The organism is Alteromonas sp. R7 (assembly GCF_055755235.1).
In genome coordinates this window covers 1-57,671 of record NZ_JBVTQX010000013.1, presented here as the reverse complement: position 1 = coordinate 57,671, position 57,671 = coordinate 1, and the positions used below count along the sequence as shown (strand labels likewise).

50 protein-coding genes (1 of these 50 running past the window's edge) are annotated in these 57,671 nt (G+C 45.4%); 31 read left to right on the top strand and 19 right to left on the bottom strand.

Annotated elements, in window-relative coordinates; all coding sequences use genetic code 11:
- From rutA to AC0J2X_RS17860, 9 genes are all read left to right on the top strand, one after another.
- Positions 1 to 568: the 3' portion of a pyrimidine utilization protein A gene (gene rutA / locus AC0J2X_RS17900; RefSeq protein ID WP_278344127.1), read on the top strand. 521 nt of this gene lie to the left of the window's left edge; the window shows 568 of its 1,089 coding nt (coding positions 522-1,089); its start codon lies beyond the left edge, outside the window; it ends in the stop codon at positions 566 to 568.
- On the top strand, positions 568 to 1,302 hold the full coding sequence (gene rutB / locus AC0J2X_RS17895) for a pyrimidine utilization protein B (RefSeq protein WP_278344126.1): 735 nt from the start codon (positions 568 to 570) through the stop codon (positions 1,300 to 1,302). The genes rutA and rutB overlap by 1 nt, the downstream gene beginning before the upstream one ends.
- Positions 1,303 to 1,435: 133 nt before the next feature.
- Positions 1,436 to 1,819 carry a pyrimidine utilization protein C gene (gene rutC, locus AC0J2X_RS17890; RefSeq protein WP_239245985.1) on the top strand — a complete coding sequence of 128 codons (384 nt, stop codon included), beginning with the start codon at positions 1,436 to 1,438 and terminating at the stop codon, positions 1,817 to 1,819.
- A gap of 58 nt (positions 1,820 to 1,877) precedes the next feature.
- On the top strand, positions 1,878 to 2,726 hold the full coding sequence (gene rutD, locus AC0J2X_RS17885) for a pyrimidine utilization protein D (protein ID WP_239240220.1): 849 nt from the start codon (positions 1,878 to 1,880) through the stop codon (positions 2,724 to 2,726).
- A 177-nt stretch (positions 2,727 to 2,903) separates the two neighbouring features.
- The gene (locus AC0J2X_RS17880) at positions 2,904 to 3,524 is read left to right on the top strand and encodes a malonic semialdehyde reductase (protein WP_049586946.1); all 621 of its coding nucleotides are present in this window, start codon (positions 2,904 to 2,906) and stop codon (positions 3,522 to 3,524) included.
- Between the two features lie 22 nt (positions 3,525 to 3,546).
- A complete protein-coding gene (locus tag AC0J2X_RS17875) occupies positions 3,547 to 4,077 on the top strand; it encodes a flavin reductase (protein WP_278344125.1) in 531 nt (176 codons plus the stop codon).
- 19 nt (positions 4,078 to 4,096) lie between these two features.
- Positions 4,097 to 5,587: a CoA-acylating methylmalonate-semialdehyde dehydrogenase gene (locus tag AC0J2X_RS17870; RefSeq protein WP_472996262.1), complete on the top strand. Its 1,491-nt coding sequence runs from the start codon at positions 4,097 to 4,099 to the stop codon at positions 5,585 to 5,587.
- Positions 5,588 to 5,898: 311 nt separating this feature from the next.
- The gene (locus tag AC0J2X_RS17865; RefSeq protein WP_168534466.1) at positions 5,899 to 8,217 is read left to right on the top strand and encodes a TonB-dependent receptor; all 2,319 of its coding nucleotides are present in this window, start codon (positions 5,899 to 5,901) and stop codon (positions 8,215 to 8,217) included.
- 345 nt (positions 8,218 to 8,562) lie between these two features.
- Positions 8,563 to 10,065 carry an NCS1 family nucleobase:cation symporter-1 gene (locus tag AC0J2X_RS17860; RefSeq protein ID WP_039231252.1) on the top strand — a complete coding sequence of 501 codons (1,503 nt, stop codon included), beginning with the start codon at positions 8,563 to 8,565 and terminating at the stop codon, positions 10,063 to 10,065.
- Between the two features lie 128 nt (positions 10,066 to 10,193).
- Here AC0J2X_RS17860 and AC0J2X_RS17855 read toward each other — a convergent pair whose 3' ends face one another.
- A complete protein-coding gene (locus AC0J2X_RS17855; protein ID WP_039231251.1) occupies positions 10,194 to 10,928 on the bottom strand; it encodes a helix-turn-helix domain-containing protein in 735 nt (244 codons plus the stop codon).
- A 131-nt stretch (positions 10,929 to 11,059) separates the two neighbouring features.
- Between AC0J2X_RS17855 and AC0J2X_RS17850 the strand changes: the two genes are divergently transcribed.
- The 4 genes from AC0J2X_RS17850 to AC0J2X_RS17835 all read left to right on the top strand — a co-directional run bounded on the left by AC0J2X_RS17850 (position 11,060) and on the right by AC0J2X_RS17835 (position 14,170).
- Positions 11,060 to 11,470 carry a hypothetical protein gene (locus AC0J2X_RS17850; RefSeq protein ID WP_069944989.1) on the top strand — a complete coding sequence of 137 codons (411 nt, stop codon included), beginning with the start codon at positions 11,060 to 11,062 and terminating at the stop codon, positions 11,468 to 11,470.
- Positions 11,471 to 11,644: 174 nt separating this feature from the next.
- Positions 11,645 to 12,481 (top strand): DUF2145 domain-containing protein, encoded by an 837-nt coding sequence (locus AC0J2X_RS17845; RefSeq protein WP_069944988.1) that lies wholly within the window; start codon positions 11,645 to 11,647, stop codon positions 12,479 to 12,481.
- Positions 12,465 to 12,935, top strand: coding sequence for an inner membrane protein YiaA (gene yiaA / locus AC0J2X_RS17840; protein WP_069944987.1), 471 nt, complete (start codon positions 12,465 to 12,467; stop codon positions 12,933 to 12,935). Before AC0J2X_RS17845 ends, yiaA begins: the two co-directional genes overlap by 17 nt.
- 173 nt (positions 12,936 to 13,108) lie before the next feature.
- Entirely contained in the window at positions 13,109 to 14,170 is a 1,062-nt protein-coding gene (locus tag AC0J2X_RS17835; protein ID WP_069944986.1) for a hypothetical protein, read from the top strand.
- Positions 14,171 to 14,224: 54 nt separating this feature from the next.
- Here AC0J2X_RS17835 and AC0J2X_RS17830 read toward each other — a convergent pair whose 3' ends face one another.
- Positions 14,225 to 15,085, bottom strand: a complete 861-nt coding sequence (locus tag AC0J2X_RS17830; protein WP_240491614.1) for a hypothetical protein — start codon at positions 15,083 to 15,085, stop codon at positions 14,225 to 14,227.
- 435 nt (positions 15,086 to 15,520) lie between these two features.
- On the opposite strand from AC0J2X_RS17830, the gene AC0J2X_RS17825 reads away from it, so the two are divergent.
- A complete protein-coding gene (locus AC0J2X_RS17825) occupies positions 15,521 to 16,354 on the top strand; it encodes a class II glutamine amidotransferase (protein WP_069944984.1) in 834 nt (277 codons plus the stop codon).
- A 237-nt stretch (positions 16,355 to 16,591) separates the two neighbouring features.
- On the opposite strand, the gene AC0J2X_RS17820 is transcribed toward AC0J2X_RS17825, so the two are convergent.
- Positions 16,592 to 17,656 carry a LysR family transcriptional regulator gene (locus AC0J2X_RS17820; protein WP_472996261.1) on the bottom strand — a complete coding sequence of 355 codons (1,065 nt, stop codon included), beginning with the start codon at positions 17,654 to 17,656 and terminating at the stop codon, positions 16,592 to 16,594.
- Between the two features lie 167 nt (positions 17,657 to 17,823).
- Between AC0J2X_RS17820 and AC0J2X_RS17815 the strand changes: the two genes are divergently transcribed.
- Positions 17,824 to 18,339 (top strand): lactoylglutathione lyase family protein, encoded by a 516-nt coding sequence (locus AC0J2X_RS17815; RefSeq protein WP_014950763.1) that lies wholly within the window; start codon positions 17,824 to 17,826, stop codon positions 18,337 to 18,339.
- A 121-nt stretch (positions 18,340 to 18,460) separates the two neighbouring features.
- Here the strand turns inward: AC0J2X_RS17815 and AC0J2X_RS17810 are convergent, their stop codons facing one another.
- From AC0J2X_RS17810 to AC0J2X_RS17795, 4 genes are all read right to left on the bottom strand, one after another.
- The gene (locus AC0J2X_RS17810; RefSeq protein WP_049588715.1) at positions 18,461 to 19,102 is read right to left on the bottom strand and encodes an MBL fold metallo-hydrolase; all 642 of its coding nucleotides are present in this window, start codon (positions 19,100 to 19,102) and stop codon (positions 18,461 to 18,463) included.
- 3 nt (positions 19,103 to 19,105) lie between these two features.
- Positions 19,106 to 20,518: an APC family permease gene (locus tag AC0J2X_RS17805; RefSeq protein WP_472996260.1), complete on the bottom strand. Its 1,413-nt coding sequence runs from the start codon at positions 20,516 to 20,518 to the stop codon at positions 19,106 to 19,108.
- Positions 20,515 to 22,215, bottom strand: a complete 1,701-nt coding sequence (locus tag AC0J2X_RS17800) for an amidohydrolase (protein ID WP_472996259.1) — start codon at positions 22,213 to 22,215, stop codon at positions 20,515 to 20,517. The genes AC0J2X_RS17805 and AC0J2X_RS17800 overlap by 4 nt, the downstream gene beginning before the upstream one ends.
- A gap of 97 nt (positions 22,216 to 22,312) precedes the next feature.
- Positions 22,313 to 23,353, bottom strand: a complete 1,041-nt coding sequence (locus tag AC0J2X_RS17795; protein ID WP_075177906.1) for a serine/threonine dehydratase — start codon at positions 23,351 to 23,353, stop codon at positions 22,313 to 22,315.
- 195 nt (positions 23,354 to 23,548) lie between these two features.
- On the opposite strand from AC0J2X_RS17795, the gene AC0J2X_RS17790 reads away from it, so the two are divergent.
- Positions 23,549 to 26,527, top strand: a complete 2,979-nt coding sequence (locus AC0J2X_RS17790; protein WP_239220166.1) for a putative bifunctional diguanylate cyclase/phosphodiesterase — start codon at positions 23,549 to 23,551, stop codon at positions 26,525 to 26,527.
- Positions 26,528 to 26,538: 11 nt separating this feature from the next.
- A complete protein-coding gene (locus tag AC0J2X_RS17785) occupies positions 26,539 to 26,913 on the top strand; it encodes a PH domain-containing protein (protein ID WP_039216362.1) in 375 nt (124 codons plus the stop codon).
- 236 nt (positions 26,914 to 27,149) lie between these two features.
- On the opposite strand, the gene AC0J2X_RS17780 is transcribed toward AC0J2X_RS17785, so the two are convergent.
- Positions 27,150 to 29,363, bottom strand: coding sequence for a S9 family peptidase (locus AC0J2X_RS17780; RefSeq protein WP_472996258.1), 2,214 nt, complete (start codon positions 29,361 to 29,363; stop codon positions 27,150 to 27,152).
- A 70-nt stretch (positions 29,364 to 29,433) separates the two neighbouring features.
- Here AC0J2X_RS17780 and AC0J2X_RS17775 point away from each other — a divergent pair, with 70 nt between their 5' ends.
- From AC0J2X_RS17775 to AC0J2X_RS17740, 8 genes are all read left to right on the top strand, one after another.
- Positions 29,434 to 30,057, top strand: coding sequence for an NAD(P)H-binding protein (locus AC0J2X_RS17775; RefSeq protein WP_014950755.1), 624 nt, complete (start codon positions 29,434 to 29,436; stop codon positions 30,055 to 30,057).
- A 140-nt stretch (positions 30,058 to 30,197) separates the two neighbouring features.
- The gene (locus AC0J2X_RS17770) at positions 30,198 to 31,016 is read left to right on the top strand and encodes a tRNA1(Val) (adenine(37)-N6)-methyltransferase (RefSeq protein WP_049588720.1); all 819 of its coding nucleotides are present in this window, start codon (positions 30,198 to 30,200) and stop codon (positions 31,014 to 31,016) included.
- Between the two features lie 13 nt (positions 31,017 to 31,029).
- A complete protein-coding gene (locus AC0J2X_RS17765; RefSeq protein WP_049588721.1) occupies positions 31,030 to 31,518 on the top strand; it encodes a YgjV family protein in 489 nt (162 codons plus the stop codon).
- A 294-nt stretch (positions 31,519 to 31,812) separates the two neighbouring features.
- On the top strand, positions 31,813 to 32,385 hold the full coding sequence (locus AC0J2X_RS17760; RefSeq protein ID WP_281716109.1) for a hypothetical protein: 573 nt from the start codon (positions 31,813 to 31,815) through the stop codon (positions 32,383 to 32,385).
- Positions 32,363 to 34,588: a UDP-forming cellulose synthase catalytic subunit gene (gene bcsA / locus AC0J2X_RS17755; protein ID WP_283615732.1), complete on the top strand. Its 2,226-nt coding sequence runs from the start codon at positions 32,363 to 32,365 to the stop codon at positions 34,586 to 34,588. The genes AC0J2X_RS17760 and bcsA overlap by 23 nt, the downstream gene beginning before the upstream one ends.
- The gene (locus AC0J2X_RS17750; RefSeq protein ID WP_049588724.1) at positions 34,585 to 36,861 is read left to right on the top strand and encodes a cellulose biosynthesis cyclic di-GMP-binding regulatory protein BcsB; all 2,277 of its coding nucleotides are present in this window, start codon (positions 34,585 to 34,587) and stop codon (positions 36,859 to 36,861) included. The genes bcsA and AC0J2X_RS17750 overlap by 4 nt, the downstream gene beginning before the upstream one ends.
- Positions 36,855 to 37,961, top strand: coding sequence for a family 8 glycosyl hydrolase (locus AC0J2X_RS17745; protein ID WP_239220162.1), 1,107 nt, complete (start codon positions 36,855 to 36,857; stop codon positions 37,959 to 37,961). Before AC0J2X_RS17750 ends, AC0J2X_RS17745 begins: the two co-directional genes overlap by 7 nt.
- On the top strand, positions 37,958 to 40,381 hold the full coding sequence (locus tag AC0J2X_RS17740; RefSeq protein ID WP_239220161.1) for a cellulose synthase subunit BcsC-related outer membrane protein: 2,424 nt from the start codon (positions 37,958 to 37,960) through the stop codon (positions 40,379 to 40,381). Before AC0J2X_RS17745 ends, AC0J2X_RS17740 begins: the two co-directional genes overlap by 4 nt.
- Positions 40,382 to 40,420: 39 nt before the next feature.
- On the opposite strand, the gene AC0J2X_RS17735 is transcribed toward AC0J2X_RS17740, so the two are convergent.
- From AC0J2X_RS17735 to AC0J2X_RS17715, 5 genes are all read right to left on the bottom strand, one after another.
- The gene (locus AC0J2X_RS17735; protein ID WP_049588727.1) at positions 40,421 to 41,833 is read right to left on the bottom strand and encodes a collagen-binding domain-containing protein; all 1,413 of its coding nucleotides are present in this window, start codon (positions 41,831 to 41,833) and stop codon (positions 40,421 to 40,423) included.
- A 181-nt stretch (positions 41,834 to 42,014) separates the two neighbouring features.
- Positions 42,015 to 42,425 (bottom strand): ExbD/TolR family protein, encoded by a 411-nt coding sequence (locus tag AC0J2X_RS17730; protein ID WP_014950746.1) that lies wholly within the window; start codon positions 42,423 to 42,425, stop codon positions 42,015 to 42,017.
- A 142-nt stretch (positions 42,426 to 42,567) separates the two neighbouring features.
- Positions 42,568 to 43,356 (bottom strand): CLCA_X family protein, encoded by a 789-nt coding sequence (locus tag AC0J2X_RS17725; RefSeq protein WP_014977431.1) that lies wholly within the window; start codon positions 43,354 to 43,356, stop codon positions 42,568 to 42,570.
- A 25-nt stretch (positions 43,357 to 43,381) separates the two neighbouring features.
- Positions 43,382 to 43,918 (bottom strand): flavodoxin FldB, encoded by a 537-nt coding sequence (fldB, locus tag AC0J2X_RS17720; protein ID WP_014950744.1) that lies wholly within the window; start codon positions 43,916 to 43,918, stop codon positions 43,382 to 43,384.
- 17 nt (positions 43,919 to 43,935) lie between these two features.
- Entirely contained in the window at positions 43,936 to 45,801 is a 1,866-nt protein-coding gene (locus AC0J2X_RS17715) for a metallophosphoesterase family protein (protein WP_472996257.1), read from the bottom strand.
- Between the two features lie 271 nt (positions 45,802 to 46,072).
- Between AC0J2X_RS17715 and AC0J2X_RS17710 the strand changes: the two genes are divergently transcribed.
- Positions 46,073 to 47,194, top strand: coding sequence for a hypothetical protein (locus AC0J2X_RS17710; protein ID WP_283626992.1), 1,122 nt, complete (start codon positions 46,073 to 46,075; stop codon positions 47,192 to 47,194).
- Positions 47,195 to 47,283: 89 nt separating this feature from the next.
- On the opposite strand, the gene msrA is transcribed toward AC0J2X_RS17710, so the two are convergent.
- On the bottom strand, positions 47,284 to 47,829 hold the full coding sequence (msrA, locus tag AC0J2X_RS17705) for a peptide-methionine (S)-S-oxide reductase MsrA (RefSeq protein WP_014950741.1): 546 nt from the start codon (positions 47,827 to 47,829) through the stop codon (positions 47,284 to 47,286).
- Between the two features lie 224 nt (positions 47,830 to 48,053).
- On the opposite strand from msrA, the gene AC0J2X_RS17700 reads away from it, so the two are divergent.
- The 3 genes from AC0J2X_RS17700 (at position 48,054) to AC0J2X_RS17690 (ending at position 50,897) form a co-directional block, all read left to right on the top strand.
- Positions 48,054 to 48,449 (top strand): thiol-disulfide oxidoreductase DCC family protein, encoded by a 396-nt coding sequence (locus AC0J2X_RS17700; RefSeq protein WP_269351325.1) that lies wholly within the window; start codon positions 48,054 to 48,056, stop codon positions 48,447 to 48,449.
- Entirely contained in the window at positions 48,439 to 49,164 is a 726-nt protein-coding gene (locus AC0J2X_RS17695) for an SDR family NAD(P)-dependent oxidoreductase (RefSeq protein ID WP_014950739.1), read from the top strand. The genes AC0J2X_RS17700 and AC0J2X_RS17695 overlap by 11 nt, the downstream gene beginning before the upstream one ends.
- Before the next feature lie 311 nt (positions 49,165 to 49,475).
- Entirely contained in the window at positions 49,476 to 50,897 is a 1,422-nt protein-coding gene (locus AC0J2X_RS17690; protein ID WP_014950738.1) for a sodium-dependent transporter, read from the top strand.
- Between the two features lie 114 nt (positions 50,898 to 51,011).
- Here AC0J2X_RS17690 and AC0J2X_RS17685 read toward each other — a convergent pair whose 3' ends face one another.
- Together AC0J2X_RS17685 and AC0J2X_RS17680 are read right to left on the bottom strand one after the other, a co-directional pair.
- A complete protein-coding gene (locus AC0J2X_RS17685) occupies positions 51,012 to 51,824 on the bottom strand; it encodes an NAD-dependent epimerase/dehydratase family protein (protein WP_049588732.1) in 813 nt (270 codons plus the stop codon).
- A gap of 166 nt (positions 51,825 to 51,990) precedes the next feature.
- Positions 51,991 to 52,821: a DUF2884 family protein gene (locus AC0J2X_RS17680; RefSeq protein WP_014950736.1), complete on the bottom strand. Its 831-nt coding sequence runs from the start codon at positions 52,819 to 52,821 to the stop codon at positions 51,991 to 51,993.
- Positions 52,822 to 53,167: 346 nt separating this feature from the next.
- On the opposite strand from AC0J2X_RS17680, the gene AC0J2X_RS17675 reads away from it, so the two are divergent.
- Positions 53,168 to 53,359 carry a hypothetical protein gene (locus tag AC0J2X_RS17675; protein WP_014950735.1) on the top strand — a complete coding sequence of 64 codons (192 nt, stop codon included), beginning with the start codon at positions 53,168 to 53,170 and terminating at the stop codon, positions 53,357 to 53,359.
- Between the two features lie 76 nt (positions 53,360 to 53,435).
- Here AC0J2X_RS17675 and AC0J2X_RS17670 read toward each other — a convergent pair whose 3' ends face one another.
- Genes AC0J2X_RS17670 through AC0J2X_RS17660 form a run of 3 tightly spaced genes read right to left on the bottom strand, consistent with a single transcriptional unit; the run spans position 53,436 to position 56,581 of the window.
- A complete protein-coding gene (locus AC0J2X_RS17670) occupies positions 53,436 to 54,773 on the bottom strand; it encodes a mechanosensitive ion channel family protein (protein ID WP_472996256.1) in 1,338 nt (445 codons plus the stop codon).
- A 3-nt stretch (positions 54,774 to 54,776) separates the two neighbouring features.
- A complete protein-coding gene (locus AC0J2X_RS17665) occupies positions 54,777 to 55,670 on the bottom strand; it encodes an acyltransferase (protein WP_014950733.1) in 894 nt (297 codons plus the stop codon).
- A complete protein-coding gene (locus AC0J2X_RS17660; RefSeq protein WP_014977421.1) occupies positions 55,667 to 56,581 on the bottom strand; it encodes an acyltransferase in 915 nt (304 codons plus the stop codon). Before AC0J2X_RS17660 ends, AC0J2X_RS17665 begins: the two co-directional genes overlap by 4 nt.
- Before the next feature lie 113 nt (positions 56,582 to 56,694).
- On the opposite strand from AC0J2X_RS17660, the gene fghA reads away from it, so the two are divergent.
- Positions 56,695 to 57,537 (top strand): S-formylglutathione hydrolase, encoded by an 843-nt coding sequence (fghA, locus tag AC0J2X_RS17655; protein ID WP_423084067.1) that lies wholly within the window; start codon positions 56,695 to 56,697, stop codon positions 57,535 to 57,537.
- The last annotated feature ends 134 nt before the right edge of the window (positions 57,538 to 57,671 follow it).

Here is a 57,671-nt window from a genome sequence, read left to right as displayed (position 1 = left end):
GTTGCCCAAGCCACAGCGAAAAATTCCACTTATCTGTGCCGGTCAAAGCGCAGCAGGCATGGATTTCTCTGCCCGTCATGCCGACTATAATTTCTGCTTTGGTAAAGGCGTAAATACACCTACCGCTTTTGCACCAACCGCAGCGCGCTTAACTGAAGCGGCTGAAAAACACGGTCGCAGCGTAGGTTCAGCGGTACTTATCATGGTTATTGCCGATGAGACGGATGAAGCCGCCATGGCGAAATGGAAAAGCTATAAAGACGGCAAAGATCAGTCAGCGTTGGACTGGATGGCAACGCAAGGAGCTGCTGATAAGAAATCGGGTAAAGACACGAATATCCGCGATATGACCAACCCAACCTCAGCAGTAAACCTGAACATGGGGACGCTGGTGGGTTCCTATGAGTCGGTGGCCTCTATGCTTGATGAAATAGCCACAGTGCCGGGCTGTAAAGGTGTATTGCTGACCTTCGATGACTTCCTTAAAGGCATGGATGATTTCGGCACTAAAATTCAGCCGCTAATGAAATCCCGTCAGCATTTGCTTAGCACATCGGGAGCCGCCTAATGTCAGCAGGTGAAATATTTGAGGTCTCAGGGTGCTTTCAAGCGCGCCAGACGGGGCAGCCCGTACTGCCAGCTAAGCCTGAACCGTTGACGTTAAACCCTGCGGAAACTGCCGTTATTGTGGTGGATTTGCAAAACGCTTATACCAGTAAAAACGGCTACTTAGACAAGGCGGGTTTTGATGTGTCCACTACGGCGCCAGTCATTGAAAACACCACTAAAGTGCTTGAAACAGCGCGGGCTGCAGGCATGCCTGTGGTGTTCTTACAAAATGGATGGGATGCCGACTACAAAGAGGCCGGCGGCCCTGGTTCGCCGAACTGGTATAAGTCTAATGCCCTTAAAACCATGCGCAAACAACCAGAGCTTAAGGGAAGTTTGCTCGCCAAGGGGACTTGGGATTACGCGCTTGTCGATGCGCTAAAGCCTCAAGATGGCGACATCATTATTCCTAAAACCCGTTACAGCGGTTTTTACAATACTAATTTAGACAGCATGCTGCGCGCACGCGGTATTCGCAACTTAGTGTTTACAGGCATTGCAACCAATGTCTGTGTGGAATCTACGCTGCGCGATGGCTTCCACCTGGAATATTTTGGTGTGGTGCTGGCCGATGCGGCATATCAAGCTGGCCCGCCAGATATTCACGAGGCCTCACTTTTCAACATTCAGACGTTTTTCGGGTGGGTGTCTACCACCGTGCAGTTCTGTGAAGTATTTGAAGGGACGAGTTAGGTGCTTTCTTCTTAGCATCTACTAGCCAACGCAGACAAAAACAACACGATAAATCAGTTAGCACGAATTGAAGTAAACCACTTATAGGCGCTAGGCAGCAACGCATAGAAAGCGCAACGAAAAGGATAAGAACATGCCAAAGAAAGCCATTATTCCAGCAGGTACATCAACGCCAATAGCTCCTTTTGTTCCAGGCTCTATAGCTGACAATATTCTGTATGTGTCAGGTACCTTACCGTTTGACGAAAACAACGACGTAGTCCACGTCGGCGACGCCGAAGCACAAACGCGCCACGTTCTAGAAACCATTAAAAGTGTCATCGAAGAAGCGGGCGGCACTATGGATGACGTCACCTTCAACTCAATTTTTATTACCGATTGGGATGACTACGCCGCGGTAAACAAGGTGTACGCCGAATACTTTCCAGGTGAAAAGCCAGCGCGCTACTGCATTAAGGTTGGGCTGGTAAAGCCTGAAGCCTTAATTGAAATTGCGTCTGTAGCACACATTGGGTAGGTGATTATGTTTGGACTTCCCGCGAACTGCGCCCACTGGTTTTATATAGGTGAGCTTTATGCATTCTGATGTGCAGGCAAGCTACGCCCACATTAGCGGCGAAATGAACGGCGAAATGCGTAACAAGTTACATTACGAAATACACGGTCTGACGTCGCCCGACGCACCTACGATTGTGTTTAGTTCAGGGCTGGGCGGGGCAGCTAAATTTTGGCAGCCGCAACTGGGTGACTTTGCCCAAGACTACAGAGTGATCACTTACGATCACTATGGCACCAACAAAAGTGTGGGTGACTTGCCAGCGAATTACAGCATTTCACATATGGCGGATGAACTCGCTGCACTTCTTAGAAAACTTGAAGTGCAAGCGTGCCATTTCGTCGGTCACGCGCTGGGTGGTTTGGTGGGGCTTGAGCTTGCTTTGTCTAAACCTAAGCTTTTACAAAGTTTAGTGCTGGTAAATGCGTGGAGCAGTCCAAATCCGCACACATTGCGCTGCTTTAATATACGCAAAGCGTTATTGGCGGCAGGCAGAAAGGACATGTATTTGCAACTTCAGGCGCTGCTGCTGTTTCCGCCTGATTGGATAGCCGCGAATGCCGCCCACTTGGCAGAGGAAGAGGCGCACTTACTCAACCATTTCCCTAACGAGGAAAACTTGCTCGCCCGCATTGGTGCCCTTAGTACGTTCAATATTGATAAGAGTTTGCACGCCATCACCACACCAACGTTAGCGCTTGCCAACAAAGACGACACCTTGGTGCCGTGGCAGCGTTCACAGATGCTGGCTGAAGCTATGCCCAACGCCGAATTGTCGGTCATGGAATACGGCGGGCATGCATCAAGCATTACAAACACAATTGCGTTTAATGAACTGCTGCGCAGCTATTTAGGGCAAGTGGCCTAACGTGAACATGACACTGCATCAGGCTATGAGGTGTTTCTTAGCTGATGAGGCGTATGCATTGTAAACAAGCTGCAAAGCTACAGCCTCAATGACGTAATGGCTAAAAAGCGCTAAGCGCAAAAACCGAGAGCATAGCGTAGCGCTTAAAAGATTTGATAAAACTGGAATGAATTTAAAATGACTGATACACAAAATACAGAGTTTAAAACAACTAGCCCGCTTGACGACGCTGGACTAGCCCAACTCTTTACCGATGCGCATACCCACACCAAATGGCTCGACAAACCTATTTCAGAAGCCGTGTTGAAACAGCTGTACGATTTAGTAAAAGTAGGTTCAACATCGGCAAATTGCAGCCCAGCGCGATTTGTTTTCATTACCTCAGATGAAGGGAGAGAAAAGCTCAAACCTTGCCTTTCAAGCGGTAATGTTGAGCAAACCATGACCGCACCCTGTACGGTTATAGTGGCCTACGACGAAGAGTTCTACGAAGAGCTTCCTACGTTATTCCCTTATGCAGATGCGAAAAGCTGGTTTACTTCAAGTCCAGAAGCGGCCTATGAGACCGCCATGCGCAATAGCTCTATGCAAGGGGCTTACTTAATAAGCGCCGTTCACGCCCTAGGCCTTGACGCTGGCGCCATGTCTGGTTTCAACCCCACATTACTTAACGAAACTTTCTTTTCAGATAGCACGTGGAAGGTGAATTTCTTACTGAACATTGGCTACGGCGATAAAGAGAAAGTACATAAACGCTTACCTCGCTTAAGTTTCGAGCAAGCCTGCCACATCGTGTAACGCCAACTTAAAGGATATTTGTATGACTATTACAGCAATAAAAAACGCAGTAACAGAAGTGCTTCCCCCGGTAACTCCCGAAGCTTATCGAGAAGGTATGTCGAGTTTAGCGGCAGCGGTAAACGTCGTTACAACCATTGGCCCAGAAGGGCGTGCAGGCTTTACGGCGACCGCCGTATGTAGCGTAAGCGATAACCCTGCAACCTTATTGGTTTGTTTAAATCGCGGTGCATCTGTACATCAGGTATTTAAAAACAGCACGCATTTGGTTATCAACACCCTTACTTCACAGCATCAGTTAATTTCAAACACATTCGGTGGTAAAGCGCCCATGAACGAACGCTTTGAAATTGGTGATTGGGTTGAATCGACGACCGGCTGCCCAAGGCTTGCCGATGCTGCAGTAAGCTTCGATTGCATAATTACAGACGTTAAAAGTGTGGCCACTCACGACGTTATTTTTTGCCAGGTAGTGGATATCAAGCAAGACCCAGAAGCCGACGCCCTTTTATATTATCAGCGCGGCTATCACAGCGCTTGTAAAGACGTATAACTAAAGGATTAGACAAATAATGAAAGTAGTAGGCCACTTTATTAACGGTGAAACCTGTACCCCAAAGGGGCGCATGCAAGATGTTTATAACCCAGCGACGGGCGAGGCAGAAAAACTGGTTTTACTGGCGTCAAAAGCGACGGTAAACGACGATATCGTCAGCGCGCAAAATGCGTTTGTTGAGTGGCGCAATACGCCAGTGAGTAAGCGCGCTCGCGTTATGTTCAAATTTAAAAGCTTACTAGAAGAACATGCCGATGAAATTATTGCGTTAATTGGTGCGGAGCACGGCAAGATAAGCCACGACGCGGCAGGCGAATTACAGCGCGGTATCGAAAATGTTGAGTTTGCCTGCGGTGCACCCCAGTTGTTAAAGGGCGAGCACAGTAAAAATGTTGGGCCAAGTATAGATTCATGGAGCGAGTTTCAGCCTCTTGGCGTAGTGGCGGGAATTACACCATTTAACTTTCCGGCCATGGTGCCCCTTTGGATGTTTCCGCTTGCCATTGTATGCGGCAACACCTTTGTTTTAAAACCCTCTGAGCGAGATCCAAGCTGCGCTATTTTCCTAGCCAAGCTACTTAAAGAAGCTGGGCTACCCGACGGCGTTTTTAACGTTATAAATGGCGACAAAGAAGCGGTTGATCAAATACTTGATGACGAGCGCATTAAAGCGGTGAGTTTTGTGGGTTCAACGCCCATCGCCGAATACATCTATTCGAAAGCCAATGCTAATGGCAAGCGCTGCCAAGCATTAGGTGGCGCTAAAAACCACGCTATTGTGATGCCCGATGCCGACATCGACAACGCAGTAAATCAGCTTTTAGGTGCTGCTTTTGGCTCGTCAGGCGAGCGCTGCATGGCATTATCGGTCGTGGTTGCCGTAGGCGACAAAGTGGCGGATGAAATTGTAGATAAAATGCAATCAGCCATGAAAAGCTTAAAAGTAGGAGCTTTTGACGATGCGACTAACGATTTCGGCCCACTGATTACACTTCAGCACAAAGAGAAAGTAGAAGGCTACATAACCAGCGCGGCTGAGCAAGGGGCTGATGTGGTCGTTGATGGCAGAGACTCTTGCGTAAAAGGCTACGAAACGGGGTTCTTCTTAGGTGCAACGCTTATCGACAAGGTTACGCCGGAAATGGCCAGCTACAAAGCTGAGATTTTTGGCCCTGTACTACAAGTTATGCGCGTTAACAGCATGGAACAAGCCATGCAGCTCATTGACAGCCATGAATACGGCAATGGTACGTGCATTTTCACCCGAGATGGCGAGGCTGCTCGCTACTTCTCAGACAATATCCAAGTAGGCATGGTAGGCATAAACGTACCGCTGCCAGTGCCCGTGTCTTATCACAGCTTTGGTGGTTGGAAGCGCTCACTCTTTGGTGACCTTCACGCATACGGCCCGGATGGCGTACGCTTCTACACCAAACGCAAAACCATTACTCAACGTTGGCCTTCAAGCGGCATTCGAGAAGGAGTGAGCTTTTCATTTCCAAGTTAATGTCATGGCGTATTGACCTTGATTAACCATAAATGGCCATAAGTACTTTACCCACGCCAGGTAACTATTATGCCTTTATGACAAATAGTTGCTCGCAGCAGGTAAAAGAACAGAGATTTAGGCTCAGCCATGAGCCATCAATAATAACAATTTAAAACCGCAAGCCTTTGGCAGTTCCTCTCCAGTCCTGCCTTAGGTTTGCACCCCAGTGGCAATCGATATGCAGTTCACGTCGACCGTTACTCTTATAAAAATATCGGGACAACACCGCCGCAAGGCTTGTTAAAAAGAACTATAAACGAGAGTAAAACATGCATACGTTAAACACACACAAGCGTCTGCTGGCGTTAACCGTAGCTATGGCGTTAAGTACGCCAGCGGCCTTTGCTGCAGAGAATGTTTGGGAAAGTATTGAAGTTACCGCGCAAAAGCGCAACGAGAATATAAGCGATGTAGGGATCGCTATTACTGCGTTTTCTGGTGAACAATTAGAGGCACTTGGCCTTGAAAGCAGTACTGAGCTTATCGCGTTTACCCCCGGCGTATCGTTGGCCGGTGATATCGGTGGTCAGCGTGCTATTTTCAATATTCGAGGCGTGGTGCAAAACGATTACGCTGACTTGGCGGAAGCGCCGGTGGCGGTATACGTTGACGGTGGCTATTTAGCCAGTACCCAAGCACAAACCTTTGGTTTATTCGATGTGGCTCGCATCGAAATTCTTAAAGGCCCACAGGGAACATTATTCGGAAGAAATGCCACAGGCGGACTGGTTAATACGGTTACCGCCAAGCCCACTGCAGATACAGAAGGCTACGCGGAATTTACTGCCGCACGTTTCGAGCAATACCGCTTTGAAGGGGCCATATCAGGCGAACTAGCAGACGGTATTTATGGCCGCTTTTCTGGGTTTACTAATCAGCAAGGTGAGATACTAGAGAATATTTATGAAGACGGTGCTGCACCCGATACCCGTTTAGGCTCTGTGGGAGGCGGGGAAAATGGGTACAACGATGATACTAAAGCGTTTCGTGCTCAGCTGCTGTTTGACATTGGCGAAGAAGGCTCGCTGCTACTAAGCGGTAACTGGTCAGATACAACCAAAAGTGAAGGCCCGTATCAGGTGGTGAACACCACCGAGATAAAAGATGCCGACGGCAATGTGATTGACGTTATTTATGCTGCTGACGACCCGCTTGGCTGTGACACTATTCAAGCGGGCGTGTGCGTAGACGGCAACTTCAATGGCGATCCTTTCCGTCCTGTGCAAGGCGGCGACTTCAACGGTAACTTCGACCCTGATGGGTCGGGCAATAAAGTAAATAAAGACTTTGCCTTTGACGATCAAAACAAGATCAAGTCAAAAGGCCTCGCGGCAACATTAGACTATGCATTTGAAAGCTTCGATTTCTTCGCCATGTCTGATTTCAAAGAGTTTAAACGTACCGTTGGCCTCGACTCCGACCAAACCGCGTCACCCGAACTTATTTTTCAATCTAACAGCACCATAGAGCAGTTTAGCCAAGAATTTCGATTCTCAGGTGAATCCGCAGACTTAAAGTGGGTTGGGGGGCTTTATTATCTGTCTATCGATACGGACTATAGCCAAGGCTTGGCGGGTTCACCCACCACCTTTTTCTTAGGCGGTGAAGAAAATAACACCCTGGTGTCTCTTGAAACCGAGTCATATTCTGTATTTGGGCAAATAGACTATAGCTTGACCGACGACCTTGTTCTGGTTGGTGGGTTACGTTACACCCGTGAAGACAAAGACTTTGTAGGTAATGTGTATCAGAACGAGAATACTAACGACCGCGTTATCGAAATTGACACCACTACGACGTCTTTAGAAACTTTGGTCGATTCTAACGATCAAAACCTGTGGTCGGCCAAGCTACAGCTGGAATACAGTGTGGGTAATAGTTTGTACTATGCAGGCATCAATCGGGGCGTAAAAGCGGGGAGTTTCAATGCCCCGCTTCAAGGAGGTTTCAGCTTGTACGAACCTGAAGAACTTACTGCGTATGAAGCGGGTTTAAAGCACAGTTTTATGCAGGGAAGCGGCGTTTTTAATGCCAATGTTTTTTATTATGACTACAGCGATTACCAGTCGTTTTCGTGGGTGAATAATGCGGGGGTGGTGTCAAACGAAGAAGCCTCATTTAGCGGCGTTGAATTAGAAGTGTTCTTAACCCCGACAGATAGCTTAGATGTTATGGTTAACTTTTCATATACCGATGCAGTGGTTGAAGACTTAGAAGTGGCTTCTGGGTACTTTGCTGATACAACGCCGCCATTCACCCCAGAGTATCAAGCGTCTGCCATGCTTCGCTATAACTGGGACGCCTTCGACGGCAATATGGCAGCCCAACTGTCAGCCAATTATCAGTCGGAAACCTTTCACAATGCGCGGAATTTTACCGCTCATGAAATTGATAGCTATGCCACGGCTGATACTCGTTTAACCTGGGTAGACGCTGAGGACAAATGGCTAATAGCGGCTTATGTAGATAACCTGTTTGACTCAGACCATGAATTGATTGGCTTTGACGTAACTGGTTTTTATGGAACCAGCCAGATTTCCTATGCGAAGCCTAGGACGTATGGCGTAACGGTAAGACGTAATTTCTAATTAGCGTAGTTGCGCTTTGTTTAACAATATAAAGCGTATCACCTACTTCTAAAAAGAAACGTGCGTAGCTAACCTAAATAACGACGTAGCAAAACGGTATTTAGGTTTTGCGTTAACAAAGCGCGCGAAGCGGCAGTATTTTTGCTTTTCTTTTTTGCTAGGGGCTGTTGACCTTTGTTGTTCACCAAAGATCAGCAGGCTCCAATAAAGGTTAGCAGCGAGCCTCTAATCTAATCGTTTCGCCGTTGAGAGTGCTGATGCATTTTTTAACCTACCGCTTTGCCGAGCATGACGCTGTGTAAAAAGAAGCAACAAGTAATAGCAAACCCAATAAGGAAATAGATCGTGGATAATACCAACAATCAAACCATGACAAAACCTTCCCATTACGATGGCGATTTATGGAATGAAGATTTAGCGCCAACCAACGCGGAAACTAGAACGTGGGTATGGAAAGACTATGCGGCATTGTGGGTTGCCATGGTGGTGTGTGTACCCACCTATCTTTTGTCAGCAGGTTTGGTTTCTGAAGGTATGAACTGGTACCAGGCAGTAATAACCGTGCTGTTGGGAAACATTATCGTGCTCGTACCCATGATGTTAATAGGCCATGCGGGTGCCAAATACGGCTTACCTTTTCCTGTTTTGTTACGTAGCGCATTTGGCACTAAAGGCGCGAAAATTCCTGCATTGGCTCGTGGACTTGTGGCATGCGGGTGGTTTGGAATTAACACATGGGTAGGCGGCAGTGCTATTTACGTTATTTTAAACAGCGTCAGCGGCGACGCATTTGTGGGGCAAGCGTTACCGTTTTTAGGTATCGATATCACTCAAACTCTGTGCTTTTTTGCCTTTTGGGCGATGCACTTAGTTTTTATTAAGCACGGCACCGAATCTATTCGTTGGCTTGAAACTTTTGCTGCACCATTTTTGATCTTAATGGGCTTAGCGCTTCTTGGTTGGGCATACGTTAATGCTGGTGGGTTTGGCGAAATGTTGTCAACGCCGTCTCAGTTTGTTGAAGGTGGAGCCAAAGAAGGGCAGTTTTGGACAGCCTTCTTCGCGGGCTTAACCTCCATGGTAGGCTTCTGGGCAACCATGGCTTTGAACATTCCCGATTTCACGCGTTTTGCAAAATCACAAAAAGACCAAATGTTAGGCCAAGCTATTGGCTTGCCATTACCCATGGCGCTATTTGCCTTTATCGGTGTAGCGGTAACGTCAGCAACGGTCACCATTTATGGTGAGGCCATATGGGACCCTGTTGCACTTGCCGGTCGAATGGGCGGCATGGGTGTAGTGCTGGCACTTGCTGCGTTAGCACTTGCCACGTTAACCACAAATTTAGCCGCTAACATGGTAGCCCCAGCTTATGGCTTTTCGAATATGGCGCCTTCGAAAATAAGCTTCAAAATGGGCGGCTATATAACCGCTGGTATCGGCGTCGCTATCTTCCCTTGGAAGCTTCTTGAAACCGCGGGTGGCTACTTATTTACGTGGCTTACGGGATATTCTGCGCTACTTGGCCCTATCGCGGGTATTCTAATTGCCGACTATTTTATCTTAAGAAAATCGACCTTAAACATAGATGCGCTATTTCAACACGCTGGCGAATATGGCGCGAACAACGGTTGGAACATGGCGGGTGTGACTGCGCTTGTTATAGGCATTTTACCCAATATCCCCGGTTTTCTTCACGCAGCTGGTTTTCTAGAAAGCGTGCCAGCCGTTTTCGATACGCTTTACGCCTACGCATGGTTTGTAGGGTTAATCATCGCCAGCATGGTTTATCTGCTGCTCTCCAACAGAGCACCCGTCACCATGCAGGCAAAAAGCGCCTCCCAATAATGGGGTCAGAGTACTTTTCTGAGCAGTAAACTAACGGGGTCAGAGTAATTTTCTGTGTAGTAGACTAATGGGGTCGGAGTACTTTTCTACGAAATGTACTCTGCCCCCCCAAATATACTTCGACAGGGTTATTTTCGCTTCATATTTTCAAAAAGCGAGGGTTCCCAAGGCCGCATCGCCATTAAAAGGCCAATGTGCTGGCGTTCTTCAATTGGTAGGGCATTATCTTCGCTGCTGAGTTTAGCTGCTTCTTGTCGCAGTTGTTCAAGACGGCGCTGAATAATGGAAATCGAGGTCTGAGAATAGCGGCCGCGTAAATAGAAACGAAACATCCATGGCTCGTTTTTCTTTGGATCCATAAACTTCACCATTACTTCCTGCTCCATAAATTTTTCTAGCGGGCCGCCAGGGATCCAGCGAAAGTTTTGCGCAATGAGTAGCTTGTAGCGGTTGTTCGGCAATAGCTCTATAAGCTTGAGTTTATCTAAGGTTGTCATTAGCTTAATGCCCTCTACCTCAGAAATATTGTAGTGCTTGATGATTTCCGAGAATCGCCAGCCATCACGCACACATACGGCTGCAAGCAGTAGCTTGGGATTGGCAAGTAACTCCATTTCTTGTTGCTCAGATAGCTGGGAAATTTTTTCCTGCTGCTTTTGCGACAGGCTAAAAAGGTCGCTTAATGACAAATTTAGACATTCACAAATCTGTTCCAGTTTATCGAGGCTGAAAGCCTGTAAAGAGAAATTTCGTTTTACGCTGGCCTCGCTTACGTTCAGTTTCTGTGCGATCTGTTTGTAGGTAAATCGCTGCTCTCGTAAACATTGTTTAAGCGTGTCGTAAACAAGGTTAATTTGGCTCATGGTATTAAATATTTATACTTGTGGTGTAATTTAATACTACATCAGCGATTGTGGTTTACGAAATTTATTCTTGGTTCTAGTGTAGAACATGTTCAGGCACATCTCGCCTTTACATACTAGGAGCAAGTGATATGAAAAATTCGCGTTCAACATTGATGTTAACTGCACTATTAGGTAGTGCGCTTCTTACCCATTCTGTAATGGCAGATGACTCTATCGACCACAGTGGCAAAGCCAGTAAACATAGCGCGCTTGCTGCATCTGAAGGCTTAGCAACGACGGCGTCAGTAGCGAGTGCCGTAGTCGCTGTTCCGGTGATACTAACCGGCAGTGCTGTAGTGGCAGGTAGCGCAGTTGCTGAAAGTGTGATTGACGAGAGTAGCCGCAGTATTCACGGAGCTAGTCATCATTTCTCCGTTGATAATAACCAGCCGTTAGTGATTACCGAAATAATCATTACTGCAGACCCTGCGCCAAACAAAGTCGTTGCGACCACTAACACAACAACGACTACGACAACTACTACCACAACTAAACGCTAACGGTTAATTAATTGCTCGAACTTTGAAGCGCGATTGGACGCTATAAAAGTGGCTATAGTTTGGTAAAACACTGCTACAGCGAAGCGTTGTGCATCTAGCGCTTCATAATAAATAGCGAGCGCTTTAGGTGGCTCTTATTCAGTGCAAGTCGAGAGAATTTAAGCAGGGAAGAGTATGAAAACATTTTTGTATTCAATAGCTGTGGCTTTGGTACTACTTACTGCCAACGCTAATCACGCTTTGGCAGGTAGTCAGCAGCACGGAAAACCTTCGTTTTCACCAGAAGCCATTGCCATTTTTTCTAAAGAAGTAGAAAAGTATGCGGCAAGCCAAGGAGCTCGTGCCTTCATTATTGCAAGGCGAGGCAGACCGATTGAAGACATGCCGGAGGGCATTCGCTTTACGCACACTGCTATTGCTATCTACTCAAGCATACAGCTAAATAATGGAGAGACAGCCAAAGGTTATGCAATCCATAATTTGTATCAAGATGCTGATGAACAAGACGAGAGTCATCTAGTTACCGATTATCCGGTAGATTTTTTCTGGAGTGCTTATGCGCTCGAAGCAGGCCTCATTATCCCATCGGTTGCCGTGCAGCAAGCGCTTATAAGTATGTACAGCGAAGATAGAGCAAAATTGTTGCATAACCCACGCTATTCAGTCGTTGCTAACCCATTCAACAGTGAACGACAAAACTGTACCGAGTACACCCTAGATGTGCTGAATGCTGCGGTGTACTCCACCACAGATATAGCCCAGCTAAAAGCTAATGCAAAGGCATATTTTACGCCGCAAAAAGTAAACATGAGCCGCGCCAAACTTGGCTTGGCGAGTATGTTCAGCGACGGCGTGACGCTGTCCGATCACGGTCGTAAGGTGGAAACAACTACATTTGGAAGCCTTGCTCGTTACATGCAGAAATACGATTTATCGGAAAAGGCAGTTATTTTTGCGAGCAACGGTGAGACAACTATTATCGAGGAATTTAACAATGCAGATTCAGAATAAACCAACGAAAGCATTTCGAATAGCATCACTGGCAGCCCTAATTGTGGGTGTAGGCGCTTATTTTATCGGCCTTTACAATGCCCCAATGGCGCTTAATGAAAAAGGTTATTACTTCACTATTATGTTATTTGGCTTGTTTTCTGTAGTGAGCTTACAAAAAACGGTACGCGATAAAATGGAAGGTGTGCCAGCGACCAAAGCATACTTCCTTGCATCAGCTGTAGCTACTGCATCAGCCATCATATTGTTGGTAATTGGCTTATTAAATGCTGAGTTTTTATTAAGTGAAAAAGGCTTCTTCGGCATGGCCTTCACTCTAAGCCTCTTTGCCGCTATTACGGTGCAGAAGAACGTACGCGATAGCCAAACTACCGACGAGTCACGCAACACAAAAAGCGATACTCAAAGCAGCGCTACTGAGCACGAAGACTCTCCCAAAGTGAAAGCCGCTTAAAAAATGGGGTCAGAGTACATTAAATTAATGGGGTCGGAATACATTTCTAAGTAACGTACTCTGACCCCATTAGTTTTACGATTTACGCTTTTGGTTTCAGCGCATTTTCAGTATGGTAGGTGTAACGCTGGTTCGGCATTCAGCCAGCTTGTTTAACGCATCAGGGATGAATTATGCGCAAACCCGTTAAATACCGGATAGCTTTTCTAATAGTTGCTGCTGCCTGCTTTTATGTGGGCACATTATTTTTACCTGAAACCCTTCCTGAAATAACCTTCTCCTTTGAAAGTATTTGGGCTAGCGCACATTGGCGAAATACCTTGCTTGTTACGTTGGCATATTTTGTCTTTTTGCCTGTACTTTACTATTTCTGGATCATTCAAATTGGCAATCAGGCTCTGTGGAAATTATTGTTAGTTCTTTCTTTAAGTAGTTTGGTCGCACGCTATAACTATCCAGAGCAGTTAGCCTATTACTTTGAATTCATTACCTATCTTAAATATCCGATTATTGCCGTATTGATGGTGATAGAAATTCTCCTTCTGGTAACGATAGTTAAAGCGTTGTGGGGAGCTCGAAAGCTCTCTGGCGATCCGCGAATTCATATGCTGGAACAATATGAAGGCGATAACATTTATGAAAAAGGGTCAAAAGAAGCAAAGAAGTTAGAGTTGGCACTTATGTTTGCTCATGAGCCCGCCAGTTGGTACTACGCCATTCCTCGTTTTAGTAGAAACCATGTTCCCGCCATAGCCAATCTGCATTTATGGTCCGCACAGTGGTGGCATGTGTCACTGGTTTGCGTAGCGCTTGTAGTTGCGACGTATGCAAGTTATCTCGCCATAGCACTTTGGAGTGAAACGGTTGCCATTGTGGTGGCAACCTTGGTTTTTTACCTCATAGTGATGTTTATTGCTAACTACAGAGTCAGCAAGCATTACTCTGTTTACCTTATAAAAGATAAGCTTATGGTGAATAATTCGTGGTGGGGAATGACTGTTATTCCACTTTCCAATATTAAACAAGTAGAAACAGGCAGTTGGACGGCTGCTTCAACAAAAGAACAGTTCCATTTCGGTAGAGGCAACGCAAACGTTAAACTTACTTTTGTTTCAGAACAAAAGTATTACTCTGGTTTAGCGACTTTTATTGAGCCGATGGACACACTTTATCTCAGTGTCGACGACCCGTCAGCATTACATGGGATTTGTCAGCCCCAACAACACGCCGAATAAATGGGGTCAGAGTACATTACTAAAAAAGTACTCTGACCCCATAATTTCGTATTGCTAGTCGGTTTCGGCTTGCCATTCAGCTAATTGCTTAGCGATTTGTGCTGAGACTCGTTCGTCAACTATTGCGGCGCGTCGACTCATCTCGTGGTGCCACTGGCTGTCTCGTTTAATATGTGAAGGCACTGGCGCATGTCGGTCCAAAGGGCCTGGGTAATAGTATGCGTCAGCAACGTCTGAAAGCTTTTGATTCGTGCCGTCTGCAAATCGTGCTGAAACGCTGGATAAAGGGGAGTTCAATTCACTCTTTTCGTTAAGCAAAACAAGCGTAGGAGTAGAAATATCAGGTATTGTCGATGTGGAAAAGTGGGTCCATACTGTCGCAATATTTAGGTCCTTAAGCTTAGAAGTAAAGGGCACAAACTCATTGATTACTTCCCCGCGCTTTAACGACACCGGCTGCTTTAATGTATGCATTGCGCCAAACAGAAGAATCGCTTTATCGTTTTGTTCAGCTACCTGCTTCACAGTTTTCTCATAGTTCACAATGCGTGTTTCGGTGAGAGACTGCCATTGCTCTTTGCTCAATCCTTCCCATTTAAACTCTGGTTCGGCTAGAGCTATGCGAACTTTATGGTTTGACGATGCATTGAGTAATCTAAGTGTCTGCACAAAATGGCGGTAATGCTTACATTGCCACGCCATAAAATAAATACTGTCCTGCCACAAAGGCTCTAACTCTTGCAGTGAAACCTTTGTATTGGGGTTAAGCAGATAATCATCCAACTCAGCTTGGTAATGGCTATTACCAAACTCAGTCACAATAACGTCGACACTCTCAAAGATATCACGATCAGACAGAGCGTTGATTAAGAGCTCGGTCGGTGCCGCGGAGCCGTGTATATCACCAATTGCCACGATTTGGTGTTCGTTTAATAAATGCTTAAAGGTTTGATTTACCTCGTAGTTCCCAGTATTAGCGATATGAGTTGAAGGCGAAACCTCGTTAGCAAAAGAAGTGTAAGGTAATAACACCGAACACATAACAATGACGAAGTGCGAATAAATCGAGAAAGAGTGGTAGCGCATCATATATATGAAAGAATAGTTTGTTCGTAATTGATTATCATTATTATTTATCGCAAATGAAAGGGGAGATAAACATAAAACGGACGTTTTTACGCAATTCAATTAAAATAAAGTGGTATGAAGGTCATTGGCTTTAAAAAGGTGAATGAGTTGTAAAGTCTGTTGCCTCTCCTTTATTACGGACCAATGTCGAATTGATTCGGCTCGAGTGCTTGCGTATTCTCGACATACTTAATGAAATAACTGCTATAGGTGACAAACGTTGTGTGTGAACTTTTAGGCATGAGTGCGAACACTCCTACTGACCTATGTTTTAGTTTTACCGGGCTGACTCGCCGCGGTGGTGAAACAGGGCCGCATAAAGACGGCTGGGGCGTTGCTTTTTATGAAGGGAAGGGTGTGCGTATGTTTCACGATCCCGAGCCTTGCGCCACATCACCCATCGCAGACTTTGTTTCGAAGTTGCCCATAAAAAGCAAGAATGCGATTTGCCATATTCGTCAGGCTAATGTGGGTAACATTAACTTAGCTAACACGCACCCCTTTACTCGCGAACTGTGGGGGCGATACTGGGTGTTTGCGCACAACGGACAACTCCCTAATTTCTCGCGCCGTACGGGTGTTTACGAAGCAGTTGGGGATACCGATAGCGAAGAGCTTTTCTGCGATATTATGAATAACGTTAGGCAAAACCTCCCTCGAGACGCTATGCCTGAGCAGTTAGCTGAAACGTTAGTTTCACTTGCAAAGGAGTATGCTCAGCAAGGTGTATTTAATTGCTTACTGAGTAACGGCGACTGGCTCTTTACCTTCTGTAGTACAAAGTTAGCTAGCATTACCCGCAGAGCGCCTTTCGGCCCCGCTTGTTTAAGTGATGTAGAGGTGGAAATTGATTTTGCAGCTGAAACCACGCCAAAAGATGTAGTGAGCATTATTGCTACTGAACCGCTAACAAACGATGAACAGTGGGATATCTACGAACGGGGTGAGTGGAAGCTATGGCAGGAAGGCGAAGTCATAGCCTCGGGTAAAGTGGATGTCCCTGAACACAAAAAAGAAGCTGAAATGGTTGCACCAGATCCATCGCTTCACGACTAATCACGAATTATGGGGTCAGAGTAACTTTAATTGCCCCGCTCTCAAAAAGCTCGGCGCTGAGTTAGTAACCCAGCGTAATAATGTACTCTGACCCCATAACTCGAACTATGGGGTCAGAGTAACTTTAATAGCCTCGCTATCAAAAAGCCCGGCGCTTAGTTGGTAACTAAGCGTAATAATGTACTCTGACCCCAATACTCAGGTTCGCTAGCTTAATAAAGTACTCTGACCCCATTTTTAACCCAATGCTTGGGTGATGGTTTGTTTAACTGCTTGGTAGCGGGCGGGTAGGGCGCTGTGGGGTGTTTGAACACTGTATAGGGGCTCGGTTACTTCATTTTTGGCTTTGTAGACGGTAAGTTTGTCGGCAAAAGACACAAAGTCTAGTGTGCTGGTGGGCAGCACGGTGTAACCCAACCCTTCGCTTACCGGCAGTAGAATTTGCGAAAGTTGGTTGATGTAGCCGGTATGAGTCAGCTTATTTGGATTAACGTTAGCTAACTCAGCTTCTCCGCAATCGTTAAAATAGCGCTGCAAGTAGTGCATGGCATCAGGGTGATTAATAAGCCCTAGATGCTTGATGACGGCTTCTATTGTTCTACCATCATCAGTTTTACTCTTTGCTTTTCCAGATACGCTTGCTACCTTTGCTACCGAACCCGAACCCGAACCCGAACCCGAACCCGAACCCGAACCCGAACCCGAACCCGAACCCGAACCCGAACCCGAAATAAAACCCTGCGCGTTTTCAGATAACCCAGGAACCTGCGCAGCAAGCGCGTCAGGTAGGCTTCGCGGTAGAATAAGCCCCAATGCTTCTTCGCCTAAATACTCACTATGTATATCTTCACTCTCTGGCTGGTTTGTCACAATGCCAAGCTCCAGTGTATTGTTCGCAATGCCTGACAAAATAGTACGACGAGGTGCGACTTCCACGTGAATATTAAGCGCGCTATGCTGTTTTTGCAGTGCCAGTAAGGCTGGGTAAATACGCTGAGCAATCGCACCCGAGCAGGCTACTACGCACTTACCTTCAAAAGGGGCGTCAAACTTTAAGCTGGCAATAAAATCTTGCTCTTTTTCCTGCTGCTCCTTGGCATAGTGGTACACACGCTGGCCCTGTTCAGTTAGCTGAATCCCCTTGCCTAAACGGATGACTAGTTCACACTGACATGCCTCTTCCAGTTTCTTAAGGTGCTGACTTACGCCCGGCTGCGTCATAAACCGTTGCTCTGCGGTGCGCGTAAAGTTCCCCGTTTCTACTAACGTGATGAAGGTGTCTAGCCAAGTAGGATTTATCATTCGGGTATAATTTAAATTTATTAAATTTAGAAAATATCATAATTTCATGTTTCATCTTTGTCTAGCTACTATGTATGCACATTCACTTAAGCGGTGTTCGAGTTGGCCTTCTTGACGAGGCGGCCGCTTAAGCCATTTCGATAACTTGCACTAAATAGGAGTAAGTGATGACTGAAGCAGTAAAAACACCATATCCACGTACGTTTTCTCATATTGGAATTTCAGTACCTGACTTAGAAGCTGCCGTGAAATTTTATACCGAAGTACTTGGCTGGTACCTCATCATGAAGCCAACCGAGATTGTTGAAGATGACTCGGCGATTGGCGAAATGTGTACCGATGTATTTGGTCCAGGTTGGGGAAAATTCCGCATTGCGCATCTATCAACAGGGGATCGTGTCGGCGTTGAAATTTTTGAGTTCAGCAACCAAGAGAACCCAGAAAACAACTTTGAATATTGGAAAACCGGTATCTTCCATTTCTGTGTTCAAGACCCAGATGTAGAAGGCTTGGCTGAGAAGATTGTCGCTGCTGGTGGTAAAAAGCGAATGAAGGCGCCGCGTTATTACTATCCGGGTGAAAAGCCTTACCGCATGATTTACATGGAAGACCCGTTTGGCAACATCCTTGAAATTTATAGCCACAGCTATGAGTTGCATTATGCAAGCGGCGCTTACGAATAAGCATTGTTTGTAAGGTCTGTTAATTATCGCTTCATGCTTGTATGTAGCGGGCGTTAATTAACAGGAAGGCGAGGGCGTTAATAGCAATTAAACGTACCTCGCCTTTTTATTTTTAATTAGGCTAACCGAACCTGCCAGACACATAAGGATTCGTGGCCTTTTCGGTTGCAACCGTAGTGGTTGGCCCATGACCCGGGTAAATCGTCATATTATCCGGCAGCACCATAATTTTCTGTTTAATCGAGTCGATTAATTGCTGATGATTACCTTGTGGGAAATCAGTTCTGCCAATAGAGCCTGCGAAAATGACATCACCCACAATAACGCGATTACTTGAGCGTTCTACCAGCACCACATGTCCAGGTGTATGACCCGGGCAATGCAGCACTTCTAGCGTTAAATTGCCCACTGAAATGGTATCGTTGTCGTTTAACCACTCGTTGGGAGCAAAAGGCTGGGCGGGTGGAAAGCCAAACATCTGGCTTTGCTGCATAAGTGCATCTAGCCAGAATTTATCGCCAATATGCGGCCCAACAATAGGTACACCGTAATGTTCAGCAATGGCGACAGTGCCGCCCACATGATCTAAGTGCCCATGAGTGAGTATAATTTTCTCTATACTCACGCCTTTATTCGATGCAGCTTCAATCAACTTTTCAACGTCGCCGCCTGGGTCGACAAACGCGCCTTTGTTAGTGGATGAATCCCAAATTAATGAACAGTTTTGGGCAAAGGGCGTAACGGGTATAACTTGAATTTCCACGGTTTAACCTTTTGATTCTTTGTTGCTTGGAGCGAAATAAAAAAAATAAAGCAGTGCGCCAACCACTAATTCACCCAGTAAAAATAGCCACGCGTTGGTTGACGACTGTGCAATAGACCATGCGCAAACCGCTAGTGCGACAAAGGGTATCAAACGTCTTATCAGCTTTACAGAGCTTGCGGGTGTGGCTGTTGCATCCTCAGGATAAGCACCTTTCTCAGACGTAATCGGCTGCAAGCTGCTTTGTGACGAAGCGCTCTGTAAGGAAGCCCTCTGCAAAGACGCCCGCTGCGCTTTTATTAATACTGCTACACATACGGCATAAACCACAAGCCGAGCAAGTACACTGGAAATAGCTAACCACACAAAGCTGCCGCTAAGCGCCATAGCACCGGCGAATAGCCCTAGTACTAGTATGGAAAAATAGGGGGTAGCAAAGGCGGTGTGGACTCTACCCAGGACGCTGCCTAGCTTACCTGGAATAAGTGACTGCTGCGCCATAGAGAACGTTAGCCGAGACGTAGATATCATATTCGCTAACAAGTTACCGGCAACCGACACCACGGCGGTTAGCGTCATTATAAGCGCCCCAGTTTCGCCAAATATCATATTGGCGAGTGCAATAAGTGGTGCGCTATCCGGCTTTGCAGGCCCTACAGTGTGCCAATAAAGCCACTGCACGCAAAAGTAAAATATGGCGATACCTGAAACTGTAAGCATTAAAGCCCGAGGTATGGTCTTTTTGGGTGAACTGGTCTCGCCGCTCGTGACCACTACCGTTTCAAAACCAATAAAAGCGTAAAGCGTAAGTAGGGCACCGGCAGAAATGGTGTCAAATGCAGGTACAACGGTTTCCGAAGAACGTACTAGCGCAGTAGAAAAATCGAGCTGCCAGTAGCCAATCGCGATGAGCGCCACGAAAGGCAGCAGTTTTAGCACCGAGATAGTATCAAGTGAACGCATGGCGGCCTTAAGGCCGACAATATTCACTACGATTAGTGCTGTGGTAAGCGCGATAATAGCGAATGATTTGCCTATTCCCGCATTTAGTTCGGGCCACACATAGCCGGCGTATAGCAATAACACGTGCATGTTGGCTGCAATCGCGGTTGCGCGAGCTAAATAGTAAATAAAGCCAGTTTGAAACGCCGCTGCGTCGCCGAAGCCTTTCTGGGCGTACACCACAGGTCCGCCGGTTTCTTGGTACAGCGCCGCTAGCTGCCCAAAACACCACACAATGGCCAGCATTAGCGCGCCAAAAATCAAAAAGATGTAAGGGCTGAAAGCGCCGAGCTCAGCGGCCATTTTAGCGGGCAGAGCAAAAATGCCCGCCCCAATAAGGCCATTTAACACCAAAAGGGCAGCGCCAATGCCGCCAATCCCTTTGGTTAACAGGCTTTTGTTTTCGCTACTCATTTAGAAAAAACTTCTTCTCCAGCCACATAAGTTGCGTGTACTTCGGTTTTCCAAATGTCTTTGGCATCAATGGTAAAAATATCTTGGTCGACGAAGATAAAGTCTGCCCATTTTCCTGGCGTCAGTGTGCCCAAGGTATCTTCCATGTGCCCTGCGTAGGCAGCATCTAAAGTAAATCCTTTAAAGGCTTGTTCAATGGTTAACGCTTCGTGGGCATACCAACCTTTTACGGGTTGATTGTTTCTGTCTTGTCGCGTAACAGCAGCGTGAAGCCCGTAAAATGGGTTAGCAAGCTCAACAGGGAAATCAGAGCCTAAGGGCAGGGCAATGCCCGAATCGAGTAGCGTTTTCCACGCGTAAGCGCCTTTCATACGATCTTTGCCAAGGCGATCTTCCGCCATGTTCTTATCGCTGGTGGCGTGAGTAGGCTGCATGGAAGGTAACACCTTCAGCGAAGCAAAGCGGGCTAGGTCGTCAGGCGCAATCACCTGTGCATGCTCAATGCGGTTGCGCAGTTCGCTGCCGCCAATACTCTTAAACGTGGTTTCAAATTCGTTCAGTGCAACATGGTTAGCCTTATCACCAATGGCATGGTAGTTAAGCTGGAAGCCCGCACCAATTACCGTAGTAAACAGTTGGGTCATATCTTCTGGTTGAGTTAACAGCAAACCATGTTGATGCGGTGCATCTGAATAAGGTTCAAGCAATGCTGCGCCTCGGCTACCAAGTGCGCCATCGCCATAGGCTTTTACCGAACGAATATATAAAAAGTCGTCTTTGTCGCGAATAGTACCATTGCCCAGCATGGTGCTGAGGTCAGGGTCTGTCGCACTCACCATGGCATAAATACGCACGGGCAGGTCACCTTCTACCGCTTCTTTTAAATAGAAATCGTAAACGTCTCTGCCTACGCCAGCATCGTGCATTGACGTAACGCCATTTGCTAGTAAGTGCTCACCTGCTGCATGTAATTGTTGCTCGAAAATAGCGCTGCTAGCTTTGGGCAGATGCGCTTCAATCAATTGCGATGCATTATCAATAAAAACACCGGTAGGATTACCGTCGGCGTCTTTAATGATTTCGCCCCCTGCAGGCGATGGGGTGTTTTTAGTTATACCCGCAATTTCCATCGCTTTACTGTTCACCCAGGTAGCGTGGCTGTCTACGCGAGCTAGTGCCACAGGTCGGTCAGAAATGACTTTATCTAGATCAGCCGCTGTTGGAAACGCTCTGTCAGACCACAATTCCTGGTTCCAGCCCCGCCCGGTAATCCAAGCTTGTTGTCCATTTGCAAATGCGTATTCGGCAACTGTCTTGGCCGCGTCTTGTGCACTGCTACTTTCTCGCAAATCGACTTCCAACAAGTTTGCGCCTAAGCCTAGTAAATGCCCGTGAGCGTCGATAAGCCCGGGTAGCATAACTTTGCCTTTGCCATCAATGGTGCTGTCGACAGGCGTGTTGCCTTTGTCGATATCTAATGCAACCACTTTGCCTTCATCAATGACAAGGTTTTTAAACGTAATGAGTTTGCCACTTTCATTTAACGTATAGCCTTTTACGTTCTCAACAAGCGTTGCAGCATCCACCGTAAGCGTGGTGGTCATAGCGCCTAACGTTGCCGCTGTTGCAAACGTTGCGGTTAGCAATTTTGAAAGCGAGTGCTTTTTAAATGTCAGTGCCGACAATGTAGAGTTCATAGTGAGTTTCTGCCTTTTTTATTTCTGTTTTATTCTTTGTTTTTTTAGTTTTTATACCGAGCTGCTCAAGTTTCAATAGCTACGCACTAACGCAACGCTATGCCTCGACACTCTCGGTGTCTTCAAATTCGTCTTCGTCATCAAGGTCAAGAATGGGAGGCTGCAGCAAAAAATCTCTTTCCCAAATTTTAGCCATACTCGACTGGCTAATGTTGCCACCACTCAATATAACAAGAGCGGTTTGCCCAGGTGGAGTGTTGGCAGCCCAAGCCGCTACTGCAGCCATGGTCATCGCGCACGTGGGCTCAATATGAAGCTTTAGTAAATGATGTAGCCATTGGGTCCAATAAGCAATTTGCAGCTCATCTACTTCGTAGAAATCATCTATTTCTTGAAGTATAGGAAACGTTACATCGCCAACAGAAGGTGTGGCTGCACCGTCTGCTAAGGTATTTGGAGCATAGTCTAAAGCAATGATCTCACCAGCTTGCAACGACATAGAGGCATCATTCGCTTCGGCGGGCTCAGCGCCAATAACCAATGCATTTGGCTGTAGTGCGCGAGTTGCCAGTAATGAGCCCGACAATAACCCTCCGCCTCCGCAGGGCGCAAAGACAGCATCCACCTCACCAATTTCGTTAAGCGCTTCTAACGTTGCCGTGCCTTGTCCTGCCACAATATCTTTGTGGTTAAACGGCGGTATCCAGACCGTGTCTGGTGCTTTTGAGGCTTGCTCGACAGCAGCGTCTGCTTCTGGACGGGTAGGAAATAGTTTTAATTCAGCACCATAGCTTTGCGTAGCAGCAGCTTTAATCGGCGAAATGGTCTCGCTCGCGAAAATAGTGGCCTTAATACCAAAGTGAGCTGCTGCATAAGCTACCGCTTGTGCATGATTTCCAGAACTATTGGCAACCACATGCTTCGGTAACCGACCTTCCTCTTTCAAGCGGGCTAAAAAATTCATGGCGCCGCGAATTTTGAATGCCCCAATGGTCTGTAAGCACTCCGCTTTAAACAGAATGCGGTTGCCCATCCATTTGTTGAGCAACGAAGATTCAACAATTGGCGTTTTCTTTACGTCGCCTTTTATTCGTTCATAGGCTTGTTTTATATCTTCGAAATTTGGGGAAATACTCATTAAGTAACGCTCTTTTCATTTTGGTTTTTTTATGGGGTAGCGCCGACAAGGGCCTTTACGCACTAAAAGAAAATCGGAAGCCTTACAGTGCCAGATACTATTAGATAACGCCAGAGCCTATACCACATAAGACAATTCATATTTATTTAATAATTCTACTTTAGTATACCGGCGCTAGTTACCGGAGACAGGCACATGTTAAGCAAACACAACCATCGTATTTACGCCTTACCTACGGTTTTGTTTCTTTTTCTCACCTTTTTATTTGTTTCTGCTGGTGTTTTTATTCAAAACGATGAACGCGCAGCACGTATTTCTAAGGCGCAGTCGGTTGCCGAGCAGGTAAAAATTAGTCTTGAAGTTTTCTCAAGCGAACGTATTCAAGCGCTGCACAACCTGATGCGAAACTGGCCCACCTTTGAGCCAAACCAAGTAGACTGGTTTAATGCGCAAGCCCTGTCATTGATGGGCATGCAGCGAGGCTTTTCATCGTTGGTATTTGTCGATGCGAGCGGTGAGATAGCGTGGGTGGCAACACCATCTTCCGGTATCAAAACCCGTATAGACAACAGCCTCATTGGCCATCCTATGGATGCGTTGGGCTTAAACATATCGCGTTTGTCCGAGGATTTGGAAAGCACGCTTTTGTATTCAGATGCTGCTCAACATCACTTTATCATTGTGGGCAGGGCCATAAGCCCTCAAGAGCCTGAGCACGGATTTCTGGTGGCGGGGTTCGACGTACAAACCATATTAACCGTGATGTTAGGCGAGTTAGTAGGCCCACAGTTTAACTTTCAGCTTAACGCCGACAGTGCAACGCTTTTTCAAAGCGGTGAGTTAGTCAACGATGGCACCATTGTGTCGCTTTTGCCGTTCAGTTTTTTAGAACGCGATTTTTACCTTTCCATGCAGTCTCAGCTAAGCCCATATAACGCAGGCTTGTTAATTATTATGATTGGACTGTTGATGTCAGCGCTAGTTAGCTATGTGCTGCACAAGCAGCTTAAAGGCGCGGTTAATTTGTCTTTGAGTCAGCAGCGTTACCTCACCGCTAGCGAAGCCTCCCTTGATGCGCTTCTTATTTATCAGCCAACAGATGACGACTTTTCTCTAGTAGAAGCAAACTCATACAGTCGCTATCTATTTCGCGGTGCATGTGATGTATTGCGGTCCATGAGCTTAGCCGAGCAAACGCGATATTTAGACTTAAGCAATGAATTTAAAAACGCCAAAAACGTTGCTGAACTTGGCGTGCCTTATGAAGCTCACCTTGCCATTCATAGTGATAAGATTGCGCCTCAATGGATAAAAGTTCAGGTGGTAAAAGCTGGTGACAATATTGCGGTGACCGTAAGGGACGTGACGGAACGTTTTCGCGCCCAGCATGATTTAAAGCGTAGCGAAGAAAAGTATCGCCGCTTAGTTGACGGTATGCACCGCCATTTTGTTTACACCAAGACCGTTGAGCACAACTTTATGTATGTGAGCGCGGGTATTGAAAAGATTTTAGGGTTTAGCGCAGAAGACTTCTGTGCGAACGAGTCGAAGTACGTTCGCCAAGTACCTGACGAGACGTTTGAGATACGCCAAACCATTGCCCGTGGCGAAAAGCCCGAGCCTTATATTGTGCATTATCAAGGCAAGGTCGGCGAGCCGTTAGCGATTGAATTTTCAGACACGCCCATTGTCGACGAGCAAGGATTACTGGTTGCCGTTGAAGGCATAGCTCGCGATGTGACGAAAGAGCTGGCGCTGCAGGAAGAAGTGTATTTTCAAGCTAACCATGACCAGTTAACCGGGCTGTTTAATCGCTATGCATTTGATGAGAAACTGCGAGCGATCCTTGATGAAACGCATAAAGCGGCTGGTCAGCAGGGCGAGAGCAAGACTTTAAACCACGTTGATTTTGAAAAAGTGGCGAGTATCAATTCGCCTCGCGCTTACCACAAGCAAAGCGTGATGTGCTTTATCGATATGGATCGATTCAAGTTAGTAAACGACAGCTGTGGTCATCCAGCCGGCGATAAGCTACTAAAAGAAATCTCCACCATATTTAGGCAATACGTGAATGGGCAAGATCTGCTTGCCCGAATAGGGGGAGACGAGTTCTGCATTATATTTCGCAATCAAAGTTTGGATGAGGTGACCAAGCGCCTAGACAAGCTTTTATTGGCGATTTCAAATTATCGTTTTGTTTATGACGACAAGTTGTTCTTTGTAGGGGCAAGCATTGGCGTTATTGAAATAAACGAGAGTACACAAAGTGCAGAAGCGTTAATTAAAGCTGCTGACAACGCGTGTTACAAAGCCAAACACTTGGGTCGAAACCGTTACTTTGTGTTTCATGATAATGACTCGCAAATGGCCATTGATGACAGTGAAAACCAGGTGTTACATGCCTTGCATCACGCATTACAAAACGACGGGTTTGAGTTGTATAGCCAAGCTATCATGCCGCTTAACGTGCCCAACCAAGAAAAGGCCGCCCAACTTCAGCATTACGAGATTTTGCTTCGTCTAAATGCAAAAGACAGTGGTCTTATAAGCCCGGGGCTTTTCATCCCGTTGGCAGAACGTCACGGTTTAATGAACAAAGTGGATATGTGGGTGGTAGATAACACCCTTAAAACCCTTGAACGTAACCCCGCTCACATCGATAACGTGGGCAAAGTCGCGATTAATTTATCGGGTATTACATTGGGTGATGAAATGGCGCTGCATAAGATTGCCAAGCGTATGCAAAGTACTTCTGTACCTGCTGAGAAAATTTGTTTTGAGATTACAGAAACAACAGCGGTAACTAACTTAAGCGCTGCTAAACATTTCATTTCTACACTACGCGATTTGGGGTGTAGCTTTGCCTTAGACGACTTTGGTGCTGGTATGTCCTCGTTCACCTACCTGAAAAACCTAGATGTTGATTACGTTAAGATCGACGGCTCCTTTGTGCGAAATATCGTTCACGATCCTATCGATCATGCTACAGTAACTGCGATAAATAATATCGCGCACAGTATGGGTAAACAGACCGTGGCAGAGTTTGTGGTCGATAATGCGACCGCCGAAGTTTTACGAGAGCTTAAAGTAGATTTCGGTCAAGGCTTTGCTTTGGATAAACCCAAGCCACTGGCGCATAGAGTTCAATGGCGAGTTAAACTTGCCTCTGCCTAAAAGGAAATGTCATGGGTTTATTTGATACCATCATGGGTAATGCAAGCGAGACTAGCGCTTCAGATGTTCAAGAAGAGCTTACGCCTATACTTGCTGTTAACGAAACCGTTACCTCTGCGTTTAAGCTAGTGCGCGATTTAAGTGTATTCACAAACAAGCGCCTAATCCTTATTGATAAGCAAGGCCTTACCGGGCGCAAAGTGAACTATCATTCAATACCTTATAAATCTATTACGCAGTTTATCGTTGAGACGGCAGGGCATTTTGATACTGACGCCGAGCTTAAAATTTGGCTGTCGGGCAAAGCCGATCCTATTGAGATTGAACTAAGTGCATCGTCTGCTCAGGCGGTACAGCAAAACCTAGCAACCCAGATGTTTAGCTAGTTTCTGCATTTGTCATATTTGATTGATGCTTTGAAGTAGCAAGTGAAGAAAGTCTAATCACCCTGCAAGTGCACAAAGCGCTACAACGCAAACATGTACAAAATAAGCGTTAATTAAACTGACCAAACAAAAAAGCGATGCCTTCATAAGCATCGCTTTTTGCTTTTTACTTCTTTCTAGGGCTTGTCGAGCTTGGATGTACAGTAGAGATCAACAGGCCCCAGGCTCTAACCGTATTAGTCTTTCAAGTTACGGTTAAAGAAGTTAGTAATAGTTTTGTATAAATGAATGCCCGTTTGCTTACCACGGATGCTGTGCTTCTTGCCCGGGTAATCCATAGTTTCAAATGGAATTGCCAAGTCTTGAAGATGCTTGTATAGCATGGTCGAGTGGGTAAACAACACGTTGTCATCTGCCATGCCGTGGTAAATCAAAAGGTCACCCTTCAGATCTTTTGCGTAAGGGAATACTGAAGACGCAGTGTAAGCATCATCATCTGTATTTGGGTTGCCCATGTATCGTTCAGTGTAGTGGGTATCGTATAAGCGCCAGTCAGTTACCGGAGCACCTGACACGCCCGCTGCAAAGTAATCGCCCGCTTTGAACATGGTCATCAGCGTCATGTAGCCGCCATAGCTGTGGCCATGAACACCAATACGCTCAGCGTCAACGTAGTCAAGCGTACGCAAGAACTCTACGCCTGCAACCTGATCGTCCACTTCAATAAAGCCCATTTTTTTATAAATAGGATCTTCAAAGCCTTTACCGCGATAGTTAGAACCACGGTTATCTAGCGTAAATACCACATAACCTTGGTCAACCCAGTGTTGGAAAAGCAAGCCACGGTTACCCGCCCAGCTGTTTGTTACCACTTGTGCGTGCGGGCCGCCGTAAAGGTAAACAATAACAGGGTGCTTCTGTTTAGGGTTTTGCTTGGCAGTGTCAGGCGTGTAAATTCGATACTTAAGAGTTGCGCCATCTTTTGTGGTGATGTCACCAAACTCAGGTGCCGTCCAGCTATCCATGTAAGCGTGCAGAGGGTGGCCTTCTTCAACTTTATTTTCTTCAAGCCAGGTAATTCGCTCGCCGGTGGCGCTATTTAGGCTAACTTGTGCAGGAGAGTTAATCGTTGAGAAACGGTCAATAAAGATAGAGGCATCTTTGCTAAATGCCGCGCTGTGATACGCGCCTAGTTCAGTGATACGTGAAATCTCGCCGCCATCTAAAGGCACGCTGTAAACATGGCTTTCTAGTGGAGTGTCTTTGCGGCCAGAGAAGTACAAACGGTTGTTCGCTGTATCAATAGCTTCAACACTGTCTACAACCCAATCACCTTTGGTTAATTGCTTAACCAGCTTGCCGCTGTTGTCGAATAGGTAAAGGTGTTTAAAACCGTCGCGCTCAGACGCCCAAATAAATTGGCCTTTGTCTTTTAGGAAGTAAAGGTCGTTGTGCAGGTTTACCCACGTGTTGCTTGATTCTGTAAGCAGCACGTTTTCTTTTTTGCTGTTAAGGTCGAACGCTCGCAGCTCTAACGTTTGCTGATCCCGTGTCTGCCATTGGTATGTGAAGGTGGTGTTGTTTGGCATCCACTTACCGCGAGCAAAATAAATGTCTTTATCTTCACCTAAATCTACCCAAGTGCGATCGCCAGAGTTGATGTCTTGAATAGCAAGTTCCACCAAGACGTTTGGCGTGCCCGCTTTCGGGTATTTTTGTTCGATAAGCTTGATGTCGTCAGCATAGATTTCAGAACGCGTGATCACATCTACCGGGCTTTCATCAACTTTGGTAAAAGCAATTTTAGTCTCATCTGGCGACCACCAGTATCCGGTCATACGGCCCATTTCTTCTTGCGCCACAAATTCGGCCATACCAAATTTAATGTTGTCGCCACCTTCTTTGGTAATTGCCGTTTCTTTACCCGATTCAATGTGTTTTACATAAAGGTTCTGGTCGCGAATGAAGGAAATGTAGTTACCTTTTGGTGATAATTTAATATCAGTTTCAAAAGCGTCAGTATCTAAAAGTTGCTTCGCCCCTTTTTCGCCCAGCTTGTGATAAAACACATCGCCACCTAATGGGAAAAGTAATGCTTTACCATCGTCCGACCACTGGTAGCTTACAATACCGCTGCCAGATAAACGCATACGCTCGCGTCGCGCTTTCTCTTCATCAGAAAGCACTTCTTCGCCGCTTTGTAGGTCGTTTGAGTCGAAAAGCATGCGAGTTTGGCCACTTTCAATATGGTATTCCCATAGATCTAGGCGCTCGTAGTCGGTTTGCTTACCTTTAAGAAATGTTACCCGTTGACCGTCAGGTGATACTTTTAACGAACGGGGTGCGTTGCCATCGAGTGAAGGAGAAGAGAAAATACGCTCAATAGTGAGCGTTTCAGCGTTTAAAGCAGTAGAGAGCATAGCGGCTCCAATTAAAAGGGCTTTTTTCATTTTTATCTGCATATTTGACTGTCGAAGGTTTGATTGTAGTTATATCAATTTATGATACAAGGTGCGACATATGAAATCCGCAATGGTGCTAGGAGCGACAGGTTTAGTGGGACGAACGCTTGTAAATATGCTGTTACAGGATAGACGGTACAATGAGGTAACCTGCTTAGTCAGAAAACCGCTCTCCTCCAGTATGTTTAACGACCCTCACAATCGCCTAAAGCCCGTGGTTATCGACTTCGACAATCTACAGGACTATCAAGGCTACTTTAGCGTAAATCATGTGTACTGTTGTCTGGGCACCACGCTTAAAAAGGCGGGATCGAAACAAGCGTTTCGCCGCGTTGATTTTGAATATGTTCATGTTGCAGCACAGCTGACCCGAGCTCAGCGCGCGGACAGTTTTGTATGGATATCATCGGTAGGCGCTGATGCTAAAAGCAGTAACTTTTATTTACGAGTAAAAGGCGAGCTAGAAAACGCGATTATGCGAATGCCTCAGTTACCCCATGCCTCTGCCGTACGCCCTTCGTTATTGTTAGGCAATCGCGACGAGTCGCGGACGCTAGAAGATATAGCGCAGAAAACGGCGCCCATATGGCAAAGCATAATGAAAGGCCCGTTAAAGAAATACCGACCCGTTCATGCCGTTGACGTTGCCAGAAATATGATGTCGCTGCAGCGCTGGAAATAAGCGCTCACAGTAAATGTCACAACCTTAACGTGAAGCACAACCCGACTTGATATAGAATGCGCGCCTTTTAACGCACTAGGTAATACGACTTCCTTATGTTCCGCTGTAAACAATTCACCGTAGCACAGGACAAATGCGCGATGAAAGTGAATACCGACAGTCTGATTTTAGGAAGTTGGGCACAGTTTCGCGCAAACCTCAGCCATGCCCCACGCATCTTGGATATCGGCACCGGCAGTGGCATTTTAGCGTTGATGATGGCCCAAAAAGCAGCGCACTTTTGCAATCCGAACGGTGAAGAGCAGAATGTTCAAAGCAGTTCAATTGACATCAGCTCGTTCGATAATGGCGCAGCCAGAATTGACGCGATAGAAATAGATGAGCAAGCCGCAGCGCAGGCCGCTACCAACTTTAAAAATGCAAAATGGGCCAAACAGCTGTTTATTTACTGCTGTGATGTAACTGGCTACACCTCCCCCCACTTGTATGACCTAGTGATTTCTAATCCACCTTACTTTAACACGCCAGCTACACTTTCAAATGCGTACAGCAAGCAAAGCCAATCTCGCTCCGTGGCAAGGCAAACGTCTGCATTGGGCCCAGATGAACTTTTTAGTGCAAGCAGCAAGTTGTTAATAGAACAAGGGCAAATGTACTGTGTGTACCCAGCGTCGATGGAAGCCTCGGTTATCGAAACGGCTGAAGGTTATGGCCTATCGCTGGCAGATATTCTTTATGTAAAGCATACATCTAACAAATCGCCTTATCTTTGCGCGTTCCACTTTAAAAAAGTAATGGAGGGCGCAAGTGATAATCTTAAAAACGTTACTGCACATCGGGAATGGCCGAGCTTAATAGCGAAAAATGCAATCAAAAATGAGCTGATAATTAGGGATCAAAAGGGCGAATATACCAGTGAATACAAAGCCCTTTGTCAGCCTTTCTACCTTAAATTTTAATGAGCTTATATTAATGAACATAGTTGCAGAAGGCTTTGGCGCAATAGCCGTTGTTTTAAATTTTATTGGGTATCGCCAAACTAACGTAGACAAGTATTTGCTTATTTCTGCGTTTGCCTTAAGTGCACTTAGCATGCATTTTTTTATGCTAGATGCCATGGCCGCAGGCATTGGAACACTGCTTGCCAGCGTTCGTAACTTTATTGCCATTAAACATAGAAGCAATGCCATTTTATTTTTCTTTGTTGCGGTGAATCTAGGCTTCCTCGCTTATGAGTGGTTTGTGCTAGAGCACAGCTGGATAATCTTCATTGCCTATGCGTCTTCACTTATTTTTACAGTGGGATCTTTGGTTATCCGCAATACGCACACTATTAGAAAGGTTTTTCTTGTTGCTGAAACTTTGGGGCTGTTATATGCCATTTCCGTGGGCAGTATTTTTGGAACGGTATTTAATGTAAGTAACTTGATCAGTATTTTAAGTAAGCTGCGCAAGCCCTAACGCTTTAGCAATAAAACTCACCTTATCAATTAGTCTAATTTGCCCACGTTAATCCCGTTTAGTCGGGCTGCTTTTCTGCGACTTACGTTACCTGCTATATGGCTTTTCATATAGTCTTCACACCCTTGTAGGCCTTGCCCTACATGACTTATACCAAAGTTCAATGAGCTAAAGTTCAATATCAATTTGCGTATGTAAGCGTATCGTTATTAATCAGTAAGTATGGTTTCAGCAATTTTTCCTCTGAATGTACGGAAGTAGACTCAGTGTGTAGTAATGAGGGGAGTGTGCGCAGTGAAATTAGTAGATAACTCACAACAATTTGACCAATCACCTACGCTTGAACAATCGTTTCAGAGCGCTATTAATGAAGGCGCTGCGGTAAACGTGTTTGCGCTTGCTCAACAGTTTAAAAATACCAATCCTGCTTTTAAAAAACCTCAACTGGTTGAAGAACGCACGAGTTTAGAGACAGAGCAGCTGTGGAAGAAGCGTCTTTCGATGCTGCTTGATGCAGAAAATAAACTTATGAAAGTTATACGTTTTCGCAAAATTACTGGTATATTTACCGTTGCAAGTATGGCTATGTTTTTATTTTCCCTGTACATAGCGCCAACAATGTCGCCAGTATTGTTCTATGGCCTTATTGTTGTAGCTGCATTTGGAATGGCAACGTATCCGGCGTGGTTGTTAGCGTCTAAAAGCAATAAAAAGCAGAGAGATGACATTTCTCGTTTGTTTTATAAAAGTAATCACGAGATTGAAATGTCGGACGGTAAAATTACGTTAATTAACAGGGCGAACTATGCAAGTGTAACGCAAATACACGTATTGGATCGCAAACTTGGACTATTCGCAAACTCGTAGACAACACTACACCTCTCAGTTCATTATTGTTCTGTTAGTAGCATCCTTTATTCTTGGGGTGCTACTGCTGGCACCCATGGATGCATTGGGCCAGCTTCTCTCTTCAATCGTTATCCTCATTGCAATATCCTTGTGCAGCAAAGAAGCGCGACACACGCAAAAATACCAGCATTTATTTCGCATTTTAGCTCTGGTGCTAGCCATTGCGCTTAGCGTCAGGTATTTGCTGTGGCGTGGTATTTACACGCTAACCTACTCAGATTTTCTTTCAATGATTGCCGTCTGGCTATTATTTGGCGCTGAAATTTATGCGGGGATCACTTCAGTGTTAGGGGCGATCGTTAACGCGTTTCCGCTCAGTCGACCGCTTTTGTCCCTGGAAGGGGTAGATAAATCAACTCTGCCCAGCGTAGACGTCATGATCCCGAGTTATAACGAAGATGAAGGGATATTAGAAGTTACTATCCGCGCTGCAAAAATGCTCGATTACCCTAAAGAAAAGCTTCGTATTCATTTGCTTGACGATGGCGGAACCGACCAGAAAATTAACGCTGAAAACCCTGTGTCAGCGGCCACTGCAAAACAGCGGCGACAAGATTTGCAAGCACTGTGCAAACGTTTAGACATTACCTACCACACTCGAGCAAAAAATGAGTTTGCCAAGGCGGGTAATGTGAACAGTGCAATACAAAATACCACGGGTGATTTGATTGTTATCTTGGATGCTGACCATGTTCCTACTTCGGATTTTCTTGATAGAACCGTGCCGTGGATGCTTAAAAACGAGAAGGTCTTTCTCGTTCAAACCCCTCATTTTATGGCTAACCCAGATCCTGTTGAGCGTAACTACTTCTCTGCGTTTACTCGCATGCCTTCAGAAAACGACATGTTTTACGGCACTATACAGAAAGGCTTAGACTACTGGGGGAGTTCCTTCTTCTGTGGATCAGCCGCATTGATGAGAAGAAAGCACCTCGATTTGGTGGGGGGCATTTCCGGCCACTCTATCACTGAAGATGCAGAAACCGCGTTAGATCTTCACAAAATGGGCTACGAGTCTGTATATGTGGACAGACCTATGGTAAGCGGCCTTGCGCCAGAAACGTTTGATGCGTTTATTCAGCAGCGTATGCGCTGGGCACAAGGCATGACGCAAATTTTACTACTCAAAAAGCCTTTTAAAGCGCAAGGACTAAAATGGTATCAGCGAGTGGGCTACATGAGTTCAATCATGTTTTGGCTGTTCCCGTTTGCTCGCATCATCTTTTTGCTTATGCCACTGGCGTATTTGGTCTTTGGGCTTCAGGTTTACCATGCATCGATGCTGGAAATTTTTGCCTTCACCCTGCCTCACGTTATTGCCACATACATGATATCCACCATGCTCTTTGGGCGAACCCGATGGCCCTTAGTGTCAGAGTTATATGAAATACTACAGTGCGCATTTACGCTAAACGCATTAATCAAGGTTTTCTTAAAGCCGCGGGCACCTTCATTTGTTGTAACACCAAAAGGAGAGAGTCTTGACAGAACCTTTGTATCGCCACTATCGAGCGTGTTTTACTGGCTAATATTGGTAATCACATTCGCATTAGGGAGCGGTGTCTATAAGTTCATAACAGAGCCTCTTACACGCGAACTTACTGTGGTGGTCATGTTGTGGAATGTATTTAATTTGATTCTATTGTTGTCTGTTCTTAGTGTGTTATTAGAGCGGAAACAGGTGCGTAGTCAGGCACGCCTACCAGCTACGAACAGTGTCGTTATTAAGACTACAAGTGATGAAGCTTGGGTTGGAGATTTGGTCGATCTTTCGCTAGGTGGAGCTCGGTTACGCTTGAAAGGTGAGGGAGCGTTAGTACCTGAAAATGCCACGCTCACATCGTGGAGTCACGCACTGAATAAGAACGTTCATTTGCCAATTAGCGTTCTGCATTACGACAATAGGTCAAAAATTCTTCGAGTACGCTTTATGCCTCAAACCGAAGAACAAGAAAACGAAGTCGTCGCCTATTCACTGTGTGATAGTCTGCGCTGGATGTCGTTTCAACGAAGAAGAACAAGGGCTATCTCATACTGGTTCGGCGCAAAACATGTGTTGAAAGTTGGGTTAAAGCCTGTTTTATTGCATATGCTTGTATTAATGGGGAAGTTCGCCGGGAAATTAGGTTTGCTTGCTAAACCGGCAAAGGAAAATCAATGATAAAAAAATACCTTATGTTCATCGTATGTTTGTGCATGCCTTTTACCCTAGCGGCGCAAACTGACACGTATCGATTAACCGACTTTTTTGGCGGTGAAAGTACTGTGCGCTTGCAGGGAAAATCTGCCTCCATTGATATTCCAATTCCCCTTAGTTCAGTAACTGATGTGGACAGCGCGCTACTTACATTAGAAGTGGTCAGCTCGCAGGCGTTAATCAAAAAACGTTCTCAGCTGTATGTGAGATTCAATAATGCGACCATTGGACAGATTGCGTTCGACCCAGACAGACCTTCTCTTGTATCTGAAATTGCGATCCCTACTTCATTGTGGCGAGCCGGGTTTAACTCTCTGACACTAGCGGTAAGTCAGCACTATGCCGAGCAATGTGTTGACGGCAGTGCGCCTGAATTGTGGAGCGAAATTAATGCATACAACTCAACGCTAAAAATTGCGACGTCGGTGAATGAAAAGCGCTTCACGTTAGATGAGCTGAGCGGATTCTTTAATCCAGGAATTGGCGGACAGCGAAACGTTCAGCTTTACACGGCGCGAGAAGCTGATGATCAAATTAAATATCAGACACTTCCCATTGTTGCTCAAGCACTGTCTCTTAGGAATCAATATCAGCCGCTTATTATCGAGCATGACAGCTTTGATGATGGTTACGTTTTGCCCCAGCTAGAAGACACAGAAAATAGTTTTTGGAACGACCAAAATGTTGCTCGCTACGAGCGTGCTGCATGGTATCTCAAAGCCAAGCAAAAACAGCCTGTTCATATTCTAGTTGGTACAGTCGACGCGTTATCACCGGTATTATCTGACGAAGTGATTAACGACATTGATGGCGCGTTTCTAAAAGCACAGCGCACACCTGCGTTTGTTAAGGACAGCAACGTTATTGTACCGGCTAGTTACCGCCTTATTGTCAGCGGTACTACGCAAGATGAAGTACTTGAGGCAGCGAAAGCCTTGGCGGTAATGGACGATGCGATTAACCCTATTTCACAAGTTACCGTACTTTCACAGTCACAAATGCAGGCGGAAACGCTGCAGCGTCATCGCATTCTGAACCCAGACAATCACTACACATTCCAAGACTTTGGTGTGGCGACCACTCAGTTTAGGGATGAGGGGAACTTCACCAAACGGGTGTCATTCAGATTGCCTGCAGATTTTTATGTACCTGAAAACGCGAGCGTGAGCTTGCTCTTAGACTTTGGATATGGCGCAGGTTTTGGGCCAGGTTCGGTTATGAATGTAAGCGTGAATGACGAACTTGTACACGGTTTGTCTCTTAATAATATTAACGGACAATCCTACCGAGACTATCAGCTAAGAATACCTGCACGGTTCTTCAAAGGCGGGACGAATAATTTAGACTTTGCGGTAACCATGAGAGCGCCGTTAGCAGGTGTGCCTTGTGATGATATTCCTGGTTCCCACCTCGTGTTCCAGCTTGATGATTCTTCGGCAATAAAGCTACCTGATGCAGGAAACGTGGCAGTTCAACCTAATCTCGTCTTGCTTTCAGAAACGGCTTACCCGTTTGCGCGCTTTAAGTCAGCACCATCGTCAACCATTGCTATTCCGTCAGATGACTATTTAGATACAGCGTTAACTCTTTCAGCGAAATTAGCGCAAGTAGCCCAAGTGCCTTTATTGAACGTGAAAATAGCAACTGGAAACGACATTACAACCGAAGGTTCTGTGATTGTTCTAGGTACCCCTGAAAGCTTAACGAATATTGAGCAGTCTGAATTCAGTACGGCCATTGAGGCAACGAAACGCTGGTCTTATCGGTTACAGAACAATCTGTACAATCGCGTAAGAAACCTGACTGACGATCAGTCTTTCAAAGAAATGCGCATAGACGGTCATACCGTTCAAGAAAGTGACTTAGGTGAGCAAGCAGTACTTACTGCACAGGCACACCCTGTTTCATCACAAACCGATACCTTGTTCATTGTTGCAGCGCAGACGCCGGAACTTCTTCAAGCTAGAGTCGAGGATCTGGTTAGTTTGTCGATGTGGGGGCAGATGGCAGGGGATTTCTTCGCATGGAAAGATGGTCTTTCGCCATCACTCATCATGCAGGTAAGCGATAAATATGAAGTGGGTGAAGCCGACGACAGCTGGCTGCATTTACGACTATGGCTGTCTAACAACCCGTGGTATTGGTTAATAGGCTTTATATTGGTTGTATTTGTTGTAAGCCTACTTATTTACCTGTTGCTTAAACGCAGAAATAAACAAGTGCAAGACTCATGGTAAAGCTGCATTACGCTACAAAAGCGACGCTAGTGATAGGTTTTTTGTTCCTGTTGGCGTCGTGCTCTACCAAGGAAGATAGCGAATTCAAGTCTCAGTATATAGCGTATAAGGCATTGTTTGTTGACGGCGGGCGCGTGGTAGACACAGGAAATGATGATGTGTCTCACAGCGAAGGGCAAGGATACGGTATGCTCTTTGCCGTCGCCGCCAACGACAAAGACACCTTTGATGCATTATGGCACTGGACCCAACGTACGCTCATGCGCGAAGACGGGCTATTTAGCTGGCGCTACCGACCTTGTGTGGATAATTCATCTTCTTGTATCGATGACCCTAATAATGCCTCTGATGGTGAGATTCTTATTGCGTGGGCATTATTGCGTGCAAGTGAAAAGTGGGGCGTTGGTAAGTATGAGGAGGACGCCAGGAATATTGTACGTGCTGTAGAGCAGAAACTTCTGGTGGTGAATAATAACAGTGTAGTGCTCTTGCCTGGGGAATACGGATTTGCATCTGACCAAACAGGAAATAGCAGCCTTCAGCTAAATCTGTCCTATTGGGTTTTTCCCGCCATAACTGACCTGTCTTCGCTGTCGGATACTCCGTCACGTTGGGAAAGCCTGTTCGAGTCGGGCTTGATCTTGCTGTCGAATATGCAGTTTTCTACCTACCAATTGCCCAGTGATTGGGTGCGTTTCACCCCTAATAGTACTGAGTCCGATAACAGTAAGATTGGTGCGTTAAGTTTAGATAATGTGATATCGCCTGAGTTTGGTTTTAATGCGATCCGTATACCGCTTCAGCTTGCATGGTCCCCACGTTTTCGCCAAAACGCTAGGTTAACTGAGAAGCTACTTTCCCCCTACAATGCATGGTGGGCGATAACGCCTACGCCAGCTACCATCAACCTGTTAAACGAGGAAACCGCTGAGTACGAAATGTCTAAGGGAATGCGTTCAGTGCAGATGGCCGTAAACAGCTTGATGAAATCAGAAGAAAAGCAAAGGCCAGAGTGGCCTGAGATCAATCGAAACATGGATTATTACTCGGCAAGTTTAACGCTGCTTTCTATGCTAGCAGTTTTGGATAACGCATCGTGAAAACTCGGTTTACTCGCACCTCTTTGTATCTGGCACTAGGCGCTTTGGCCACGTCACTTGTGTCGGTGCAGGCATACGGACAAGCTAAAACAACGTACAAAGAAAAAGATCTGGGTATATTACCTGCACAACAAGATCAGCCGGATTTAACAGGGCTTTGGTACCATATTAATGAGCGACAGATTCAGCAAGCCAATGAAGAGTTTACGCGTTTAAAAGCTCGTTACCCTACGTGGCAGGTGCCACAAGAAGTCGAAACCGAACTAAACAGAATAAACGGCCGCTTAAAAGGTACTAACAAGCCTGTAGTTTCAGAGCCAAGAGAATCGTTTCAGGCTTTAAAAAAGCAGCCAGATAAGCCCGCTTCTAAAGCCCTCCCGCTCGAACAATTTGCTCAGTTAACGCCGAAAGCCAGAGCAAATACGTCGAAGCAAAAAGTAGAAACGCTTATTGCATTGAGCAATCAAATTAAGCGAACTGATTTTTACTTGCTTATGGGGTGGACGGCCATTGATAAAGGCATGTTAGAAATGGCAACGCAGCAGTTCTCTCAGGCCCAACAATCGGCAGTTCGTGATATCGATAAACAATCCGCTCAACAAGGCCTTAACAGTGTCACTGGTATTAAGCTACAGCAGGCATTGTCTTTGCGCGATACGACAACGCTGGAGCAATTTCTCAAATCTGATAACAGCGGCTACGTGAAAGAAGTGCTGCAGGGTGCGGCATGGCAACAATACGACTTGAAAAATTACGACTTTGCCGACGCGCTATTTAGTTTGGTGAACGGTAATGAAGGCAGGTATTTGTCACTTAGCGCGCAAAGCAGCGACACGGCCAAGCAAAGCGCGTTCGACCTAGCATGTAGTGTCAATACTGAGGTTTTCATTCGACGCTGTGCTGATGGTCTGGCTAGCCGACAGGCTCAGTTTTACGATACACGGCGCTACAAGCAAAGTATTGAGTCAGGCGAAGCACTCGCCCGTTTGAGATCGTTAAGTGTAGATGAGCAAGCACTAATTGGGTGGGCTGCTAAAGAGATACAAGACACCACAACCGCCACAGCGGCGTTCGAGCGAGTGCTCGCGAAGACGCCAACCGATGCGGTAATTGCCAATGAATTGGTTACAATTAATCAAGACGACGAAGCCACACTGAACCGATTGTCGCTGAGATACAGTGCGGTAAAAAGCATATTGCAAGAACGCACCACACGTAACGCCTGGCCCAGAAAACAGTTTTGGCTAGCCTATCAAAATCGCGATGCGCGGGGAGTTACAGCACAAACTAAAGATGGCCTAAGTGCAGTCTACGGTATTAATACTCGCAGTCGAAGCGGGAGCGAGGGACTCGGTAATTTCGATGTTCTGTCGCAATATATTGGTATTGGCAGCGGTTATGAAAACTGGCTGTGGCAAGTATCACTCGACTATAAGCAATTCTACAGCGGTAGTCCTCAAGTTGGTGACTGGTTTGGTAACGACCAATTGAGTGGAGCATTTTCGGGAATAAGCGGCTTTGAAGATAAGGGGCTTCGCGCCGAAGCGCATTATCAGGCACCTGATTTCAATTTTTACGCTAACCTTGAATATGCCATGTTCGATCAACCCGTTGGCGCTAAAGTAACGGGGCAGATATCTGCAACCAAATTTCTTACCAGTACAACGGTAGCTGCAACCTTATTTAGAAAGGCAAAAGAAGACAGCTTATTAAGCCAAACCGGAACCTTCAATGCTGATCACGCGAAACCTTGGGGCTACGTGATAGAAAGTGGCATAAGAGGGTTAGTAGCGCATGCAGTGGCCGACAACTGGTCTGTTGCAGGTACTGCTCAGGTTAGTCGCTTAGAAGGCGAGCAGGTTGACGACAATAGCGCACTCTCTCTACGGGGTGATGTGAGTTACGATATTGCTACCATGATATCTCCCATGCTTGATTATTGGCGCGTAGGGCCATTCTTGAGCTATACAAGCTACGATAAAAATTTAAGCGGCTTTACGGTCGGCAATGGTGGCTACTTTAGCCCCAGTCAGTTTGTCAGCATCGGGGGCTATTCAGAGCTGTTAACGCTTGAGGCGCTAAACTGGCAAGTTAAACTTCGAAGTTCACTTGCGCTTTCACGTGTTGAACAAGACGATGATCTGCGCTTTCCGATTGGAGGTGCATTTCCTACGGCAGACGAGAACGCGACCCTTGGTGAAAGCTCAGATACGGGTTTAAGCGGAAATTTTATGGCTGAAGGTCAGTATCGAATCAATCACAACTGGATTGTGGCTGGGTATATAGGAAAAGCATTTGCGGTTGAGTACCAAGCATTTGAAGCGGGTATTCAGATAAGGTGGCGAGAAGGGCGAGGTGCTGGTGTAACAAGCGATGAGCTTTTGCTGTCTTCGCCAAGATTAAGCGGCTTTGCACTATAAAGCCGCTTTTGCCTGAAGATTCACTCTCTTTTTAAAGCGTTAATTCGCTTTTCTACGTCTAGCTAGCATGAAACATCCAGCGCCAAATAAAAGGGCGATTGATGCAGGTTCACTTACGTTGATAGCGCCGAACTGATAGTTATTTACTTGGCCTGTCGGCGCATTGTAGGTTTCGCCGTCGTCATTAATCAGTTGCACCAACGGAGTGACCAAACTATTAGCAATGACATTACCGTCTACATGGCCATTGTAGAAACTTAGCTCTGCATATGGCGCCAGTACACTACCTTTAACACCCACACTATGTAGTGTAAGAAAATCAGCATCAACAAAGTTAAACAAGATGTTGTTGGTATAAAGGCCATCATGACGCTGACCTACATTGTTGTCATTGTCTCTGTACTGGCCATTTTCTCTGAAATATTCATTTTCCTGCGTAAAGGCCGTATTAAAGAAGCCAGTGTTAAATAACTCAACTGATTCACCGTACACATTGATGATGTTGTAGCTGGTGGTTGAGAAATCGTAAACAATGCCTTTATCAGCAGCGCTGAACCAACTAGCGTCAATATTGTAGATATTGATATCATCAGAGCCAGAGAAGGTAATGGTATTTAATACATCCTTGCTAGCGTCGGTACAAGCAACCGCTTGATCCGAATCGTTAGCGTCAGTGCACGACAATGTTGTTGTGCCATTCACCGACATTGACGCAAACTCCTGAGACTGCGCTGTTACTTCGGCAGCAATAGCATTAAAGTCGATATTGTTAACGTTAGCCTTACTCACGCTGCCCTGTTCAACAGATGTTGCTGTCGAACCATTGATAGCGGTGTAATTGTTAACGTCGTTAAGCGTTACGGTACCGTTAACTTCGCTGCTATCAAGTTCAACGCTAGACTCAGCAAATACGTTTCCGTTTTCAACTTGGGAGCCATATAAAGCAGGGTTGCTCACACTGTCGTAAACACTATTAGGCCCACCAAGTTTCACAGTATTGGCGTGCACATCACCTGATACAACATTTGAGTTACCTAGTTTGACATCACCTTTGGATGAGATACCGCCAGACTTCACCGTAGAATTAATGAGATTTACAGTCTGCTGAGCGTTAACCGCTTTATCGAATGTGAGTTCAGATCCAAACACCATACCTGACACGGTAGTTGAACCACCGTGAACATCACCGCGCGTGAAATGAAGGTTACCGCCTACGGCAAGAGCAGACTCAGACATATCTGGCGATAACAGTAAGCCAACATTGAAATCGGTTACGTTCATTTCGCCACCGACAGCTAGTCTTCCTTCAACATCGGAAGATTGGCCAGTAAAGCTATCGAAGATGAATGCGTTGTATTCAAACGCTTCACTCAATTCAATTTTGGCGGCAGACACTTGTGGTGCTGACATAACCGCTGCAAGTACAGCAGTGTAGAGTATTTTTTTGTGCATAATGGCTCCAGTGACATCAGAGTCTGGAACCGAGTTTCAACATGGATTTTCCAGACACACCGAATGGTACGATCTGAACAAAATTCATGCGATAGCACAAGAGATACTTTGGTATAAGGTCTTATACGAAAAAAGCCACCCGAAGGTGGCTTTCTTTATTTTGCGTGGTCAGAAAGGCGTTTTAGCTGCTCTTTTTAACCAAAACAGATACTTTATCAATACCTGCAATTTTAACTTGGTTCATAACTTCTACCACAGTACCGTGCTCACTGTCTTCGTGAGCCTGGATAGCAGCTGAATCCGTGTTGTTTTCCGCTAGGTATGTTTGCGTGTTTGCAACCACACGACGAATATCAACTTCGCGGCCGCCCATCATAATTGTGCCATCAGCATCAATACGGATAGAAAGCGCTTTTGAAGGCTTATCGTTTTTCGCTTGATTATCTTCAGGACGGTTTACGTCCAAACCTTTCTCTTTCACGAACGAGGTCGTTACGATGAAGAAAATCAACATGATGAACACGATGTCCAACATGGGGGTCATATCAATCTGAGCCTCGTCTTCAGCCGAGGTATGCTTCTTTCTTTTCATCTCGTCTTCTTTCTTCTGTTACGTTCGAGCGCTTTAGTATACTGCTTGTTACAAAAATATACAGGGTTTTGTACAAAAACAGTGTGCTCATTAACACTTGTTGTTGAAAAAATACTCAGTTTCACAGTAATAAAACAACAAACTAGGTTTGTTTATGTGAAATAGCGACACCTAATTGGTAAAAATACAACATCAATGCCTGATTGAGTGATGTACGCAAGTTACCATGAGGATAAATGCCAAGTCTAGCTTCCGTTGATTTTTTTGTCCCCTGCACCAAAAATGCGTTTTTGATCTCGTGATCTTGAATACAGGCTTCAAATGCGCGGGCAGCCATCTCCTGAGGCATAGCATAATAATACATTTTTAACGCGCGATCAGCTTCTACGGATCGCACAAAGTACTCATTTGGTCTTTTTTGATCATTTAGGAACAATAGCGAGAAACAATCGCTCAATTTTTGATTCAACGGATGAGGATTCATCGGGGCATTGTCGAGCCAGGCCTGTGTGGCAAAGCTACCGACAGCAATACCGTCGAACATGCGCGGCGCAATATAATGATCGAAAGCGTGAAACCATTCGTGGGCTAGCGCTCCGGCTCCTGCATTTTTTGCTAGCGCAAGCTGTCTTTTCGCACTGTTGTAGTGGGCACTGCTGTGTTTTTGACCGCCACTGCCAAAAGCCAGTGACAGGGATCCGTTTAACGATAACACCTGTTCATTGATATTTAAGATCGCGACCAGATCGTAAAGCGCATCGAAAAAGAGGTTGGCAGCGATCTGTTGTTCTTCTGCTGTTACCCATCTACCCACAGTGATCGTAGCGAAATTAAACAGTTTGCGAATATCTTGAAATGAAACATCAGCGCCGTCCCTGTGGCTTGGGCCGTTGCGATAAAACTGCTGATGAATACGGCCTTTACTTTCCAACACTGACATCCGAAATTAATAGGCGTTAAGCCATCGAGACCAATAACTGTTCGCACCATGCTTCGATGCGTGCGTCTGTTTTGTCGTATTGGTTTTCATCGTCAAGAGACAGGCCAACAAACTGAGTTTTGTCTTCGGTTAACGCTTTTGAGGCGGTAAACTCGTAGCCTTCGTTTGGCCAATAACCCACGATCTTACAGCCTGATGGCAATATTGCATCGTGAAGCATGCCTAATGCATCTTGAAACCATTCACCGTAACCAAGTTGGTCGCCAAGTCCGAATAAGGCGATGGTTTTCCCTGATAAATCCAAACCGTGCACTTCTTCCCAATGAGACTCCCAATCTTCCTGGAGCTCGCCAAAGTCCCACGTTGAAATACCAAAAATGATAATGTCGTATTCGGCCGTGCGCGTTAGGTTAACGTCTTTAATGTTGTGAAGGTCAACAATATCTTCGTCAAAAAGGCTATTGAGCTGCGCTTGGATTTTTTCTGCTGCCATTTCTGTATAGCAGGTTGTTGAGCCGTAAAATAATCCGATGGACAGTGCGCTATCACTCATTAGATACCTCTTTTGAACTAATCGTCTTTAGAAGCTGGGAATTCTACCTCTTTACCGTTGCTCAACAAAGCTTTGCACTGAACATCGGTGTTTTTCTGTGAAATTTTTAATACACCAATGGCGCAACCGTTGAATAATTCGCCATAGCCCAAACTTGGTTCTCTCGCTTTTACTGACATATTTCGACGTCTTGTGAAAAGGTTTAGAGGCGATTTAGAGCGATAAAGCACGCGGTTTAATCTATCTAGCCATTTGATCAATCCATCCGGAAAGGCGTTTTTTAATCCACTGCAGGTGAACTGGGTGATGTGAGGGCTGTTGCGCCTAAAGCGCAGGCGTACATCGTATACAAAGGAATAGTGCACATCGCCAGATAGAATGATGAAATCGGGGGGCGTTTTGTAATGCCTGAATATGTTTAATATAACGTTCGCGGTGCCTTTGTGGGCCATCCAGTTCTCAGCATCAACAGTAAGCGCCTTGCCAAAAAACGTAAACACCTTTTGAATGGCTTCGATAACCTTTACACCATAAATGGGAGCGGCAGAGACAACGATGACAGATTCTTTTCCGATTATAGAGTGCTGAAAATCACACAGTGCTTCCCAGTCCATTAGCCCCGAGGGCTTATTCATATTAGATTCACTGCGCCAACGCTGCGTGCGGGTGTCTAAAACCTCAATAGGTGGTGTGGTATCTAAACGGTAATGCCACTGATCAAAATCCAAAAGATCATCAATGAGTTCATCGTGCGAGTTTAAACCGCTTTCTCCCATGGATTCTTGTACTTTAGCAATTAATGGCGCTACTTTTTTTGGTGCATTTCCCCATCCTTGGCAAAGCAAGTAGCCGATAAGCGCATTGCCGATCATGCGTTTTGATAGAGGGTTTCCATAGACTTCTTGTTCCCAGCCCCGGGTTAAGTTCCAGTCGTCGGTAACATCGTGATCGTCAAAGATCATATAGGTAGGAATGTGTGCCAGGGCCCTACGTACCTGCGGTAGCTGTTTTACAAAGCCGTTAAGCGCTTCGTGTTCTTTGTCGAAAATAGCGTGGTATTTTGGGGGGATCCCATCTTTATCTATATTGATATCAGCCCAAAGCGTGTCGGACCACACCAGTAAATACATAGCGATGATCTCCGCACTGCCAATCAAATGGTTTTGCGCGTTTACTGATGTGAATACCGGTTTCTTCTTAGCACCAAAGAATATTGAAGACAGTACCGTATTGGTCGCAATTTGTGGCAGAAGCTGCTCTCGTTCGTAATACCCATGTTCATGTGTGGCAAGTTCATTAGTGTTGGTTACTACTGCCCCTTCCAGTGCTTCATGATAAAGACCTAAACGGTCAATCACGCTGTGTATGGCTTTAAGCATAGGACCTGCGACATCATCAGCGTAAATTTGATCGCCCGTCATCAACAGGAGATCGGGAAAATCATTTTGCTTTTTGAACGCATTTTTATGGAGTACATCTACTTGTGCTAGGGCATCATCACTGTGAAAGTGAGGCTTACGGCATGAGCCGTGCAGTATGGTCTCGGGAGTCTCGGTGTAGTGGAAACATAAGGAAGACTGCCCATCGTAAAGAAGCCCGCGTTGTTCATTTTCCCATGAAGCCTGCTGAGCATCGTCGCTAAAAGATAGCGAGTAACCTATCCGCGCAGTATCTTCGAAGGGCTCTGACGAAGTGAAAGAGAGCAAGTGTATAAATGCGTACTTACCTACGCGTATGGTTTCGCGTTGACAATTGCCGCTGACGACGACTTCATTTGCAGATAGATTTAGCGCAGGTGAATCGGCGTTACTGGTTACTACCCAAATATGACATTCTGTAGATGTCACCTTTCTTACTATTGGACCTGCAATAACTTGGGGCAAGTGCTGCGTAGAAATGACGCTCTCCTTTAATTTTCGTCAATATTAATACACGTAAGTGTGTTAACTAAATATGCTGCACATTAATTGAAAACATGATGACAGCACGACTATTTAACGTTGCCAAATCATATATGTACTCAGCAAACCTGATGTCTATCGCATAACCTTACTCTTTTTTGTGAATAAACGGTATGCTCGATATACTCCCTTACAATTTTTTCAGTTTTACCTTTTGCTCTCGTCTTAATAAACGGAGAGAGGACTTCACACTATGCTAAAATATTTAACCAGTGCTGTGCTAACCACTTTACTGATAAGCGCCTGTAGCGAGCCGAAAGACGTTGTTATTACTCCTGAACCTCAAGACTTAACAGAAGTCACTGTGGGTAAATGGATCCTTGATGAAAAAGGCAACGTTATGTTTGATCCTCAAACCTCAGGGTTAGTGGTGCTAGACGGTCAACTTGTCACTATCGCAGATGCTAGCGCTGATACCACTCAACAGTTGAAACTTCATAGCATTTCACCAGATACCGCAACGCTGAGGGCATCGAGCGAACGCTTTTCATTTTCCAACACCGTGCGCCGAAGCTGTTTTTATAGCTATTTGAGTGAGCAGCCTGATTTAGAAGCGCTAGCCGTAGACCCCAGAGATACTAACGTAATTTATACGGTTACCGAAGATGCTACCCGTACCGGCGCATTAAGCCCTCGCTGTGAATCCAAATACGAGGAAACAGGGTCAACAGATTACCCTACCTTGTTGGTAAAATTGACACGAAAAGATAATGGCTCGGTTGAAATGTCGGATGTGCGACCTCTTCAGTTTCCCAACGATTTTGAAGTAGGTAATTTTCCTAACGACGGCATTGAAGGGTTGACGATGGCTGAAGACGGCACGTTATATCTGGCGCTAGAGAAAGATAAAGCAGGACAGCCAAGAATTTTTACATTGGCTGTTGATGAAGACTTTTTCTCGTCGAATGATTTTGCCACAGTGAGCGAGCCTAACCTTCAACTTCCTTCGTTTACTTCAGGTAATCATCCTATCAATGGACTGGCGTTATATACTCATTCAACGGGCGCATCCTATTTGTTTGGCGCAGCAAGAAACGACAATGAAGTGTGGGTAATTGATGTGAGTGGCAGTAAGCCAACAAAGCGTATCCCTATTACTTTCGACGTTGCCGGAGACCAGAATTGCGAACAGTACACAATGGATAATTCGTCGATGGAAGGATTAGTGACCATTGAAAATACCTTGTGGATCATCAACGACCCTTGGGAGAAAAACTACCTTAAAAACGCGACGTGTGAAGCGCATAAGAAGCGTTATGAAGACTTAGCGCCTTTATTATTTCCACTAGAAATTAACAGCGTTTGGTTTGAATAATAAGAAAACGAATAGATTGAAAAACAAAAGGGTTGCTTTTAAGCAACCCTTTTTATTGTTGGCTAACGCTATTAATATCGCTGTTTTATTTATGCGTCGCTGCGAAGTCGAGAAGCGAAGGTTTTTTTGAACTTCGCAAGTTTAGGTGCCACCACCATAGAGCAATACTGGTTTTGTGGATTATTTTTGAAGTAATCTTGGTGGTAGTCTTCGGCGTCGTAGTAGTTATTTACTGCTACTATTTCAGTCACTACGGGATCGGGCCAAATCTCTTCTTCTGTGATTTCTGCGATAATTTTTTCTGCTTCAGCTTTTTGTGTATCGTCGTGATAGAAAACCGCGCTGCGATACTGTGTGCCTACATCGTTACCCTGTCTGTTAAGCTGTGTAGGGTTATGCAGCGCAAAGAAAATTTCTAGTATCTCTCGGTAGCTAATGCTGTCGGCATCAAACGTCACTTGTACCACTTCAGCATGGCCAGTATTTCCTTTGCATACCTCTTCATAGGTTGGATCGGCCTTTTCGCCTCCAGCATAGCCAGAAATTGCTTTTTCCACGCCTTCAACGCTATTAAACGCTGATTCGATACACCAAAAGCATCCGCCTGCCAACGTGGCGACTTGTAAATTTGCCATAGTAAAAACCTCTCTTAATCTTTGTCTGTAGTGTGGGTGCGGGTAGGTCACAACACAAGTCATCCAAGCGTGTTTTTTTATCGTATAAACGAATATTAAATAAGAATAATGTGCGAGCTGAGTGAAAGGTTTTAACATGTGAGGCTAGCTGCTTTCCTTCAAGCAGTTTGCAACTGATAAGAATGCGTATAAACGTGTTCAAAATTTGGCAGAGGTATTCAGTCGTGATTATTTTCTATGACGGGTATTGTCCGTTGTGTATCGCTGAAATGCGTCATTTAAGAAAAAGAGACAAGCACAACAAATTAAAATTGGTAGATATTCAGGCCCCCGATTTTTCGAACCGTTATCCAACCATGGATTGGCATGCACTCAATGCAAGAATTCACGGACTTCGTGAAGACGGGACGTTGATAACTGGCCTTGATGTCACTCATGAAGCATGGAAAGCCGTGGGCATGGGTTGGCTATATGCACCGCTTCGCTGGCCTGTTATTCGTCATGTAGCCGATGCTTTCTACAATGTATTCGCAAAGCATAGATACACCATTTCATACCTGTTAACAGGTAAAAAACGCCAGTGCGATCGCTGCATACCAGGAGAAGCCAGTGAAAAATAACGTCCTTATAGTGGGCGCGTCGGGCGGTATTGCGTCTGCGCTTATTGAGCAATATAGCAGTGATGGTGCTAGGGTGTTTGCGGTTAGTCGCGCCCCTTTATCTGACACCAATCATTCTGGGGATGTTACCTATCATCAGCTGGCCGAACAGGACGATAGGCACATTAGCGAATTTGTTGAACAGCTGGCTGAACAGCAGGTTGTGTTAACTACGGTAGTTATCACAACAGGCTTTCTACACCGCGAAAGCGATGGCATTCATCCTGAGAAACGTTTGGAAGATGTCAGCGAGCAGGCCTTAGCGGCTTATTTTTCGACTAACAGCATTATTCCCGCAATGTGGCTCAAGCATTTGGTGAATATTATGAGTAAAGAAGGCTCAACCCTTGTTTGCTTAAGCGCGAGAGTAGGGAGTATTTCAGACAATGGACTTGGCGGGTGGTACGGCTACCGCGCGTCGAAAGCGGCGCTCAACATGTTGGTTAAAACGGCGTCGGTAGAATACAAGCGCAGATTGAAAGACGTGATGCTTGTTTGTTATCACCCTGGGACGGTTGATACGGGGCTTTCTAAGCCTTTTCAAAAGAACGTCGCCGCCAAGAAACTGTTCACGCCTGAGTTTACCGCTAAACAGCTCATTCACCACCTTTCGGCGCTTAATCGAGACCAAGCTTGTCATTTTATCGACTGGAATGGCGAAGTGGTAACTTGGTGATACGGTCTAACATCATTTCAGCAAGTCCAACATCAAGACTTTTTATTTCACTGCTGTTACCATGCTATTTTTGGGAATGGTGCAGCGTATTGATAAGCCCATAGAGGTAGCAATACAACGCGTTGACGCCACACGTGAGTCATAACAACAAACGCCATCCTGATAATAAATAATACCAGTTCGCTCGGCTTGATTCTTACGAATAGTAAGTACCGACAACCAGCATAAATTGTGAGCACACGACGTTTTTGTGCATCACAAGGCATGATACGGCGAACTGCTATAACAATAACTCAACAAGAGGAAGGGATATGAGCGGGGCCAGAGAACAGTTCGGATCGCGCATAGGTTTTATTTTAGCAGCTGCAGGTTCTGCGGTAGGCATAGGTAATTTGGTAGGGTTTCCTGTCGGTGCAGCTAAAAATGGCGGTGGTGCATTTCTTTTAATGTACGCTATTTTCGTTTTTGCCATTTGTTTACCGGTAATGCTGGCGGAAATGTCAGTTGGTCGCCATGCTAAAAAAGACCCGCTTGGTGCATACAGTGATATAAGCGGTAATGAAAAGAAATGGAAAGTCGCGGGGTGGCTAGCTATTGCTACGCCGTTCATGATTGCCGTTTTCTACATGGTTATTACTGTGTGGCTTTTCGGCTATTTGTTCGAAGCAGTAAGCGGAAATCTAGACAAGTTAGCTAACCCAGAAACCTTTGGGCTGTTTATTAACTCAGAAGCCATCTTTTTATATATGGCGGCCGTTGTTGGTGTGGTCTACCTCATCCTTCAAGGCGGTGTAAAAGAAGGGATAGAAAAAGCGGCAAAGCTGCTCATGCCTGCGCTTTTCGTGATGCTTATCGGTCTCGTTATCTTCGTATTAACCCGCGAAAATGCGATGGCTGGCGTTGAGTTCTACATCGTTCCTGAGTTTTCAAAAATCACTGCTGAAGTGGTGAATGGTGCGCTATCGCAGGCCTTTTTCTCTCTATCGTTGGGTATGGGTATTCTTATTACCTATGGTAGCTACATTGATAAGCGTGCAGATGTACCGAGCGCTGCCAAGCTGGTGGCGTTAACAGACACGGCCGTGGCGTTCACTGCGGGTTTGATGATCCTTCCTGCCATCTTCTCTTTTAACCCAGACATTAACCCTGATGATTTAAGTGAATCGTCAGTGGGTATGATTTTTACTTATCTACCTAGTATCTTTCTAGCGTTACAAGATTCGATTGGATATATGGGCGCATCGATTGTCGCTAGCTTGTTCTTCTTATTAGTGTTCTTTGCGGCAATTACGTCGCTAGTGTCTATTTTTGAAGTACCTGTTGCGGCGCTTATGGATGAAAAAGGTGTAAGCCGTAAATGGGCGCTTGGGTCGCTAGGAAGCATTATGATTTTGCTAGCCATCCTAAGTGCGTTGTCATTCGGTAAAGTTGATATGCTTACGTCGTTTATGCACTACGCTGGCGCAGATAAATCACTGTTTGATGTCATTTACGATGTGTTCTACGACACGATTTTGCCTTTAAACGGCTTGCTAATTTGTTTGTTTGTTATTTATCGTTGGAAGAGTGCAAACTTCAATGCTTCTTTGGAAGAGGGCAGCAGTGGTTACAAAGGCAGCTGGTTTGAAAAGTACGTGGATATTTCGCTTAAAACCTTTATTCCGCTTATTTTACTCGTGATTTTTGTAAACACGGTAGCGGTAAAATACTTCGGGTTGAGCCTATTCGGATAGTCAGGTGTTACAAGAAATGACGTGAGCTAGCAGTGAGCTCAACTTAAAAACGGCAAGCCTACAGCTTGCCGTTTTTGTATGTGTCAGAGTATGTGTTTTCACTAAGTGTAAAGCCTAAAACATGCGATAGGGGTCGCTATACTCTGGTGTAATATTTAGCCTTGCCCAGCTTTGTGCGGCGTCAATCACTTTGCCAGCAGGTTCTGCTTCAGTATCAGAAAAGCGAGGAGCATCAATATCCATCGCCTTCGCTGCATCCACGTAATAAATACCGCGCTTAGGATGAGACAAGCTGCAAAGGTGAATAACATCGTTAAGCGGCTTGCCACAAATGATGGTCGTCAGCGCAGATACAATGTCGTACACATGTACAAGGTTTATTCGCTTATTTCCTGCATCTAACTGTTTTCCACTTAACGAGCGGGCGGGGTGACGGTCTGGGCCTACTAAACCGGCTAGGCGAACAATACTGATATCAACCTGACCTCGTTTAGACAATAAATAGTCTTCAATAGTCACGTGGGCTTTGGCCGAGGCTGTTTGCGGCTGTGTAGTGCTGACTTCGGACACTACCTCATTTGTTGCATCGCCGTAAACCGACGTGGTGCTGATAAACACGATATGCGCCACCTTTACGCTGATGGCTGCGTCTATCAACTGCAGCATATTGTTGGTGTATGACGCGAGATCTGTGTTTCTCCTGCCAGGGGGAATATTTAGCAACAAGGTAGCGTTTGGCAAATGGTTACAAAGCGCTGATGTATCTTCGCCCAGGGCATATTCAATTGCGGTGATACCTTGGTCTTGTAACGCGAGACGTTTCTGTTGGCTTCGAGTGGTGCCAACAATATTGACCTTTCCTGAAAGTGCGTTGCCCACATAGCTGGCTAACCAGCCGTAGCCGCTAATTACTACATTTTGAGTCATCGATTAAATACCCCTTTGTTTAGGGCTTAAGAGTACATTAATTGGAGGGCGGTTGTCGTTAACTGTAAAAATGAAAAACCGACTGGGTTACAGTCGGTTTTCAAAGGTGAGTGGTTAGCGTTGCAAGTCTTTTCGCTTTGCGCGTTTAGTTCGCTAAATGTTCCAACTACATTTTCATTTCGTCGTTGTGGTCATGGTGGTTGTCTTGATCAATATCTAGCAGGTTCAAGTCATCTAGCCCCGATATGGATGCCTGCATCTTGCCTTCGGCATAATCCGCTTTCTTCAGTACCTTACACAATGCATCGCCTTTTTCTTCCAGCGCAGCCGCTTGGCTTTCTAAGCGATATTCTAAATCTTCACCCCAGCGCTCCATCTTTTGCTCAAACTCAGACATATCACCGCCTTCCCACAACATTTGTGTTCCTACGGCAATAAGTATTCTACCCATAGACTCACTGATTAAAGACTCAATTTGCGCTTCGAATTCTTGCTCCCAGCTTTCGTCAAACCAACCTGGCTCATCGAATTTAGTTGAATCAACGCGAATATTGCCTGCGTCATCATAGAATGAAGTGTTTAGTTTGGTTTCAAGTGAGTCGAACAGTTCACGAAAATCGTCACCCATTTGATCGCCGCCTAACAGTTCAGTAAATACTTCAGTTACTGCCACGTTGGCAATTTGCAGCCCTTCACTGGCGATATTCAAGGTCATAGGGATGGCGATATCAATGTTGTTGTAATATTCACTTACCCAGCGCTGTTGTTCGCTGTCAAGCGATACTGGTTCGCCGTTAATGGTCATATTGTGATGGGAGTCAATCGTCATCACTGAGCCATTGTCCATCTGTACCGTTAGGTCACCTTGGTAATATTGAATATGACCATCAAGCTCCATGTCACAACTGTTGTTTTGAAAGCTGCTGTCATGCGCAAATGCGTGGCCGCTCATTAAAGCACTGGTAAGGGCAACTGAAAGTAATAGTTTCTTAGACATTGTTCATTCCTTAATTTACGTGTGACGCGTTAACGAAAGTGCTCGAAGCAAACTGCAATGCGTTGTAGTGTCACTGTCAGATAGACGCTAACGATACTCGCTGTTATACCTAAGGTAGAGCAATGGCCTTGCCAATATTTAAAGTCTATATCTTTCAAATGGTTAGTGATATTTGATGATTTCTTTATGCTCTGCTAAATACACTATTTAGTGAGATTACCAACTAATTAGTAGTTTTGACTAAGATCAATTAATACCAATAGCGGTACATTTAAGCCAATCCAAGCATGGTTAAATCTTATTTATTGGTGCATAATACCGCCAATATTTTTAAGGGGTTATCACAATGGCTGATTGGATTAATGCAATTATGTTTGGTGTTGCGCTAATTGCCTTTACGCTAGGGCTAAGCAGCATCGTTATGGGCTTTATGACTGCTAAAGCAGGTGCTGAAGGTATGCAGGAAAAAATCGAGTACGGTTTTTTTGGCGTTACTGGTTTAGTACTTTGCTTACTGATGGCCTACGCATTGGCTTAAGCGATAAGCATTAAAAAAAACCGGCTATCTCAGCCGGTTTTTTTTCGTCTTGAACAAGTCTTTATTCATCACGGCCTTATCGATTAGGTTCGCTCTTCTCCTGAGCATCCTCAGGCACATTGTCGCTTTCGGGACTATTTCTATAAGCGCTTTGTTCGCGATGGGCAAGCAGCGACAAATGTCCATCACGTTGATAAGCGCGTAAATCGAACAAATCCAGCATAGCCATAACGTGGTCGAAAATATCCGCCTGTACTTTTTCGTACCTAACCCATTCCTTTTGTGCACTGAAGCAGTAAATTTCTAAAGGTAAACCAAGCTCATTAGGCGGTAGCTGCCTAACCATTAGGGTCAGTTCTTGGTTTATATCCGGGTGCTTGCGCAAGTATGCCTCTAAATAAGCTCTAAAAGTGCCGATGTTGGTAAGGCGACGGCTGTTTAGCAGATCCGACTCATCAATGGAGTAATCTCGGTGATAAGCGCGGAGCTCATTTTTCTTCTTATCGATATATTCGTTGATATAGCGAATTTTCGAAAAGCGCTCTAGCATATCGTTGTCACAAAGCTTAATAGAGTGCACATCAATATAAATGGCGCGCTTAATTCTGCGTCCGCCAGACTCTTGCATACCGCGCCAGTTCTTAACTGCTTCTGTAGTAAGGCTGTAAGTCGGCAGCGTAGAAATGGTTTTATCCCAGTTCTGTACTTTGACGTTGGTAAGGCCTATCTCGAGTATTTCACCATCTACTTCATACTTAGGCATGGCAATCCAGTCGCCCGTATTAAACATGCGGTTAGCGGCTATTTGAATGCCGGCAACAAAGCCCAGAATGGTGTCTCTGAATATCAATAGTAAAACAGCGGCAATGGCGGTTAAGCCAGACACAATAAGTAGCGGGCTTCTGTCTACAATTAAAGAGATACTTAATAGTATGGTGACAATAGCAAATGCCAATTTGGTAACTTGAATAAAGCCAGTGATAGGTGCGCGTTTAGCAAGCGCTGAGGCGTTATAAACGTCTTCCACTGTGCTCAACATGGCATATAAGGCAAGAAGGCCGCTATATAGCATGTATAGCTGAGCGCTCTTTATCACCATACCGTGCATCACGGCTTCATCGCTAATAAGTACGGGTGTGGTTAAGTAAATAAACAGGGCAGGAAACAGGTGCATTAAGCGACGGAAAAATCCGTGCTGCTGCAAGGCGTTGTCCCAGAGGTTATTGGATTTGTATACCCAACTGGCTATCTGGGGGCGCACCAATAGCCTTGCGATAATATAGATTACCGCCGACACCACTAAAATACTACTTAGTGCGATGACGTTATACAGCGGATCTTCAGTAGTAAGATTCGGGAAAATATCATTAACTATGTGAATAAAGTTATCGCGTACTGAAGCACTGACTTCCATTAATTACGACTCCAACATTTTCTTTATACGGTTGTCTTTATTTTCCCATAGACCGTTCAACCAGTTTTGGAAATAAAGACGAAACTCAGACTCAGTGCGTTCTGAATGCTGTTGTAATTCAGGTACCGGCGTAACGTTCACATCGATCACGATTTTTGTCATCTGACCGCTAAGCATTGCCATCATAGGGTGACGCTTATTTTCCGGGTAAAGCAGCGAGATATCTAACACGTTGGTAAATAATTCGCCCATAGCTGAGAGCGTAAAGGAAACGCCGCCGGCTTTGGGGGGCAGGAGGTTTTCATAGGGACTTTGCTTTGACAGATGCTTCAATGAAGTAAATCGAGTTCCCTCTACAAAGTTAATGACCGTTGTGGGCACCGTTCTAAACTTCTCACAATACGCTTTGGTGGTTTCGAGATCCTTTCCTTTTTTCTCTGGGTGCTTTTCTAAATACGCACGGGTGTATCTGTGCATAAACGGCATATCAAGTGCCCAGGCACCCAGTCCGACAAATGGCAGCCAAATAAGCTCTTTCTTAAGGAAAAATTTGGGTGCAGGAATGCGGTTCGTTGCGAATTCAATGAGCAGAATAATGTCGAGGTAGCTTAAATGATTGGCAATAATCAGATACCAACGGTCTTTTGACAGTTCGCCGTGTACCGAACACTCAATATCTACGCGGTTAAACAAGCGTATCATGAGAACGCTGACCCGTCCGAAGCTAAACATTAGCCCGTGCATCACTTTATTCCATGCCGTTCTTATCTTTCCGTTAGGCATAATAAGTTTTACCAAACCCAGTAAGATAATTAAGCCTCCCCACAACGCAAGATTGAGGATTTGTAGTGAAGTATGTAATACGAAAATAAAAGGAGCGAGTACTGCGCGAATCATAATGGTTTCTGTGTTGCGTTTAGTGAATCTAAAAGTTGATCTTTGGCATGCCAGCGTTCATTCAACCACGTCTGAAAACGGGCTCGAACTTGCGGATCATCAAAATAATTGTCGCTGAAAATGCCGTTTTCCATAATGTCTTTGATGGGCATTACGTTGATATTCACACGAATATCACGAACCTTACCACTAACGAAGTCCCAGAAAGACGGTACGCCGTTCGGATAATCAATTGTGACATCAATAAGCTTATGCAAATGATCGCCCATCGCAGATAAAACGAATGCAATGCCGCCTGCTTTAGGCTTAAGTAAATGAGTGAAAGGCGAGGCCTGCTTGTCGTGCTTGGCTTGCGTAAAGCGGGTGCCTTCAACAAAATTCATAATACTTACAGGCTTATTCCTAAATTTCTCACACGCTTGACGCGTGGTTTCCATATCCTTTCCTTTCAAATGCGGGTTTTTAGCCAAAAATGATTTGGAATATCGGCGCATAAATGGAAAATCGAGTGCCCACCAAGCCAGACCTAAAATGGGAACATAGATAAGCTCTTTTTTGAGGAAAAACTTCAAAAATGGGATTCTTCGGTTAAATACACGTTGAAGAACTAAGATATCGACCCAAGATTGATGGTTAGCAACAACGAGATACCAATCATCTCGAGTGAGTTTTTCTAGTCCGTTTACTTGCCATTTGGTGCGTCCGCTGATGCGCTGATTCAGGTTATTAACGCCGATCCACGCAGTCGCGCATGCGTCGAGTAAATAAGAAATGAATCGTCGCCACGGCGCAATAGGTATAAGTTTAAAAATAGCCAATATAAAAATAGGCGTTGACCACACTACCGTATTGACGAAATAGCAGATGACCGAAATAGTGCCAACAATATGATGCAACAGTGCTTTTACCATTGTACTTACCTCAAAAATTAGGCGCTTAGTGTAAACGAACTTGATCTAAAATCCGATAGAGCCTTTACTGATTCCACAATAAAGGTGCAAATTTACGTATTTAAGGAGCTGAAATGGAGCTTATTGGCGAAAATAGAGCATTCGGGGGACGGCATTTACGCTATACCCATAAAGCTGAAACAACACAATGTGATATGACCTTCGCAATTTTTCTTCCCCCTTTCGCCTCGAAAGAAAAGCCAGTGCCCGTGCTTTACTGGCTGTCAGGGCTGACATGTACCGACCAGAACTTTATGCAAAAAGCCGGTGCAATGAAGCTAGCGGCGGAATTAGGTATGGCTATTGTTGCGCCCGATACATCCCCCCGTGGCGAGAACGTTCCTGACGACGAAGAAGGATCTTATGACTTTGGCCTTGGGGCAGGCTTCTACGTTGACGCTACGCAGGCGCCGTGGGATAAGCATTACAAAATGTATAGCTATATTGTGAACGAGCTACCTGCACTTATTGAAAGCGAGTTCCCTGTAACCAAAGAGCGCGCTATTAGCGGTCACTCAATGGGCGGACACGGTGCTTTAGTTATTGGCATGCGTAATCCTAATAAGTTTGTATCGGTATCGGCCTTTAGCCCTATCTCAAATCCTTCAGATTGTCCGTGGGGCGAGAAAGCCTTAGGTCGATACTTAGGCGATGACAAGTCAGCATGGCAGGATTACGACGCCTCGTTGCTATTAGCAAGCAAAACACACAGTGTACCTCTGCTAGTAGAGCAAGGGACAAAAGATGAGTTCTTGCACGAGCAGCTGAAACCTCAGTCACTTGTTCATGCTGCGCAACAGTCAGATACGCAACTTACGCTTAACATGCATGAAGGTTACGATCATAGTTACTTCTTTATTGCATCATTTATTGAAGAACACTTGGAGTTCCATGCAGGACACATGGGGCTAATTTAAGCGTAAAATACAAGCTGTAAAAAAGCCGGATCGTACTCCGGCTTTTTTGTTTATGGCTGTCCCGTCCTAAAATACGTTGACATAAAGAGGACTTCTTTATGACAACTTCAAGTAATCAAAGACCTAAGCGCACA

Coding starts and splice junctions, on each gene's coding strand:
- AC0J2X_RS17765 (WP_049588721.1), top strand. CDS start 31,030: ATGAACATAGTTGCAGAAGGCTTTGGCGCAATAGCCGTTGTTTTAAAT.
- AC0J2X_RS17790 (WP_239220166.1), top strand. CDS start 23,549: ATGTTAAGCAAACACAACCATCGTATTTACGCCTTACCTACGGTTTTG.
- AC0J2X_RS17805 (WP_472996260.1), bottom strand. CDS start 20,518: ATGAGTAGCGAAAACAAAAGCCTGTTAACCAAAGGGATTGGCGGCATT.
- AC0J2X_RS17665 (WP_014950733.1), bottom strand. CDS start 55,670: ATGATTCGCGCAGTACTCGCTCCTTTTATTTTCGTATTACATACTTCA.
- AC0J2X_RS17745 (WP_239220162.1), top strand. CDS start 36,855: ATGGTAAAGCTGCATTACGCTACAAAAGCGACGCTAGTGATAGGTTTT.
- fghA (WP_423084067.1), top strand. CDS start 56,695: ATGGAGCTTATTGGCGAAAATAGAGCATTCGGGGGACGGCATTTACGC.
- rutB (WP_278344126.1), top strand. CDS start 568: ATGTCAGCAGGTGAAATATTTGAGGTCTCAGGGTGCTTTCAAGCGCGC.
- AC0J2X_RS17685 (WP_049588732.1), bottom strand. CDS start 51,824: ATGACTCAAAATGTAGTAATTAGCGGCTACGGCTGGTTAGCCAGCTAT.
- AC0J2X_RS17730 (WP_014950746.1), bottom strand. CDS start 42,425: ATGAAAAGAAAGAAGCATACCTCGGCTGAAGACGAGGCTCAGATTGAT.
- AC0J2X_RS17660 (WP_014977421.1), bottom strand. CDS start 56,581: ATGGTAAAAGCACTGTTGCATCATATTGTTGGCACTATTTCGGTCATC.
- AC0J2X_RS17770 (WP_049588720.1), top strand. CDS start 30,198: ATGAAAGTGAATACCGACAGTCTGATTTTAGGAAGTTGGGCACAGTTT.
- AC0J2X_RS17775 (WP_014950755.1), top strand. CDS start 29,434: ATGAAATCCGCAATGGTGCTAGGAGCGACAGGTTTAGTGGGACGAACG.
- rutD (WP_239240220.1), top strand. CDS start 1,878: ATGCATTCTGATGTGCAGGCAAGCTACGCCCACATTAGCGGCGAAATG.
- AC0J2X_RS17880 (WP_049586946.1), top strand. CDS start 2,904: ATGACTGATACACAAAATACAGAGTTTAAAACAACTAGCCCGCTTGAC.
- AC0J2X_RS17690 (WP_014950738.1), top strand. CDS start 49,476: ATGAGCGGGGCCAGAGAACAGTTCGGATCGCGCATAGGTTTTATTTTA.
- AC0J2X_RS17850 (WP_069944989.1), top strand. CDS start 11,060: ATGAAAAATTCGCGTTCAACATTGATGTTAACTGCACTATTAGGTAGT.
- AC0J2X_RS17870 (WP_472996262.1), top strand. CDS start 4,097: ATGAAAGTAGTAGGCCACTTTATTAACGGTGAAACCTGTACCCCAAAG.
- AC0J2X_RS17875 (WP_278344125.1), top strand. CDS start 3,547: ATGACTATTACAGCAATAAAAAACGCAGTAACAGAAGTGCTTCCCCCG.
- AC0J2X_RS17845 (WP_069944988.1), top strand. CDS start 11,645: ATGAAAACATTTTTGTATTCAATAGCTGTGGCTTTGGTACTACTTACT.
- AC0J2X_RS17835 (WP_069944986.1), top strand. CDS start 13,109: ATGCGCAAACCCGTTAAATACCGGATAGCTTTTCTAATAGTTGCTGCT.
- AC0J2X_RS17710 (WP_283626992.1), top strand. CDS start 46,073: ATGCTAAAATATTTAACCAGTGCTGTGCTAACCACTTTACTGATAAGC.
- AC0J2X_RS17800 (WP_472996259.1), bottom strand. CDS start 22,215: ATGAACTCTACATTGTCGGCACTGACATTTAAAAAGCACTCGCTTTCA.
- AC0J2X_RS17735 (WP_049588727.1), bottom strand. CDS start 41,833: ATGCACAAAAAAATACTCTACACTGCTGTACTTGCAGCGGTTATGTCA.
- rutC (WP_239245985.1), top strand. CDS start 1,436: ATGCCAAAGAAAGCCATTATTCCAGCAGGTACATCAACGCCAATAGCT.
- AC0J2X_RS17750 (WP_049588724.1), top strand. CDS start 34,585: ATGATAAAAAAATACCTTATGTTCATCGTATGTTTGTGCATGCCTTTT.
- AC0J2X_RS17820 (WP_472996261.1), bottom strand. CDS start 17,656: ATGATAAATCCTACTTGGCTAGACACCTTCATCACGTTAGTAGAAACG.
- AC0J2X_RS17675 (WP_014950735.1), top strand. CDS start 53,168: ATGGCTGATTGGATTAATGCAATTATGTTTGGTGTTGCGCTAATTGCC.
- AC0J2X_RS17670 (WP_472996256.1), bottom strand. CDS start 54,773: ATGGAAGTCAGTGCTTCAGTACGCGATAACTTTATTCACATAGTTAAT.
- AC0J2X_RS17795 (WP_075177906.1), bottom strand. CDS start 23,353: ATGAGTATTTCCCCAAATTTCGAAGATATAAAACAAGCCTATGAACGA.
- yiaA (WP_069944987.1), top strand. CDS start 12,465: ATGCAGATTCAGAATAAACCAACGAAAGCATTTCGAATAGCATCACTG.
- AC0J2X_RS17855 (WP_039231251.1), bottom strand. CDS start 10,928: ATGAGCCAAATTAACCTTGTTTACGACACGCTTAAACAATGTTTACGA.
- AC0J2X_RS17815 (WP_014950763.1), top strand. CDS start 17,824: ATGACTGAAGCAGTAAAAACACCATATCCACGTACGTTTTCTCATATT.
- AC0J2X_RS17865 (WP_168534466.1), top strand. CDS start 5,899: ATGCATACGTTAAACACACACAAGCGTCTGCTGGCGTTAACCGTAGCT.
- msrA (WP_014950741.1), bottom strand. CDS start 47,829: ATGGCAAATTTACAAGTCGCCACGTTGGCAGGCGGATGCTTTTGGTGT.
- AC0J2X_RS17780 (WP_472996258.1), bottom strand. CDS start 29,363: ATGAAAAAAGCCCTTTTAATTGGAGCCGCTATGCTCTCTACTGCTTTA.
- AC0J2X_RS17785 (WP_039216362.1), top strand. CDS start 26,539: ATGGGTTTATTTGATACCATCATGGGTAATGCAAGCGAGACTAGCGCT.
- AC0J2X_RS17680 (WP_014950736.1), bottom strand. CDS start 52,821: ATGTCTAAGAAACTATTACTTTCAGTTGCCCTTACCAGTGCTTTAATG.
- fldB (WP_014950744.1), bottom strand. CDS start 43,918: ATGAGTGATAGCGCACTGTCCATCGGATTATTTTACGGCTCAACAACC.